57 protein-coding genes and 1 pseudogene (1 of these 58 only partly in view) are annotated in these 55,328 nt (G+C 71.8%); 25 read left to right on the plus strand and 33 right to left on the minus strand.

The window, feature by feature from the left end; translation table 11 throughout:
- A protein-coding gene (locus tag AC3ETA_RS11760) for a bifunctional 3-(3-hydroxy-phenyl)propionate/3-hydroxycinnamic acid hydroxylase (protein ID WP_432192784.1) crosses the window boundary here: on the minus strand, positions 1-570 show its start. It extends 1,326 nt beyond the left edge of the window; only the first 570 of its 1,896 coding nucleotides appear in the window; the start codon lies at positions 568-570; the stop codon falls past the left edge of the window.
- Positions 571-829: 259 nt separating this feature from the next.
- Here AC3ETA_RS11760 and AC3ETA_RS11765 point away from each other — a divergent pair, with 259 nt between their 5' ends.
- Positions 830-1,891, plus strand: a complete 1,062-nt coding sequence (locus AC3ETA_RS11765) for an amidohydrolase family protein (RefSeq protein WP_432192785.1) — start codon at positions 830-832, stop codon at positions 1,889-1,891.
- Between the two features lie 77 nt (positions 1,892-1,968).
- Here the strand turns inward: AC3ETA_RS11765 and AC3ETA_RS11770 are convergent, their stop codons facing one another.
- Positions 1,969-4,272 (minus strand): ATP-binding SpoIIE family protein phosphatase, encoded by a 2,304-nt coding sequence (locus AC3ETA_RS11770; protein ID WP_432192786.1) that lies wholly within the window; start codon positions 4,270-4,272, stop codon positions 1,969-1,971.
- A gap of 174 nt (positions 4,273-4,446) precedes the next feature.
- Positions 4,447-5,169 (minus strand): IclR family transcriptional regulator, encoded by a 723-nt coding sequence (locus AC3ETA_RS11775; RefSeq protein WP_432192926.1) that lies wholly within the window; start codon positions 5,167-5,169, stop codon positions 4,447-4,449.
- Positions 5,170-5,299: 130 nt separating this feature from the next.
- On the opposite strand from AC3ETA_RS11775, the gene AC3ETA_RS11780 reads away from it, so the two are divergent.
- The 3 genes from AC3ETA_RS11780 to dmpG are packed head-to-tail and all read left to right on the plus strand — an operon-like array spanning position 5,300 to position 8,054.
- Entirely contained in the window at positions 5,300-6,106 is an 807-nt protein-coding gene (locus tag AC3ETA_RS11780) for a 2-keto-4-pentenoate hydratase (protein ID WP_432192787.1), read from the plus strand.
- Positions 6,103-7,038, plus strand: a complete 936-nt coding sequence (locus tag AC3ETA_RS11785) for an acetaldehyde dehydrogenase (acetylating) (protein WP_432192788.1) — start codon at positions 6,103-6,105, stop codon at positions 7,036-7,038. Before AC3ETA_RS11780 ends, AC3ETA_RS11785 begins: the two co-directional genes overlap by 4 nt.
- Positions 7,035-8,054 carry a 4-hydroxy-2-oxovalerate aldolase gene (dmpG, locus tag AC3ETA_RS11790; RefSeq protein ID WP_432192789.1) on the plus strand — a complete coding sequence of 340 codons (1,020 nt, stop codon included), beginning with the start codon at positions 7,035-7,037 and terminating at the stop codon, positions 8,052-8,054. Before AC3ETA_RS11785 ends, dmpG begins: the two co-directional genes overlap by 4 nt.
- Before the next feature lie 81 nt (positions 8,055-8,135).
- Here dmpG and AC3ETA_RS11795 read toward each other — a convergent pair whose 3' ends face one another.
- Positions 8,136-8,600 (minus strand): DUF6299 family protein, encoded by a 465-nt coding sequence (locus AC3ETA_RS11795; protein WP_432192790.1) that lies wholly within the window; start codon positions 8,598-8,600, stop codon positions 8,136-8,138.
- A gap of 238 nt (positions 8,601-8,838) precedes the next feature.
- Here AC3ETA_RS11795 and AC3ETA_RS11800 point away from each other — a divergent pair, with 238 nt between their 5' ends.
- On the plus strand, positions 8,839-9,036 hold the full coding sequence (locus tag AC3ETA_RS11800) for a DUF5999 family protein (RefSeq protein WP_432192791.1): 198 nt from the start codon (positions 8,839-8,841) through the stop codon (positions 9,034-9,036).
- Positions 9,037-9,127: 91 nt separating this feature from the next.
- Here AC3ETA_RS11800 and AC3ETA_RS11805 read toward each other — a convergent pair whose 3' ends face one another.
- Together AC3ETA_RS11805 and AC3ETA_RS11810 are read right to left on the minus strand one after the other, a co-directional pair.
- Positions 9,128-9,526, minus strand: coding sequence for a RidA family protein (locus tag AC3ETA_RS11805; protein WP_432192792.1), 399 nt, complete (start codon positions 9,524-9,526; stop codon positions 9,128-9,130).
- Positions 9,523-10,680: an acyl-CoA dehydrogenase family protein gene (locus AC3ETA_RS11810; protein WP_432192793.1), complete on the minus strand. Its 1,158-nt coding sequence runs from the start codon at positions 10,678-10,680 to the stop codon at positions 9,523-9,525. Before AC3ETA_RS11810 ends, AC3ETA_RS11805 begins: the two co-directional genes overlap by 4 nt.
- A 199-nt stretch (positions 10,681-10,879) precedes the next feature.
- Here AC3ETA_RS11810 and AC3ETA_RS11815 point away from each other — a divergent pair, with 199 nt between their 5' ends.
- The 4 genes and pseudogenes from AC3ETA_RS11815 to cysD all read left to right on the plus strand — a co-directional run.
- Positions 10,880-12,493, plus strand: a complete 1,614-nt coding sequence (locus AC3ETA_RS11815) for an AMP-binding protein (RefSeq protein WP_432192794.1) — start codon at positions 10,880-10,882, stop codon at positions 12,491-12,493.
- A 15-nt stretch (positions 12,494-12,508) separates the two neighbouring features.
- A complete protein-coding gene (locus AC3ETA_RS11820) occupies positions 12,509-13,321 on the plus strand; it encodes a PaaX family transcriptional regulator (protein WP_432192795.1) in 813 nt (270 codons plus the stop codon).
- 116 nt (positions 13,322-13,437) lie between these two features.
- Positions 13,438-13,635, plus strand: coding sequence for a hypothetical protein (locus AC3ETA_RS11825; RefSeq protein ID WP_432192796.1), 198 nt, complete (start codon positions 13,438-13,440; stop codon positions 13,633-13,635).
- A gap of 44 nt (positions 13,636-13,679) precedes the next feature.
- A pseudogene (gene cysD / locus AC3ETA_RS11830) lies at positions 13,680-14,226 on the plus strand (sulfate adenylyltransferase subunit CysD); the annotation flags it as partial.
- Between the two features lie 47 nt (positions 14,227-14,273).
- On the opposite strand, the gene AC3ETA_RS11835 reads toward cysD, so the two are convergent.
- Both AC3ETA_RS11835 and AC3ETA_RS11840 read right to left on the minus strand, forming a co-directional pair.
- Positions 14,274-16,667, minus strand: coding sequence for a bifunctional salicylyl-CoA 5-hydroxylase/oxidoreductase (locus AC3ETA_RS11835; RefSeq protein ID WP_432192797.1), 2,394 nt, complete (start codon positions 16,665-16,667; stop codon positions 14,274-14,276).
- A gap of 3 nt (positions 16,668-16,670) precedes the next feature.
- A complete protein-coding gene (locus tag AC3ETA_RS11840) occupies positions 16,671-17,498 on the minus strand; it encodes an enoyl-CoA hydratase family protein (protein ID WP_432192798.1) in 828 nt (275 codons plus the stop codon).
- 317 nt (positions 17,499-17,815) lie between these two features.
- Here AC3ETA_RS11840 and AC3ETA_RS11845 point away from each other — a divergent pair, with 317 nt between their 5' ends.
- A complete protein-coding gene (locus tag AC3ETA_RS11845; RefSeq protein WP_432192799.1) occupies positions 17,816-18,268 on the plus strand; it encodes an ATP-binding protein in 453 nt (150 codons plus the stop codon).
- A 24-nt stretch (positions 18,269-18,292) separates the two neighbouring features.
- On the opposite strand, the gene argF is transcribed toward AC3ETA_RS11845, so the two are convergent.
- Complete coding sequence (argF, locus tag AC3ETA_RS11850; protein ID WP_432192800.1) at positions 18,293-19,303, minus strand: ornithine carbamoyltransferase; 1,011 nt, start codon at positions 19,301-19,303, stop codon at positions 18,293-18,295.
- 119 nt (positions 19,304-19,422) lie between these two features.
- On the minus strand, positions 19,423-20,646 hold the full coding sequence (locus tag AC3ETA_RS11855) for an arginine deiminase (protein ID WP_432192801.1): 1,224 nt from the start codon (positions 20,644-20,646) through the stop codon (positions 19,423-19,425).
- A gap of 122 nt (positions 20,647-20,768) precedes the next feature.
- On the opposite strand from AC3ETA_RS11855, the gene AC3ETA_RS11860 reads away from it, so the two are divergent.
- Together AC3ETA_RS11860 and AC3ETA_RS11865 are read left to right on the plus strand one after the other, a co-directional pair.
- Positions 20,769-21,833: an SPFH domain-containing protein gene (locus AC3ETA_RS11860; RefSeq protein ID WP_432192802.1), complete on the plus strand. Its 1,065-nt coding sequence runs from the start codon at positions 20,769-20,771 to the stop codon at positions 21,831-21,833.
- On the plus strand, positions 21,830-22,729 hold the full coding sequence (locus AC3ETA_RS11865; RefSeq protein ID WP_432192803.1) for an NAD(+)/NADH kinase: 900 nt from the start codon (positions 21,830-21,832) through the stop codon (positions 22,727-22,729). Before AC3ETA_RS11860 ends, AC3ETA_RS11865 begins: the two co-directional genes overlap by 4 nt.
- 3 nt (positions 22,730-22,732) lie before the next feature.
- On the opposite strand, the gene AC3ETA_RS11870 is transcribed toward AC3ETA_RS11865, so the two are convergent.
- The 3 genes from AC3ETA_RS11870 to AC3ETA_RS11880 all read right to left on the minus strand — a co-directional run bounded on the left by AC3ETA_RS11870 (position 22,733) and on the right by AC3ETA_RS11880 (position 28,134).
- Complete coding sequence (locus AC3ETA_RS11870; RefSeq protein ID WP_432192804.1) at positions 22,733-25,273, minus strand: polynucleotide kinase-phosphatase; 2,541 nt, start codon at positions 25,271-25,273, stop codon at positions 22,733-22,735.
- Positions 25,270-26,739, minus strand: coding sequence for a 3' terminal RNA ribose 2'-O-methyltransferase Hen1 (locus AC3ETA_RS11875; RefSeq protein WP_432192805.1), 1,470 nt, complete (start codon positions 26,737-26,739; stop codon positions 25,270-25,272). The genes AC3ETA_RS11870 and AC3ETA_RS11875 overlap by 4 nt, the downstream gene beginning before the upstream one ends.
- A 471-nt stretch (positions 26,740-27,210) precedes the next feature.
- Positions 27,211-28,134, minus strand: coding sequence for an LLM class F420-dependent oxidoreductase (locus tag AC3ETA_RS11880; RefSeq protein ID WP_432192806.1), 924 nt, complete (start codon positions 28,132-28,134; stop codon positions 27,211-27,213).
- Positions 28,135-28,378: 244 nt separating this feature from the next.
- Here AC3ETA_RS11880 and AC3ETA_RS11885 point away from each other — a divergent pair, with 244 nt between their 5' ends.
- Entirely contained in the window at positions 28,379-28,543 is a 165-nt protein-coding gene (locus tag AC3ETA_RS11885; protein WP_432192807.1) for a hypothetical protein, read from the plus strand.
- A gap of 204 nt (positions 28,544-28,747) precedes the next feature.
- Positions 28,748-29,005, plus strand: coding sequence for a hypothetical protein (locus tag AC3ETA_RS11890; RefSeq protein ID WP_432192808.1), 258 nt, complete (start codon positions 28,748-28,750; stop codon positions 29,003-29,005).
- A gap of 37 nt (positions 29,006-29,042) precedes the next feature.
- Here the strand turns inward: AC3ETA_RS11890 and AC3ETA_RS11895 are convergent, their stop codons facing one another.
- From AC3ETA_RS11895 to AC3ETA_RS11925, 7 genes are all read right to left on the minus strand, one after another.
- A complete protein-coding gene (locus tag AC3ETA_RS11895) occupies positions 29,043-29,312 on the minus strand; it encodes a hypothetical protein (RefSeq protein ID WP_432192809.1) in 270 nt (89 codons plus the stop codon).
- Positions 29,305-29,661 (minus strand): hypothetical protein, encoded by a 357-nt coding sequence (locus AC3ETA_RS11900; RefSeq protein WP_432192810.1) that lies wholly within the window; start codon positions 29,659-29,661, stop codon positions 29,305-29,307. The genes AC3ETA_RS11895 and AC3ETA_RS11900 overlap by 8 nt, the downstream gene beginning before the upstream one ends.
- Positions 29,662-29,750: 89 nt before the next feature.
- Positions 29,751-29,936 carry a helix-turn-helix domain-containing protein gene (locus AC3ETA_RS11905; protein ID WP_432192811.1) on the minus strand — a complete coding sequence of 62 codons (186 nt, stop codon included), beginning with the start codon at positions 29,934-29,936 and terminating at the stop codon, positions 29,751-29,753.
- 71 nt (positions 29,937-30,007) lie between these two features.
- Positions 30,008-30,631 (minus strand): PIN domain-containing protein, encoded by a 624-nt coding sequence (locus AC3ETA_RS11910; protein ID WP_432192812.1) that lies wholly within the window; start codon positions 30,629-30,631, stop codon positions 30,008-30,010.
- A 36-nt stretch (positions 30,632-30,667) separates the two neighbouring features.
- On the minus strand, positions 30,668-30,793 hold the full coding sequence (locus AC3ETA_RS11915) for a hypothetical protein (RefSeq protein WP_432192813.1): 126 nt from the start codon (positions 30,791-30,793) through the stop codon (positions 30,668-30,670).
- A 396-nt stretch (positions 30,794-31,189) separates the two neighbouring features.
- Positions 31,190-32,038: a helix-turn-helix domain-containing protein gene (locus AC3ETA_RS11920; RefSeq protein ID WP_432192814.1), complete on the minus strand. Its 849-nt coding sequence runs from the start codon at positions 32,036-32,038 to the stop codon at positions 31,190-31,192.
- A 20-nt stretch (positions 32,039-32,058) separates the two neighbouring features.
- Complete coding sequence (locus AC3ETA_RS11925; RefSeq protein WP_432192815.1) at positions 32,059-32,811, minus strand: DUF6879 family protein; 753 nt, start codon at positions 32,809-32,811, stop codon at positions 32,059-32,061.
- 171 nt (positions 32,812-32,982) lie between these two features.
- Between AC3ETA_RS11925 and AC3ETA_RS11930 the strand changes: the two genes are divergently transcribed.
- From AC3ETA_RS11930 to AC3ETA_RS11945, 4 genes are all read left to right on the plus strand, one after another.
- Positions 32,983-33,183, plus strand: a complete 201-nt coding sequence (locus AC3ETA_RS11930) for a hypothetical protein (protein ID WP_432192816.1) — start codon at positions 32,983-32,985, stop codon at positions 33,181-33,183.
- A 211-nt stretch (positions 33,184-33,394) separates the two neighbouring features.
- Complete coding sequence (locus AC3ETA_RS11935) at positions 33,395-33,580, plus strand: hypothetical protein (RefSeq protein ID WP_432192817.1); 186 nt, start codon at positions 33,395-33,397, stop codon at positions 33,578-33,580.
- On the plus strand, positions 33,547-33,780 hold the full coding sequence (locus AC3ETA_RS11940) for a hypothetical protein (protein WP_432192818.1): 234 nt from the start codon (positions 33,547-33,549) through the stop codon (positions 33,778-33,780). The genes AC3ETA_RS11935 and AC3ETA_RS11940 overlap by 34 nt, the downstream gene beginning before the upstream one ends.
- 494 nt (positions 33,781-34,274) lie before the next feature.
- Complete coding sequence (locus tag AC3ETA_RS11945) at positions 34,275-34,451, plus strand: hypothetical protein (RefSeq protein WP_432192819.1); 177 nt, start codon at positions 34,275-34,277, stop codon at positions 34,449-34,451.
- Positions 34,452-34,531: 80 nt separating this feature from the next.
- Here AC3ETA_RS11945 and AC3ETA_RS11950 read toward each other — a convergent pair whose 3' ends face one another.
- The 6 genes from AC3ETA_RS11950 to AC3ETA_RS11975 form a co-directional block, all read right to left on the minus strand.
- Entirely contained in the window at positions 34,532-35,842 is a 1,311-nt protein-coding gene (locus AC3ETA_RS11950) for a recombinase family protein (RefSeq protein ID WP_432192820.1), read from the minus strand.
- The gene (locus AC3ETA_RS11955) at positions 35,802-36,098 is read right to left on the minus strand and encodes a recombinase family protein (protein WP_432192821.1); all 297 of its coding nucleotides are present in this window, start codon (positions 36,096-36,098) and stop codon (positions 35,802-35,804) included. Before AC3ETA_RS11955 ends, AC3ETA_RS11950 begins: the two co-directional genes overlap by 41 nt.
- Before the next feature lie 383 nt (positions 36,099-36,481).
- A complete protein-coding gene (locus AC3ETA_RS11960) occupies positions 36,482-36,952 on the minus strand; it encodes a DUF6099 family protein (RefSeq protein ID WP_432192822.1) in 471 nt (156 codons plus the stop codon).
- 198 nt (positions 36,953-37,150) lie between these two features.
- A complete protein-coding gene (locus tag AC3ETA_RS11965; protein ID WP_432192823.1) occupies positions 37,151-37,477 on the minus strand; it encodes a nucleotide pyrophosphohydrolase in 327 nt (108 codons plus the stop codon).
- Complete coding sequence (locus AC3ETA_RS11970) at positions 37,474-38,862, minus strand: AAA family ATPase (protein ID WP_432192824.1); 1,389 nt, start codon at positions 38,860-38,862, stop codon at positions 37,474-37,476. The genes AC3ETA_RS11965 and AC3ETA_RS11970 overlap by 4 nt, the downstream gene beginning before the upstream one ends.
- 85 nt (positions 38,863-38,947) lie before the next feature.
- Complete coding sequence (locus tag AC3ETA_RS11975; protein WP_432192825.1) at positions 38,948-39,337, minus strand: cell division protein SepF; 390 nt, start codon at positions 39,335-39,337, stop codon at positions 38,948-38,950.
- Between the two features lie 255 nt (positions 39,338-39,592).
- Here AC3ETA_RS11975 and AC3ETA_RS11980 point away from each other — a divergent pair, with 255 nt between their 5' ends.
- Both AC3ETA_RS11980 and AC3ETA_RS11985 read left to right on the plus strand, forming a co-directional pair.
- Complete coding sequence (locus tag AC3ETA_RS11980; RefSeq protein WP_432192826.1) at positions 39,593-43,636, plus strand: bifunctional nitrate reductase/sulfite reductase flavoprotein subunit alpha; 4,044 nt, start codon at positions 39,593-39,595, stop codon at positions 43,634-43,636.
- 148 nt (positions 43,637-43,784) lie between these two features.
- On the plus strand, positions 43,785-43,940 hold the full coding sequence (locus AC3ETA_RS11985) for a hypothetical protein (RefSeq protein ID WP_432192827.1): 156 nt from the start codon (positions 43,785-43,787) through the stop codon (positions 43,938-43,940).
- Here AC3ETA_RS11985 and AC3ETA_RS11990 read toward each other — a convergent pair.
- Positions 43,918-44,436, minus strand: coding sequence for a YceI family protein (locus AC3ETA_RS11990; RefSeq protein WP_432192828.1), 519 nt, complete (start codon positions 44,434-44,436; stop codon positions 43,918-43,920). The genes AC3ETA_RS11985 and AC3ETA_RS11990 overlap by 23 nt on opposite strands.
- 119 nt (positions 44,437-44,555) lie before the next feature.
- Between AC3ETA_RS11990 and AC3ETA_RS11995 the strand changes: the two genes are divergently transcribed.
- On the plus strand, positions 44,556-45,044 hold the full coding sequence (locus AC3ETA_RS11995; protein ID WP_432192829.1) for a MarR family winged helix-turn-helix transcriptional regulator: 489 nt from the start codon (positions 44,556-44,558) through the stop codon (positions 45,042-45,044).
- Positions 45,045-45,147: 103 nt separating this feature from the next.
- Entirely contained in the window at positions 45,148-45,303 is a 156-nt protein-coding gene (locus AC3ETA_RS12000) for a hypothetical protein (RefSeq protein ID WP_432192830.1), read from the plus strand.
- Positions 45,304-45,340: 37 nt separating this feature from the next.
- Here the strand turns inward: AC3ETA_RS12000 and AC3ETA_RS12005 are convergent, their stop codons facing one another.
- Both AC3ETA_RS12005 and AC3ETA_RS12010 read right to left on the minus strand, forming a co-directional pair.
- Positions 45,341-46,345 (minus strand): RNA polymerase sigma factor, encoded by a 1,005-nt coding sequence (locus tag AC3ETA_RS12005; RefSeq protein ID WP_432192831.1) that lies wholly within the window; start codon positions 46,343-46,345, stop codon positions 45,341-45,343.
- A gap of 500 nt (positions 46,346-46,845) precedes the next feature.
- Positions 46,846-47,127, minus strand: coding sequence for a hypothetical protein (locus AC3ETA_RS12010; protein WP_432192832.1), 282 nt, complete (start codon positions 47,125-47,127; stop codon positions 46,846-46,848).
- 196 nt (positions 47,128-47,323) lie between these two features.
- Here AC3ETA_RS12010 and AC3ETA_RS12015 point away from each other — a divergent pair, with 196 nt between their 5' ends.
- Complete coding sequence (locus AC3ETA_RS12015) at positions 47,324-47,713, plus strand: hypothetical protein (RefSeq protein WP_432192833.1); 390 nt, start codon at positions 47,324-47,326, stop codon at positions 47,711-47,713.
- A 425-nt stretch (positions 47,714-48,138) separates the two neighbouring features.
- Here AC3ETA_RS12015 and AC3ETA_RS12020 read toward each other — a convergent pair whose 3' ends face one another.
- The 4 genes from AC3ETA_RS12020 to AC3ETA_RS12035 form a co-directional block, all read right to left on the minus strand.
- Entirely contained in the window at positions 48,139-48,582 is a 444-nt protein-coding gene (locus AC3ETA_RS12020) for a hypothetical protein (protein WP_432192834.1), read from the minus strand.
- Complete coding sequence (locus tag AC3ETA_RS12025) at positions 48,579-48,914, minus strand: SDR family oxidoreductase (protein WP_432192835.1); 336 nt, start codon at positions 48,912-48,914, stop codon at positions 48,579-48,581. The genes AC3ETA_RS12020 and AC3ETA_RS12025 overlap by 4 nt, the downstream gene beginning before the upstream one ends.
- Positions 48,915-49,387: 473 nt before the next feature.
- On the minus strand, positions 49,388-50,281 hold the full coding sequence (locus AC3ETA_RS12030) for an NAD(P)-dependent oxidoreductase (RefSeq protein ID WP_432192836.1): 894 nt from the start codon (positions 50,279-50,281) through the stop codon (positions 49,388-49,390).
- A 90-nt stretch (positions 50,282-50,371) separates the two neighbouring features.
- Complete coding sequence (locus AC3ETA_RS12035; protein ID WP_432192837.1) at positions 50,372-50,887, minus strand: acyl-CoA dehydrogenase family protein; 516 nt, start codon at positions 50,885-50,887, stop codon at positions 50,372-50,374.
- A 184-nt stretch (positions 50,888-51,071) separates the two neighbouring features.
- Between AC3ETA_RS12035 and AC3ETA_RS12040 the strand changes: the two genes are divergently transcribed.
- A complete protein-coding gene (locus tag AC3ETA_RS12040) occupies positions 51,072-54,311 on the plus strand; it encodes an AfsR/SARP family transcriptional regulator (protein ID WP_432192838.1) in 3,240 nt (1,079 codons plus the stop codon).
- A 104-nt stretch (positions 54,312-54,415) separates the two neighbouring features.
- Positions 54,416-54,901, plus strand: coding sequence for an SDR family oxidoreductase (locus tag AC3ETA_RS12045; protein WP_432192839.1), 486 nt, complete (start codon positions 54,416-54,418; stop codon positions 54,899-54,901).
- Positions 54,902-55,328 lie beyond the last annotated feature (427 nt).

The following is a 55,328-nucleotide window of genomic DNA, read 5'->3' on the forward strand; positions in this document are numbered from 1 at the left end:
TGCTCGGGTGAGGCTGGAGCCGCCGTCGGCCGCGATGACGTACCGGGCGCGCACCCGTCGTACGGAGTCGTCGGCGGTGCCCACCACCGTCAGTTCCACCCCGTCGGCGTCCTGGCGCAGCCGCAGGCACTCGTGGCGCAGCCACACCTCGACATTGGGGTGGCGGTCGACTCCGTCGCGCAGGACCTGCTCCAGCGCGGGCTGGTAGAGGAACATCTGCGGCGGATGGCCGTGGCCGCGGGGCGTGGGGTGGGCGCTGAGGAAGGCGCGGCCGCGCGCGTCGACGAAGTCGAGGGGCCGGTCGGCGAGCATGTCCTGCTTCAGCCGGTCGGCCAGGCCGATGCGCTGCCAGATCCGCATGACCTCCTCGTCGGTGGAGATGGCCCGGGCCCGGGAGTAGATCTCGGCGTCGCGCTCCAGCACGACGACCCGCAGGCCCGTCGCGCCCAGCAGATTCGCGGCGGTCACGCCCGTGGGGCCGTACCCGATCACCGCCACGTCGTACCCGGCGTCGCCGCCCCCGTCGTCGGCCCCGGCTCCGGTCCTGTTCCCGGCGCTGATCTCACTCATCGGGCCACCTCACTGTCGTCCCTGTCCCGGGTTGTCGCTGCTTCTCGTGGCTCCGCGTGGCTCCGCGTGGCTCCGCGTGGCTCTTCGCGGCTCGTCACGGCTCATGCGCGGCTCATTCTTGTAGCGTTTACTCCAATTGGAACGGACGCTACGGTAAGCTCGGCGTCGGGGCCGGTCAAGTGCCAGCCGGTACGACGCGGGCCAGGCAGGGCTGATGCAGCCGTACTTCCACTCCCCCGAGAACGCCGAGAGGCCGCCCATGACCACCGCCATGACCACCGCACCCCGCCGGATCGACGTCCACCAGCACCTCGTCCCGTCCCTCTACCGCGAGGCCCTCGCCAAGTCCGGCATCGTGGAGGCGGGCGGTCGCGCCCTGCCGGACTGGAGTGCCGGGGCGGCGCTGGAGCAGATGGACCTGCTGGGCACCGGGACGGCGATCCTGTCCGTGTCCACTCCCGGCACCGGCTTCCTCGGCGACCCGGGCGAGGCCGCCGGACTGGCCCGGCGGCTCAACGACTTCTCCGCCGACCTCACCGCCGAACACCCCTCCCGCTTCGGCTGGTTCGCCACGCTGCCGATGCCCGACGTGACCGCGTCGGCGCGGGAGGCCGAGCGGGCGCTGACCGAACTGGGCGCCGACGGCGTCACCCTGCTCGCCAACAACCGGGGCACCTATCCGGGCGCCGAGGGACAGGACGCCCTGTGGCGGGTCCTCGACGAGCACGGCGCCGTCGTCTTCGTCCACCCGGCCGACCTTCCCGCGCCCGCCGTCGAGGGCATCCCGCCGTTCGCCGCGGACTTCCTCCTCGACACCACCCGCGCCGCGTACCTCCTGGTCCGCAACGGCGTCCCGCGCCGCCACCCGAACATCCGGTTCGTCCTCAGCCACGGCGGCGGTTTCCTGCCGTACGCCTCTCACCGCATGGCCGTCGCGATCGCCGCCGACATCGGACGCGGCCCGCGCGACGTCCTGGAGGACTTCCGGGGCTTCTACTTCGACACCGCGCTGTCCTCCAGCCCGGCCGCGCTGCCCACGCTGCTGGCCTTCGCCCGGCCCGGCCACGTCCTGTTCGGCAGCGACTGGCCGTTCGCGCCGGCCGCGGCGGGCCAGTACTTCGCCAACGGGCTGGACGACGGTGTCGAGGCCGGCACCCTCGGAGCCGTCAACCGGACCAACGCCGAGGCGCTCTTTCCCCGCCTGGCGCAGGGCGCCCCGGCGCCGGTCCCGTCCCGGCCGCTGCCCGTGCGGCTGCGTCAGTCCGCGCGGCGGGCGGGTGCCCGGTTGGTCTTCAAGCTCGTCCAGCCCGGCGCCGAGTGACACCGCGGCGCCGGGGCTGCTCCCCGAGCTCGTCCCACCGGGCGCCTGGGGCTGCGGCGCCGCGCCGGGGTCCCGCCCTACTCGAAGGCCAGGGCCGGGAACTTGGCCGTCTCGCTCAGTTCGGCCCAGACCGTCTTGCCGCGCCGGGCGTGGCGGGTGCCCCACTGCCCGGCGAGCTGGGCGACCAGCAGCAGACCGCGCCCGCCCTCGTCGAAGACGCGCGCCCGGCGCAGATGCGGGGTGGTGCTGCCGGCGTCGGAGACCTCGCACAGCAGGGAGCGGTCATGGATCAGGCGCAGCCGGACCGGGGGTCTGCCGTAGCGGATGGCGTTGGTGACCAGCTCGCTGACCACCAGCTCCGCGACGAAGGCGAGTTCCTCCAGGCCCCAGTCCGTCAGCTTCCGGGACACGTCCGAACGGGCGCCGGCGACGACCGCCGGGTCCGCCTCCAACTCCCAGGTGGCGACCCGGTCCGCGCCGAGCGCCCGGGTGCGTGCGAGCAGCAGGGCGACGTCGTCGTCCGGCCGGGACGGCAGCAGAGCCTCCAGCACGGCGTCGCAGGTCGCCTCCAGGGAGGGGGCGGGCCGGGCGAGGACCTGCCGCAGCGTGGCGAGACCGGCGTCGATGTCGGAGGTGCGGGGGGCGGTGGGGGCCGGGTCGTCGGGCACCGTGGCGGGAGCGGGGTCCTCGGTCGCCGTGGCGGGAGCGGGGTCCTCGGTCGCCGTGGCGGTGGCGGAGGAGCCGTCCCCGATGGCGCTCTCGGGAGCGGAGGCCCCGGTCGTCCTAGCGGGCGTTCGCGCCTCGATCAAGCCGTCGGTGCACAGCGCGATCAGGCTGCCCTCGGGCAGGTCGACCTCCACCGTCTCGAACGGCAGGCCGCCCCGGCCGAGCGGCGGGCCGGGAGGCAGTTCCAGGACGTCCGCCGTGCCGTTCCGGACCACCACGGCCGGCGGCACATGCCCCGCGCGGGCCAGGGTGCAGCAGCACGCGACGGGGTCGTAGACGGCGTAGAGGCAGGTGGCGCCGTTGTCTCGGCCGACCCCGGCCTCGGGATCGGTGTCGGGGTCCGAGGACGCCTCGTTGGCCAGCCGCAGGACGACGTCGTCCAGGTGGGTGAGGAGTTCGTCGGGCGGCAGATCGATGTCGGCCAGGGTGCGTACGGCGGTCCGCAGCCGGCCCATGGTGGCGGCGGCGCGGATGCCGTACCCGACCACGTCGCCCACGACGAGGGCGACCCGCGCGCCGGACAGCGGGATGACGTCGTACCAGTCGCCGCCCACTCCGGACTCGGAGCCGGCCGGCAGATAGCGGTAGGCGACGTCCACTGCCGACTGCCGCGGGGCCTCCCGGGGCAGCAGGCTGCGCTGGAGGGTGAGCGCGGTGGCGCGGGCGTGGGTGTAGTGGCGGGCGTTGTCGACGGCGACGGCCGCCCGTACGGCGATCTCCTGGGCGAGGAGCAGATCCTCGTCGTCGTAGGGCGCGGCGGTGCCGTAGCGGTGGAACTCGGCGACGCCCAGCGTGGTGCCGCGGGCGCGCAGCGGCACGACCAGGGTGGAGTGGGCTCGTGGGACGCCGGACCTCCTGCCGTGCTGGTGCCGGCTGGGCCGCCCGCTGCTCAGGGCCTGCGCGCACGGCGATCCCTCCGGGCAGACGTGCAGCTCCTGCGGCTGGATCGGCGGTTGCGGACCGCCCCCGTCCGCGTCCGGGCCCTGGGCCATGCGGCGCAGTGTCAGCGCGCTCTCCCCCGCCACGTCCCGCCCGCGCAGCACGGTGTCGAGCAGGTCGACGGTCACCAGGTCGGCGAACTGCTCGGTGGCGAAGTCCGCCAGTTCCTGGGTGGTACGGGCGATGTCCAGGGTGGTGCCGATGCACATGCTCGCCTCGTTCACCATCGCCGACCGCCACCGCAGCCGCCGGTCCCGTTCCGCCTGGAACGCGCGGACGCCCTGCTCGGAGACCCGGTCCACGTACTTCGTCGAAACGACGTTGAGCTGCCGCGCCGCCGCGCTGACCTGATCGGCGTCCTGGCTGAGCCGGGGAAGTTCCGCGAACAGCCGGTCGAGGACGGTCTCCTCCGCCAGCCGGAAGGCGCGCAGCATCGCGCTGAGAGGCGTGCCGTGCCGGGCGAGCACCCGCGCGCGCTCCACGTCGGCGGACGGCAGTTCGATCAGGTCCGGCTCGATGGCGCGCTCCAGCCCGGCCAGGGCGGCGACCACGTGCTCGACGACGTTCTCGGCCGCCGTCCGGGCAACGTCCGGGTCCTCCCACAGCGCGGGCAGTTCGAGCCGCAGGCGCTGTTCCACCTCGGCGGTGAGCTCGTCGGTTCGCAGGCCGAGCTCGTGCGCCGCGCGCGAGATGAGACCGGCGGCCGTGGGCTCCACACAGACGACGTTACGCCGCTCTCGCGGAAGCCTCAGACCGTACGGCCGTGGCGGCCCACCTGGGCTTCCTGGTGCTCCTCGTCTTCCTGGCCGCCCCGGCCGCCCCGGCCGCCCGTGCTGTCCCTGCCGCGCTCGCGGTGCTCGCCGTACCGGTCCCGTGGGCGCCGGTCGCGGTCAGCGCGCGCCGCGCAGGACCCGCGAGAGCCCGAGTGCCGCGGTCCGTACCGCGGGTGCCAGCTGGGCCGGACTGAAGCGGGAGCATGGCACCGCCACCGAGAGGGCGGCCACCGCGGTGCCGCCCTCGAAGACGGGGGCCGCGATGCAGCTCACGCCGAGTGCGGCCTCCTGCTCCTCGTAGGCGAGGCCGGAGACCCGGGTCTTCTCCAGGGCCGTGCGCAGCCGGTCCGGGTCGGTGATCGAGTGGGGCGTCAGGCTCGGCAGCGGGCCGGCGAGCACCTCCTCGGTCAGCTCCGCGCCGGAGAACGCCAGCAGGGCCTTGCCCACGCCGGTGCAGGTCAGCGGCAGGCTGCCGCCGATGCGGGAGGGCAGCTGGAGTGCCTCGTGGCCATGGATGCGCTCCAGGTACACCACCTCCATGCCGTCGCGGATCCCGAGGTGCACGGTCTCGCGGGTGGCCTCGAAGAGGTCCTGGAGGAACGGCAGGGCGGCCTCGCGCAGATCGAGCCGGTGCGGGACCAGCGAGCCCAGCTCGAACAGCTTGGCCCCGAGCCGGTACCGGGTGCCCGAGCGCTCCAGCCAGCCCAGCCGGACCAGGTCCGCCGCCAGCCGGTGCACGGTGGGCTTGGGCAGGCCGGTGCGCACGGAGAGTTCCGACAGACGGTACTGACCGCCGCTCGGACTGAAGCAGTCCAGGATGTCGGCGGCCTTCTCCAGCATGTTGCCGCTCGTTTTGTTCCGTGTCACGGAACAGAGTTTGGCTCCTTCGGGGACGGCCTGTCTATATCGGGGGCAACCCGCCACCGGGCCGCCGCTGCCGTCAGCGCCGGCCCCCTTCCTGGAGGCACCCATGCCAACCCCACCCACCGTGGTCAGAGCCGCCGACATGCTGGCGGAGGCCGCCCGCACCGGCGCCCCGTGCCCTCCGGTACGTGAGCTGTTCGAGGGCGGCGGCGATCTGGAGGCCGGGTACGCCGTGCAGCAGCTGGGCGTGCGCCGTGGACTGGACGCCGGCCGCCGGATCGTGGGCCGGAAGATCGGCCTGACCTCCGTGGCCGTACAGCGCCAGCTCGGCGTGGACCGGCCCGACTTCGGGGCGCTGTTCGCGGACATGGCGGTGCCGGACGGCGGTGAGGTGGCCCTCCGGCGGCTGCTCCAGCCCAAGGTGGAGGCCGAGGTGGCGCTGGTCCTCGGCCGGGATCTGCCGCACCGCGCGTGCACGGTCGTCGACGTGCTGCGGGCCGTGGACTTCGCGCTGCCCGCGCTGGAGATCGTCGACAGCCGGGTGCGGGGCTGGGACATCTCCCTGGTCGACACCGTCGCGGACAACGCCTCCTGCGGCCTGTACGTCCTGGGCGCGACCCCCGTACCGCTGACCGCCGTCGACCTGCGGACCGTGACGATGGCCATGACCCGCGGCGGCGGGACCGTCTCCGAGGGCACGGGCGCCGACTGTCTCGGCGGCCCGCTCAACGCGGCGGTGTGGCTGGCCTCCGCGCTCGCCGAGCGAGGCGATCCGTTGCGCGCGGGCGACCTGGTGCTGACGGGCGCGCTCGGCGCGATGGTGCCCGCCGCGCCGGGGGATGTGTTCGAGGCACATATCTCGGGGCTGGGCTCCGTGCGGGTCGGCTTCGCCGAGGAGGGAGGCGAACGGTGAGCACCAAGGTCGCCGTCATAGGTTCCGGCAACATAGGCACCGACCTCATGATCAAGATCCTGCGGCTTTCGGAGTCGCTGGAGATCGCCGCGATGGCCGGCATCGACCCCGCCTCCGACGGGCTCGCCCGCGCCCGCCGGCTGAAGGTCGCCACGACCCACGAGGGCGTCGAAGGGCTCGTCGCGCTGGACGAGTTCGCCGACGTGGAGATCGTCTTCGACGCGACCTCGGCCGGCGCCCACCGCCGTCACGACGAGGTGCTGCGCCCGCTCGGCCGCACCCTGGTCGACCTCACCCCGGCCGGCCTCGGCCCGTACGTCGTCCCGCCGGTCAACGGCGACGCCCATCTCGACGCCCCGAACGTCAACATGGTCACCTGCGGCGGCCAGGCCACCATCCCGGTCGTCGCGGCGGTGAACGCCGTGACCCCGGTCCACTACGGCGAGATCGTCGCGTCCATCGCCTCCCGTTCCGCCGGGCCCGGCACCCGCGCCAACATCGACGAGTTCACCGGGACCACCTCCGCCGCCGTCGAACAGGTCGGCGGCGCGGCGCGCGGCAAGGCGATCATCGTCCTGAACCCGGCCGAGCCCCCGCTGATCATGCGGGACACCGTGCACTGCCTGGTCTCCGACTGCGCCACCGAGGCGGTCTCCGCGTCGGTCGAGGCGATGGCCGGGCGGGTGCAGGAATACGTCCCCGGCTACCGGCTCAAGCAGAAGGTGCAGTTCGAGCGGGTGGCCTGCGACGACCCGTTGCGCACCCTCGCGCCCGGCGCCGGCGAGGCCCTGAAGGTCTCCGTCCTCCTGGAGGTCGAGGGCGCCGCGCACTACCTGCCGGCGTACGCCGGGAACCTCGACATCATGACCTCGGCCGCGCTGCGCACCGCGGAACGCATGGCCGCCCGCGCCTCGGAGGTGGCGTCCCGATGACCCGTCTGTACGTCCAGGACGTGACCCTGCGGGACGGCATGCACGCCGTCCGGCACCGGTACACCGTCGACCAGGCCCGCGGCATCGCCACCGCCTTGGACGCCGCCGGGGTCGCCGCGATCGAGATCTCCCACGGTGACGGCCTGGCCGGCTCCAGCATCAACTACGGCGTCGGCGCCCACACCGACTGGGAGTGGATCGAGGCCGTGGTGGACGCCACACGGCACGCGGTGCCCACCACCCTGCTGCTGCCCGGCATCGGCACCCTGCACGACCTGCGCCAGGCGCACACCCTGGGCATCCGCTCGGTACGCGTCGCCACACACTGCACCGAGGCCGACATAGCCGCCCAGCACATAGCGGCGGCGCGCGAGATGGGCATGGACGTCGCCGGGTTCCTGATGATGTCCCACATGGCCGAACCCGCGGAACTGGCCCGTCAGGCCAAGCTGATGGAGTCGTACGGCGCGCATTGCGTCTACGTCACCGACTCCGGCGGCCGCCTCACCATGGACGGCGTCCGCGACCGCTTCCGCGCCTACCGCGACGTCCTCGACCCGGCGACCGGGCTGGGCATCCACGCCCACCACAATCTCGCCCTGGGGGTGGCCAACACGGTCGTCGCCGTGGAGAGCGGCGCGGTACGGGTGGACGCCTCGCTGGCCGGGCAGGGCGCGGGCGCCGGCAACTGTCCCCTGGAAGCGTTCATAGCGGTCGCCGACCTCATGGGTTGGGACCACATGTGTGATCTGTTCCCCCTGATGGACGCGGCCGACGATCTCGTACGGCCCTTGCAGGACCGCGAGGTGAGGGTGGACCGCGAGACCCTCAGCCTCGGCTACGCGGGTGTGTACTCCAGCTTCCTGCGGCACGCCGAGTCGGCCGCCGCGCGTCATGGCCTCGACACCCGCGGCATCCTCGTCGAGGCGGGACGCCGGCGGATGGTGGGCGGGCAGGAGGACATGATCACGGACATTGCGCTGGACCTGGCCGCACGTGGGCGGGCCGCGTCCTGACCCGCACGCGCCGCCGCCGCGCCCTTCCGGTCGGGAAGGCGCGGCGCGCGGTGTCGGCATCGATGTCGGCGTCGAACGCCCTCACGCCTTCTTCAGCGTGACGCTCTTCTTCAGCGCCGCGTGGAAGTGCGGCAGCGGCAGGCCGCCCAGGCCCTCCATGGGGCGCAGTTCCACGATGGTGGCCTCGACGTCCGCCTTGCCGTCCTTGAGGGTGGACCGGACGGGCCTGCTCTTGTTCTTCCAGCGGTGCACCTTGCCGTCGCACTCGGCGACGGTGCCGCCGATGGCGTACCGGTCGGTGGAGGCCTTCTGGCCGATGGAGGAGCTCACGAACGTCGGTCCCTTGCTGTCGGCACAGCGGTAGGTGCCGGAGACGGTGACATCGCCGTCCGCGGCCAGCCGGGCCGGGGCGTCGACGGTCACGGACTCGGTCACGGCCTTCTCCGCCTCGGTGGTCGTGTCGGAGTCGGCGGGGGCGGAGGGCGCGGCGACCAGCAGGAGCAGCGCGGCTCCGACGGCGGTGGCGAGTGCGGGGCGCAGGGGCATGGAATGACCTCCCGAGTGAGTGGAGTGGGGGCTTCCACTCGTACCCGGCGGGTGCGCCCGGGGACGTGATCGTCACCCCTTCGGTGGCGAGTCCGCCCCGACCTTCGTGGATCGGTCAGAGAGTTGTCCGTGTGTTGTCACGGTTCACGGCGGGCCGTTCCGATGAGTTCGCGGCCGGAGCATGGTCTACCCATATGGACGACCCACACGGCTCGTCCGCCCTATGTGGAGGTGCGCCATGTGTTCACACCAGCCTTCGTGCCCTTCCTCCTCCGACGCCCGCAGCGCCCATGTGGTGGCGGCACACCCCGAGCAGGGCTGGAGTCTGCTGTGCACCGGCGCCATCGTGTTCGACGACAGCGGTGAGCTGCTGCCCGACGGCCGCGTGGTCGCCCCGCACCGGGTGCCGGCCGACCGCCTCGCGATGGCGGCGTGAGCCCGAGACCGAGCGGTACGGGGGAGCCTGACGGCACGACAGCCGAGCCCTGCGGCGGCCCGGCAGGATCCGCCGGCCCCACGGCAGCGCCCTACGGCAGTACGGCGAAGCCGTCGAGTTCCACCATCGCCTCTTCGTCCCACAGGCGCACGGCCCCGACGACCGCCATGGCCGGATAGTTCCGGCCCGCCAACCGGTGCCAGACACGGCCGAGTGCGGCGGCGTGGGCACGGTACGCCGCCACGTCGGTGGCGTAGACGGTGACCCGGGCGAGGTCGGCCGGTGTCCCGCCGGCCGCCGCCAGCGCGGCCAGCAGATTGCTGAGCGCCCGCTCGAACTGCTCCGGCAGCGTCTCCCCCACCACCTTGCCGTCGGAGTCGAGCGCGGTCTGCCCGGCCAGGAAGACGACCCGGGAGCCGGTGGCGACGACCGCGTGGGAGAAGCCGGTGGGCGGGGACAGCTCCGGCGGGTCGATGCGCTCGCTGCTCACTGGCCGGCCTCCGTTCTCGCGTACAACTCCTTGGCGATGATGCCTCGTTGCACCTCGCTGGCGCCCTCGTAGATGCGCGGGGCGCGCACCTCGCGGTAGAGGTGTTCCAGCAGGTGGCCGCGGTGCAGGGCGCGGGCTCCGTGCAGCTGGACCGCCGAGTCGACGACGTACTGCGCGGTCTCCGTCGCGAGCAGCTTCGCCATCGCCGCGCGCTCCGGCACGTCGGGGGCCTTCTCGTCGTACGCCGTCGCCGCCGCGTACACCATGAGGCGGGCCGCCTCCGTGCGCAGGGCCATCTCGGCGATCTGGTGCGCGACGGTCTGGAGGTCTCTCAACTTGCCGCCGAAAGCGTCGCGTTCGGCCGTGTGCGCGAGGGTGGCGTCCAGGGCGGCCTGTGCCATGCCGACCGCGAAGGCTCCGACGCTGGGCCGGAAGAGGTTGAGAGTGCCCATCGCGACCCGGAATCCGCGGTCGGGCTCCCCGAGCACGTCGTCGGCGGTGACGGGGACGGCGTCGAAGGCGAGGCTGCCGATGGGGTGCGGGGAGAGCATGTCGAGGCCGGTTCCGGTGAGGCCGGGGCGGTCGGCGGGGACCAGGAAGGCGGTGACGCCGCGGGCCCCGGCGCCCGGGGTGGTGCGGGCGAAGACGGTGTAGAAGTCGGCCTCGGGGGCGTTGGAGATCCAGCACTTCTCGCCGGTGAGCCGCCAGCGGGCGGGGCCGTCGGGCTCGGCGGCCGACGGCTCTCCCTCGCCCGCCGCGCGCAGTTCCAGCGCCGCCGCGTCCGATCCCGCCCCCGGCTCGCTCAACGCGAAGGCCGCGACCGCGCTCCCCTCGGCCACCCGCGGCAGCCAGCGCTCCCGCTGGGCACGGGTGCCGTGCGCGTGGACGGGATGCGCGCCCAGTCCCTGGAGGGCGAGGGCGGTCTCGGCCTCCGTGCAGGCGTGGGCGAGGGACTCGCGCATGAGGCACAGGTCGAACGCTCCGGAGGTGAAGAGCCGCTCCAGCAGCCCGAGCCGCCCGAGTTCGGCGACCAGGGGGCGGTTGACGTGCCCCGGCTCGCCCTTGTCCGCGAGGGGGCGCAGTCGTTCGGCGGCCAGGTCGCGCAGTTCGGCACACCAGGCGGTCTGTGACGGATCGAGTGAGAATGCGGGCATTGCCGACCTCCCTGGGAGTCGTCCGCGACGACCCACTCGACGGACCTTCTCGACGTACGTCTTGGCGGATCCCCTCGACGATATCGCGCCCCATTGACTGTCGTCACCAACACGATACGCTCCCTGTGCGAGCCCACCTCGACGCCCAATACGCACGACGCCCGTACGGCAGCCCACAAGGCAAGGGGGCGAACCCGCCATGGCCGGTCTGCACCGATCCGCCCACGTCGACACCTTCGCCCGCGAGCACCTGCCACCGCCCGACCAGTGGCCCGAGCTCCGTTTCGACCTGCCGGGGCTGGGCTACCCCGAACGGCTCAACGCCGCGGCCGAGCTGCTCGCCGGGCCCGAGGACGACCGGCCCGTGTTCCACACCCCGGCCGGCGACACATGGACGTACGGCACACTGCGGGCCCGGGTGGACCGGCTCGCCCATGTGCTCACCGATGACCTCGGCGTCGTTCCGGGCAACCGGGTGCTGCTGCGCGGCCCGACCACACCGTGGCTGGCCGCCTGCTGGCTGGCGGTGCTGAAGGCGGGCGCGGTCGCCGTCACCGTGCTGGCCCAGCAGCGCCCGCACGAGCTGCGGACCATGTGCGAGATCGCCCGGGTGCGGCACGCCCTGTGCGACATCCGCGCCGTGGACGACCTCGCCAAGGCCGAGATACCCGAGCTGCGCATCACGACGTACGGCGGCGACGCCCCCGACGACCTGCTGCGCCGCCCGGCCCCCGACACGCCGTACCCGGCCGTCGACACCGCCTGCGACGACGTCGCGCTCATCGCCTTCACCTCCGGGACCACCGGACGGCCCAAGGGCTGTATGCACTTCCACCGGGATCTGCTCGCGATAGCCGACACCTTCTCGGAACATGTGCTGCAACCACATGTGGGCGATGTCTTCGCCGGCAGTCCTCCGCTCGGCTTCACCTTCGGGCTCGGTGGGCTCGTCGTCTTCCCGATGCGGGCCGGCGCCAGCGCCCTGCTCCTCGAACAGGCCGGCCCCAGGCAGCTGTTGCCCGCGATCGCCGAGCACCGGGTGTCGGTGCTGTTCACGGCCCCGACGGCATACCGCGCGATGCTCGACGAGCTCGACTCGAACGATATCTCCTCCCTGCGCCGCTGTGTCTCGGCGGGCGAGAACCTGCCCGCCGCCACCTGGCAGGCCTGGCACGAGCGGACCGGGCTGCGCATCATCAACGGCATCGGCGCGACCGAGCTGCTGCACATCTTCATCTCCGCCGCCGACGAGCACATCAGGCCCGGGACGACGGGCGTACCGGTCCCCGGCTGGCACGCGCGCGTGGTCGACGACGAGGGGCAGGACCTGCCCGACGGGGAGCCGGGCCTGCTGGCCGTGCGCGGCCCGGTCGGCTGCCGCTACCTCGCCGACCCGCGGCAACGCGAGTACGTGCGCCACGGCTGGAACGTCACCGGCGACACCTACGTCCGGGAGGGTGACGGCTACTTCCGCTATGTCGCCCGAGCGGACGACATGATCATCTCGGCCGGCTACAACATCGCGGGCCCGGAGGTCGAGGAGGCCCTGCTGCGCCACCCGGACGTCCTGGAGACGGCGGTGGTGGGCAGGCCCGACGAGGCGCGCGGCCAGGTCGTCGTGGCATACGCGGTGCTCAGGGAGGGTGCGCGACGCGACGCCGAGGCCCTGCGCGCGTTCGTCAAGGCGGAGTTGGCGCCGTACAAGTCCCCGCGCGAGATCGTCTTCCTGGACGCGCTGCCGCGCACCGCGACCGGAAAGCTCCAGCGGTTCCGGCTGCGCGACGGCGGTGGCCCACAGGGTGACCGGCACTGATCCGTACGACCTAAGATGATCAACGTGTCCGACCCACATGCACCACGGTCTCTGATTGTCACGCTCTACGGCGCCTACGGCCGCCACATGCCCGGCCCCGTGCCGGTCGCGGAGCTGATCAGACTGCTGGCCGCGGTCGGCGTGGACGCCCCGTCCGTCCGCTCGTCGGTGTCCCGGCTGAAGCGGCGCGGGCTGCTGCTGCCGGCCCGTACGGCGCAGGGCGCGGCCGGGTACGAACTGTCGCCGGACGCCCGTCAGTTGCTCGACGACGGCGACCGCCGTATCTACGCCGCGACGCCGCCCGACGACGAGGGCTGGGTGCTCGCGGTGTTCTCGGTCCCGGAGTCGGAGCGGCAGAAGCGGCACGTGCTGCGCTCCCGGCTGGCCGGCCTCGGCTTCGGCACGGCGGCGCCCGGTGTGTGGATCGCGCCGGCGCGGCTGCACGAGGAGGCCCGGCACACCCTTCAGCGGCTGCGCCTGGACGACTACGTCGACTTCTTCCGCGGCGAGCACCTCGGCTTCACGCCGACCGCCGAGGCCGTGGCCCGCTGGTGGGACCTGGCCGCGATCGCCAAGGAGCACGACGCGTTCCTCGACCGGCACGAGCCCGTGCTGCACGACTGGGAGCGGCGGGAGGACACCCCGCCCGAGGAGGCGTACCGCGACTATCTCCTCGCCCTGGACTCCTGGCGCCACCTCCCCTACACCGACCCCGGGCTGCCCGCCCGGCTGCTGCCCGAGGACTGGCCGGGCGCGCGCTCGGCCGCCGTCTTCCGGGGACTGCACGAGCGTCTGCGCGACGCGGGGGCGACGTACGCCGGTCTGTGACCCCGGGCACACCATGGGGCACTGACCGAACCCTCAGGTTCCTCTGCGGCTCCTCTCACGTTTCTCACCTGGCGTCCATCGGGTCGTCCGCAGGTAAGAGATGCGGGCTGTTGCGCATGACCACCACGCCAAGAACCCGGGGAGCCACGGTCTGGCCGACGGGGCTGCCGAGCGCGGGCAAGACCACGATCGCCCGGCTGCTCCCGTACGAGCCGCCGTCGGATCCCTCGCTCGTCCTGCCCACACAGCACCAGTCGCCGCAGGAGTCGGCGGACGCGGTGTATAGCGTGCCGGCGGAGCGGGGGCTGGTGTGACGGGGGCCGTGCTTTCGCACCTGGACGCGCTGGAGTCCTAGGCGGTGCACATCTTCCGCGAGGTGGCGGGTGAGTTCGAGCGGCCGGTGATCCTGTGCTCCGGCGGCAAGGATTCCCTCGTGATGCTGCATCTGGCGCTGAAGGTGTTCACGCCGGCGCCGGTGCCGTTCGCGCTGCTGCACGTCGACACCGGGCACAACTTCCCCGAGGTCATCGACTATCGCGACCGTGTGGTGGCCGCACATGGGCTCCGGCTCCATGTGGCCTCCGTACAGGACTACATCGACCGGGGTGTGCTGCGAGAACGTCCCGACGGCACCCGCAACGCTCCAGACCCTGCCGCTGACGGAGAAGATCCAGAGCGGAAGGCTCGACGCGGTCTTCGGCGGCGGACGCCGGGACGAGGAGAAGGCGCGGGCGAAGGAGCGGGTGTTCAGTCTCCGGGACGAGTTCTCGCGGTGGGACCCGCGCCGGCAGCGGCCCGAGCTGTGGAACCTGTACAACGGCCGGCACGCGCCCGGTGAGCACGTCCGGGTGTTCCCGCTGTCCAACTGGGCCGAGCTGGACGTGTGGCAGTGCATGGCGCGCGAGCACAGGGCATGGTCGAGCTGTGATCGCCCGCGCCTGTCCCGCGGTCCTCAAGACCCGAGCGTCAGCCGGGGCTTGGGGGCGTCGGTGCGTCCGGTCCGGGGTCGGCGGCTGCCCGCCCGGTACGGGGTCGGCCAGACGACGCCCGGACCGTCGTAGCCCTGCTCGGCCGCCGCGTGCAGGGTCCAGTTCGGGTCGTAGAGGTGGGGGCGGGCGAGGGCGCACAGGTCCGTGCGGCCCGCCAGGATGAGGGAGTTGACGTCGTCCCAGGACGAGATGGCGCCGACCGCGATCACCGGCAGGCCGGTGCTGTGGCGGATCCGGTCCGCGAACGGCGTCTGGTACGACCGCCCGAACTCCGGCCGCTCGTCGGCCACGACCTGCCCGGTCGACACGTCGATGGCGTCGGCGCCGTGCGCGGCGAAGGCGCGGGCGATCTCCACGGCGTCGTCGGCGTCGGTGCCGCCCTCAGCCCAGTCGGTGGCGGAGATACGGACGGTCATGGGCCGCTCCTCGGGCCATACGCTCCGTACCGCGTCGAAGACCTCCAGCGGGAAGCGGAGTCGTCTCTCCAGGGTGCCGCCGTAGGCGTCGGTGCGCCGGTTGGTGAGCGGGGAGAGGAAGCCGGAGAGCAGATAGCCGTGCGCGCAGTGCAGTTCGAGGAGGTCGAAGCCGGCGCGGGCGGCGCGCCAGGCGGCGGACGCGAACTGCTCGCGGATGTCGGTGAGCTGGGAGCGGCTGAGCTCGCGCGGGGTCTGGCTGTCCGGCTTGTAGGGGATCGGGGACGCGGCCACGAGCGGCCAGTTGCCCTCGTCCAGCGGCTCGTCCATGCCCTCCCACATCAGCTTGGTCGAGCCCTTGCGCCCGCTGTGGCCGAGCTGCACCCCGATCGCGGTGCCGGGTGCCCGGGTGTGCACGAACTGGACGACGCGCTTCCAGGAGTCGGCCTGTCTGCCGGTGTACAGGCCGGTGCAGCCGGGGGTGATGCGTCCCTCGGGGCTGACGCACACCATCTCGGTCATCACCAGGCCGGCGCCGCCGAGGGCGCGGGAGCCGAGGTGGACGAGGTGGAAGTCGCCGGGGACGCCGTCCGTGGCCGAGTACATGTCCATGGGGGACACGACGACCCGGTTGCGCAGGGTCAGGCCGCGCAGCCGGAACGGGGTGAACATCGGCGGTGTGCCGGCGGGGCAGCCGAAGTCGCGCTCCACGGCCCCGGTGAAGCCGGCGTCGCGCAGGCGCAGGTTGTCGTGGGTGACGCGGCGGCTGCGGGTGAGCAGGTTGAAGGCGAACTGCAGGGGCGGCTGGTCGAGGTGGAGCGCGAGGTTCTCGAACCACTCCAGGCTGGCCCGGGCCGCCCGCTGGGTGGAGGCGACGACGGGTTTGCGCTCCTCCTCGTAGGCAGCCAACGCCCGCTCCGGGGAGGGCTGTTCCTCCAGACAGGCGGCCAGCGCGAGGGCGTCCTCGACGGCGAGCTTGGTGCCCGAGCCGATGGAGAAGTGGGCGGTGTGGGCGGCGTCGCCGAGCAGGACGACGTTGCCGTGCGACCAGTGCTCGTTGACGACCGTGCGGAAGGTGGTCCAGGCCGATTTGTTGGACGTCAGCGGCCGTCCGCGCAGGGCGTCCGCGAAGATCTTGGCGCAGCGGTCGACGGACCCCTGTTCGTCGAGTTCCGCGAACCCGGCGGCCCGCCAGACCTCTTCCCGCATCTCGACGATCACCGTGGAGGCGTCGGCCGCGTACGGGTAGCCGTGCAGCTGCATCACGCCGTGCTCGGTCTCGGCGATCTCGAAGCGGAAGGCGTCGAAGGCGAAGTCCGCGGCTAGCCAGATGTAGCGGCAGTGGTGGGTGGCCACATGTGGGCGGAACACATGGGTGTAGGCCTCGCGGGTGGCGCTGTTCACCCCGTCGGCGGCGATGACCAGGTCGTACGTGTCCGCGAGCCGGGCCGGGTCAAGGGCCTCGGTGCGGAAGCGGAGCTCCACGCCGAGGTCGCGGCAGCGGGCGTGCAGGATCTCCAGGAGGCGGCGCCTGCCGAGGGCCGCGAATCCGTGGCCGCCGGAGGTGTGCCGGGTTCCTCGGTGCACGATGTCGATGTCGTCCCACCGCACGAAGTCCTGCTGCATCGCCCCGTAGACCACCGGATCGGCGTGTTCGATGCCGCCGAGGGTCTCGTCGGAGAGGACGACGCCGAAGCCGAAGGTGTCGTCGGGGGCGTTGCGTTCCCAGACGGTGATCTCGCGGGCGGGGTCGAGGCGTTTGAGCAACGCCGCGGCGTAGAGCCCTCCGGGGCCGCCGCCGATGATTGCGACCCGAAGGGGGTGGCTGGTCTTCGTCGGCGGCTGCGGGCTGCTGGGGGCCGGTCGCGCCCGCGCGGCGGTAGCCGCAGATTCAACACGGCCCCGCGCCCCCGGGGTCGGCCCGGTCCCCTCGGTCGAGAGCATGCCCTACCTCCCCTGCCACTTCGGCGGGCGCTTCTCCGTGAAGGACGCGTGGAACTCCGCGTAGTCCTCGCCGTTCATCAGCAGGGCCTGCGTCGAGGCGTCCATTTCAACGGCCGCCGCGAGCGGCATGTCCAGCTCGGCCGTCAGCAGCGCCTTCGTCTGGGCGTACGCGAGGGCCGGGCCGTCGGCCAGGCGGCGGGCGAGGGCCGCCGCGGCAGCGTCCGCGCCGCCTTCCTCCGTCAGCTCGCTGATGAGGCCGATCCGCTCGGCCTCGGGGGCCCGGACCGGTTCGCCCAGCATCAGCAGCCGGGTCGCGTGGCCGAGGCCCACGACCCTGGGCAGCAGATACGCGGCGCCCATGTCGCCGCCGGACAGGCCGACCCGGGTGAAGAGGAACGCGAAGCGTGCGGTGGGGTCGGCGACCCGGAAGTCGGCCGCGAGCGCGAGTACGGCACCGGCCCCCGCCGCCACGCCGTGCACGGCGGCGATCACCGGGAACGGGCACTCCCGGATCGCCCGCACGGTCTGCCCGGTCATGCGGTTGAAGTCGAGGAGCTGGGCGGTGTCCATGGCGAGGGTCGCGCCGATGATCTCGTCGACGTCGCCGCCGGAGCAGAAGCCGCGGCCCTCGCCGGCCAGCACCAGGGCCCTGACCGCCTTCTCCCGGGACAGCTCCGCGAGCAGATCGCGCAGGTCGGCGTAGGCGCCGAAGGTGAGCGCGTTGAGTTTCTCGGGGCGGGCGAGGGTGACGGTGACGACCCCGTCGGTGTGCTCGACCCGCAGGTGTTTCCAGTCGGGGGTGCGGGCGGCGGAGCCGGTGAAGGGACTCATGACGTGCGGCCTCCTCGGGCGGACGGCGGGCACTGGCTCAGTGAGCTCTGCCCTCCGAGCTCTTCCCTTCGAAGTTATCACCCAACTTTGACTGTCGTCACGAGTGCGCGATAGCCGGAGTGCCGTGACCTGACGGCGTCACATCCGTCACGGCTGGGCGACACCCGCGTAACGGCGGCATCCGCCGTGCGCGGCCGACCGTGCATCTGGGTAAGCCGCATGTCAGTCGGGGCCGCCGGTCCCGAGCGACGCCCGACGAGCGGCCTCGCCGGGTGGCGCCGTACCCTTCACAAGGTTGAAAGCAGGACAGCCTGCTCATGAACGGACCCGCCTTGCACGATCGCTCCCCCGCCTCCGCCTCATGGCGCATCGCGCTGCCGCACACCACTGCGGCCGTGCCTGTCGCACGCGCACTGGTCCGTGCGGCGCTGGCGGAGCTGGAGCATGCCGCGGACAGTGACACGGCGGAGCTGCTCACGGCGGAGCTGGTCGCGAACGCCGTGGAACACACCGCGGGAAGCGGCCCGATAGAGCTCGTGGTGGAGCTGCTGCCGTCCGGTTGCCAGGTCGAGGTGCACGACCCGGACCCGGCCCCGCCGGGCAACCTGACCCACCCCGCCCGGGGTGAGCCCGACCCCTGGCAGGAGCACGGACGCGGTCTGCTCCTGATCCGCACCCTCAGCTCGTCCTGCGGTCACCGCCCGGCGGGCTCCGGCAAGGCGGTGTGGTTCAGACTGCCGGTCGTACCGGCCCGGCGCCGCCCGCTGTGAAACAGAGGCGGCGGCGCCGGGCGGCTAGCGCCCGAGCGTGGCCACCAGGACGGCCTTGATCGTGTGCATCCGGTTCTCCGCCTCGTCGAAGACCACCGAGTGCTCCGACTCGAAGACCTCGTCCGTGACCTCCAGGGACTGAAGACCGTACTGCTCGAAGATCTCCTGGCCGACCTTCGTGCCGAGGTCGTGGAAGGCGGGCAGGCAGTGCAGGAACTTGACCTTGGGGTTCCCGGTGGCGCGCAGGACGTCCGTGGTCACCGCGTAGGGGCCGAGCGCGGCGATCCGCTCGGCCCAGACCTCCTTGGGCTCCCCCATGGAGACCCATACGTCGGTCGCGACGAAGTCGGCGCCACGGACACCGTCGGCGACGTCCTCGGTCAGCGTGATGACGGCGCCGCTGTCCTCGGCCAGCTTCCGGGCCCGGGCCACGACGCCGTCGCTGGGCCAGTACTCCTCGGGCGCGACGATGCGTACGTCCATGCCGAGCAGCGCGCCGGTGATCAGGTACGAGTTGCCCATGTTGAAGCGGGCGTCGCCGAGATAGGCGAAGGCGATCTCCTTGAGCGGCTTGTCCGAGTGCTCGGTCATGGTGAGCACGTCGGCGAGCATCTGGGTGGGGTGCCAGTCGTCGGTCAGTCCGTTGTAGACGGGCACGCCCGAGTACACCGCCAGGTCCTCCACCTTCGCCTGGCTGTCCCCGCGGTATTCGATGGCGTCGTACATCCGGCCGAGCACGCGCGCGGTGTCCTTCACGGACTCCTTGTGCCCGATCTGCGAGCCGGACGGGTCCAGGTACGTCGTGCAGGCGCCCTGGTCCGCGGCCGCGACCTCGAACGCGCAGCGCGTGCGCGTCGAGGTCTTCTCGAAGATCAGCGCGATGTTCCTGCCCCGCAGGTACTGCATCTCGACGCCGGCCTTCTTGGCGGCCTTCAGCTCGGCGGCCAGCTCGATCAGCCCCAGGAACTCCTCCTCGGTGAGGTCGAGCTCCTTGAGGAAGTGGCGGCCGGCGAGGGCGTTCGGGACAGTCGCCATGGGGGGGCGCTCCAGAGGTACGTGAACAAGGCCCTGGAAGTCTATACGACGATAGGCATTTCTATACGGCCGGTTTCGCGGGCCTCCGCGCGGGGGTCCACGCGGGCCTCCGTACGGCGCTAAACCGCCGCGCGCTCGACCGGACAGCTCATGCATCGCGGCCCCCCTCTCCCCCGGCCCAGCTCGCTGCCCGGGATCTCGATCACCTCGATGCCCTGCTTGCGCAGATGCGTGTTGGTGGTGGAGTTGCGTTCATAGGCGACCACGACACCCGGCTCGACGGCCAGCACGTTGCAGCCGTCGTCCCACTGCTCGCGCTCGGCGGAGTGGACGTCCTGGGTCGCGGTGAGGACGCGGATCTCGCTGAGCCCGAGGGCGGCGGCGATCGCGCGGTGCATGTGCTCCGGCGGATGGTCGGTGACCTTGAGCTCCTTCTCACCGGTGCCCGGTTCGATGGTGTACGAGCGGAGCATGCCGAGCCCGGCGTACTGGGTGAAGACGTCACCGTCGACCATCGTCATCACGGTGTCGAGGTGCATCAGCGCACGCTTCTTGGGCATGTCGAGGGCGACGATCGTGTGCGCCGAGCCGGCGGCGAACAGCTTGTGGGCGAGCATCTCGACCGCCTGCGGAGTGGTCCGCTCGCTCATGCCGATGAGCACCGCGCCGTTGCCGATCACCAGGACGTCGCCGCCCTCGATGGTGGAGGGGAAGTCGGCCTGCCCCTCGGACCAGACGTTGAACCTCTCGTCACGGAACAGCGGATGGTGCCGGTAGATCGCCTCGAAGTGCACGGTCTCGCGCTGCCGGGCGGGCCAGCGCATGGCGTTGACGGAGACACCGTCGTAGATCCATGCCGAGGTGTCCCGGGTGAAGAGGTGGTTGGGCAGGGGCGCGAGCAGGAAGTCGTCGAGCTCCATGACGTGGAAGCGCACGGAGGTCGGCTCCAGGTGCGTCTCCAGGAACTCCCGCTTGGTCATGCCGCCGACGAGCGCCTCGGCGAGTTCGGGCGCCGACAGGCTTTCGAAGGCCGCACGGAGGTGGTCGGTGGCGAGCACCCCGTACTCCTTCTCGTCGAAGACCCGGTCCAGGACGAGCTCGCGGGCCGCCGGGATCTCCAGGGCCTCGGTGAGCAGGTCGCCGAACAGGTGGACGGTGACCCCGCGGTCACGCAGCACGTCGGCGAAACCGTCGTGCTCGGCGCGCGCCCGGCGCACCCACAGCACGTCGTCGAAGAGCAGGGCGTCCTTGTTGCTGGGGGTGAGCCTTTTGAGCTCGAGGTCGGGCCGGTGCAGTATGACGCGGCGCAGCCGCCCGGCCTCGGAGTCGACATGGAATCCCATGTCTCCATCCTGACCATCGCGGGGCCGATTCACCCCCCGCTTGCCGCCATCTTCTTTTCGTCCTCTTGACGACAAGCAGGCCGGAGGATTATCGTCCACATGACGAAAAAGAGGGGGGCTTCATGGCCGACATCACCCGGCGCCTGGGCTGGCGCCATCTGCGCGGCGCGCCCACGGCGCACATCCGCCACCACCGCGGCACCCGGCTGCTGCACGACGGCCCCGGACTCAGCTTCTGGTTCCGTGCGCTGACCGCCGCGATCTCCGAGGTCCCGGTCGACGACCGGGAACTGGCGATGACCTTCCACGCCCGCACCTCCGACTTCCAGGACGTGGCCGTCCAGGCGACGGTCACCTACCGGATCAGCGACCCGGCCGTGGCCGCCGCCCGCCTCGACTTCTCGATCGACCCGGACTCGGGGGCCTGGCGTGCCGCGCCGCTGGAGCAACTCGGCACCCTGCTCACCGAGACGGCACAGCAGCACGCGCTGGACGTCCTGTCCCGTACCCCGCTGTCGGCGGCACTGGTCGACGGTGTGACGGCCGTACGGGAGCGGATCGCACAGGGCCTCGCCTCAGAGCCGCGGCTTCCCGCGACCGGCATCGAGGTGGTCGCCGTCCGTGTCGTGGCACTGCGGCCGGAACCGGAGGTGGAGCGGGCCCTGCGCACGCCGGCCCGGGAGCAGATCCAGCAGGAGGCGGACCGGGCGACGTACGAACGCCGGGCGGTCGCGGTCGAGCGGGAGCGGGCCATCGCCGAGAACGAACTGGCCAGCCAGATCGAACTCGCCCGCCGCGAGGAGCAGTTGGTGGACCAGCGCGGCACGAACGCGCGGCGCGAGGCCGAGGAGCACGCGGCGGCCGACGCGGTCAGGGCCGAGGCGGAGGCGGCCCGTACGGTACGGCTCGCGGACGCGGAGGCGGCACGCACGGTACGACTGGCCGAAGCGGAGGCCACTCGCTCCGTACGGCTGGCGAAGGCCGAGGCCGAGGGTGCGCGTGAGGTCGGCGAGGCGCGGGCGCAGGCCCAGGCGGCCTGGCTGCGGGTGCACGGTGACGTGGACGTGGCGACGCTGAACGCCCTGACCGGGACCCGACTGGCGGAGAACCTGCCGCGGATCGACAGCGTGACGATCTCGCCGGACGTCCTGACCGGGCTGCTCACCAGGCTGGGAACACGGGAATGAGCCTCGCCCCGCGAGTCGTCCTCGTCCATCGCACCACGGAGTACGAGGAGTTGGTGGCCCGGCACGGCACCCACGGCCAGGCCGCCTTCTTCCTCGCCTCCCGGGGCCGGGACATCGAGGAGGTCGCCGAACGCCATCGCCGGGCACGCCGGGCCCTGACGGAGGTGACCGCCGCGATCCCGCTGACCTGGCGTCAGAGCCGGGTGGAGCGGGCCGACCTGGACCGGTTCCTGTTCGGTCCCGAGGACGTGGTGGTCGTGGTCGGGCAGGACGGCCTGGTCGCCAACGTGGCCAAGTACCTCGCCGGGCAGCCGGTGCTGGGCATCGACGCCGACCCCGGCCGCAACCCGGGCGTCCTGGTGCGGCACCGTCCCGCGGACGCCGCCGGATTGTTCGCGGCCACGCAATCCGCAAGGGGCGACGTCGACGAACTCACCATGGTCGAGGCCGTCGCCGACGACACACAGCGTCTGGTGGCGCTCAACGAGATCTACCTGGGAGCCGTCGGTCACCAGACGGCCAGATACCGCCTGGGCCTGGAGGACGACGGGGGTGTCGTCGAGGCCCAGGCCTCGTCCGGGGTGCTGATCGGCACCGGGACGGGGGCGACCGGCTGGATCCGGTCGGTGTGGCAGGAGCGGGGAGGGCGGCTGCCGCTGCCCTCCCCCACCGAGGAACGCCTGCTGTGGTTCGTCCGGGAGGCCTGGCCCTCCCCGGCCACCGGTACGGCACTGGTGGCCGGGGAACTCGCCGCCGCGAGCAGTCTGCGCCTGACCGTCGAGTCCGAGCGGCTGGTGGCCTTCGGGGACGGCATGGAGACGGACGCGGTCGAGCTGACCTGGGGGCAGACGGTCCGGGTCGGTGTGTGCCCGGACCGTCTGCGGCTCGTCAACTGACGGTCACAGCCGCGGGTCCACCGGCTCCGACTCCAGCGCCAGCACCCCGAACACCGCCTCGTGCACCCGCCACAGCGGCTCGCCCTCCGCCAGCCGGTCCAGTGCCTCCAGGCCCAGTGCGTACTCCCGGATGGCGAGGGACCGCTTGTGGTTGAGGAACCGCTTGCGCAGCCGGTCCAGGTGGTCCGGGCGCGTGTACTCCGGGCCGTAGATGATCCGCAGGTACTCGCGGCCCCGGCACTTGATGCCGGGCTGCACCAGACGGCCCTCACCGCTGCGCACGACCGCGCCGAGCGGCTTGACGACCATGCCCTCGCCGCCGCGGCCGGTCATCTCCAGCCACCAGTCGACGCCCGCCCGGACCGACTCCGGGTCACCGGTGTCGACGTACAGGCGCCGGGTGGTCTGGAGCAGGCCGCTGCCGTCGTGCTCCACCAGCCGGTCGAGGAGCGCGAGCTGCTCGTCGTGCGGGAGCCCGGTGAGGCTGCGGCCCTGGACCGCCAGGACCTGGAAGGGGGCGAGGCGTACGCCGTCGAGGCCGTCCGTGGTCCAGCAGTAGCGGCGGTACGCCTCCGTGAACGCGGCGGCGTCCGAGGCCCGTTCGCGCTGGCGCGCCAGCAGGTCCGACACGTCGACACCCCGCCCGGACGCACTCTCCAGCGCGGCGACCGCGCCGGGGAACACCGCTCCGGAGGCGGCGCCGACCGCCGCGTACTGCGAGCGCAGCAGACCCGACGCCTTCAGCGACCACGGCATCAGCTCGGCGTCCAACAGCAGCCAGTCCGTCTCCAGTTCCTCCCACAGGCCGGCCTCGCCGATCGCCGCACGAAGGCGGTCGAGGATCGTCTCGGTCACCGACTCGTCGTCGAAGAACGGGCGGCCGGTACGGGTGTAGAGGGAACCGGTGGGGCCGTCCACGCCGAACCTCCCGCGCGCCGCCTCCGCGTCCCGGCACACCAGGGCCACGGCCCGCGAACCCATGTGCTTCTCCTCGCACACGACCCGCTCGACGCCGTCCGCCGCGTACTGCGCGAAGGCCTCGGCCGGGTGCTCCAGGTAGCCCTCGACGTGCGAGGTCGCCGTCGGCGCCATGGTCGGCGGGAGGTACGGCAGCAGCCGCGGGTCCACCGCGAAGCGGCTCATGACCTCCAGGGCCGCCGCCGCGTTCTCCTCACGGATCGAGACACGGCCCTGGTGCCGGGTCTCCACGACCCGGCGCCCGTGCACGTCCGCCAGATCGAGCGGGCGGCCGTCGTGCCCACCGGGCGCCTCGGTCCGCAGCGGCTTCGCCGGCTCGTACCAGACCTGCTCCGCCGGTACGTCGACGAGCTCGCGCTCCGGCCAGCGCAGCGCGGTCAGCCTGCCGCCGAAGACGGCGCCGGTGTCCAGGCAGATGGTGTTGTTCAGCCACGTGGCGTCCGGCACCGGAGTGTGGCCGTACACCACGGCCGCGCGACCCCGGTAGTCCTCCGCCCACGGGTAGCGCACCGGCAGCCCGAACTCGTCGGTCTCCCCGGTGGTGTCGCCGTACAGCGCGTGCGAGCGCACCCGCCCCGACGTGCGGCCGTGGTACTTCTCCGGCAGACCGGCGTGGCAGACCACCAGCCTGCCGCCGTCGAGGACGTAGTGGCTGACGAGCCCGTCGATGAACTCCCGCACCTCGGCGCGGAACTCCTCGCTCTCGGTCTCCATCTGCTCGATGGTCTCGGCGAGTCCATGGGTGTGCTGGACGTTGCGGCCCTTGAGATAGCGGCCGTACTTGTTCTCGTGGTTGCCCGGCACGCACAGCGCGTTGCCCGACTTCACCATCGACATCACGCGCCGCAGCACACCGGGGCTGTCCGGGCCGCGGTCGACGAGGTCGCCGACGAAGACGGCGGTACGGCCGTCCGGGTGCACGCCGTCGAGGTAGCCCAGCTTGCCGAGCAGCGCCTCCAGTTCGGACGCGCAGCCGTGGATGTCGCCGACGATGTCGAAGGGGCCGGTGAGGTGGGTGAGGTCGTTGAAGCGCTTCTCGGTGACGACGGTGGCGTTCTCCACGTCCTCCACGCCGCGCAGCACGTGGACCTTGCGGAAGCCCTCGCGCTCCAGGTGCCTGATCGAGCGGCGCAGTTCGCGGATGTGGCGCTGGATGACCCGGCGCGGCATGTCGGCCCGGTCGGTGCGGGCCGCGTTGCGCTCGGCGCACACCTCCTCGGGGACGTCGAGCACGATGGCTATCGGCAGCACGTCGTACTGCCGCGCGAGCTCGATCAGCTGCCGGCGCGAGTCCTGCTGCACGCTGGTGGCGTCGACGACCGTACGGCGGCCGGCCGCCAGGCGCTTGCCCGCGATGTAGTGCAGGACGTCGAAGGCGTCCCGAGTGGCGCTCTGGTCGTTCTCGTCGTCGGAGACCAGGCCGCGGCAGAAGTCGGAGGAGATCACCTCGGTGGGCTTGAAGTGCCGCCGGGCGAAGGTGGACTTGCCGGAGCCGGAGGCGCCGACGAGGACCACGAGGGAAAGGTCGGTGGCGGGCAGGACACGCCCGTTCGTCGCCCTGTTCATGCGGCCTTCGCCTCCTTCTCCTCGGTCACGTTCATGACGAATACAGCCATCTGCGTGGGCGGCCCGACCTCGGGGTCGTCGAGCCCCACGGGCACGAACTCCACCTCGTACCCGTGCCGTTCGGCGACCGCCCGCGCCCACGAGCGGAACTCCTCGCGCGTCCACTCGAACCGGTGGTCGCCATGCCGGACGTGACCGGCCGGGAGGGACTCCCAGCGGACGTTGTACTCGACGTTCGGGGTCGTCACCAGGACGGTCCTCGGGCGGGCGGCGCCGAACACCGCGTACTCCAGGGCGGGCAGCCGCGGCAGGTCGAGGTGCTCGACGACCTCGCTGAGCACGGCGGCGTCGTAGCCCTTGAGGCGGTTGTCCGTGTAGGCGAGGGAGCTCTGGAAGAGCTTCACGCGCGAGGCCTGCCGCTCGCCCATCCGGTCCAGCTTCAGCCGCCGCCCGGCGATGGTGAGCGCCCGCATCGACACGTCCACGCCCACGATCTCGGTGAACGCCGGGTCCTTGAGCAGGGCCTGCACCAACTGGCCCTGGCCGCAGCCGAGGTCGAGCACGCGCGCGGCGCCGGACGCCCTCAGCGTGGCCAGGATCGCGTCCCGGCGCTGCACGGCGAGCGGGGTCGGCTTCTCCTCCGCCTCCGTCTCGGCCTCGACGGCGTTGTCGATGTCCTCGACCTCGCTGTCGTCGGCCTCCGCGAGCCGCACCAGCTCCAGCCGCTCCATCGCCTCGCGGGTCAGCGACCAGCGGCGCGAGAGGTACCGGCTGGTGATCAGCTTCTGCTCCGGGTGGTCCGGCAGCCAGCCCTCACCGGCGCGCAGCAGCTTGTCGACCTCGTCGGAGGCGACCCAGTAGTGCTTGGCGTCGTCGAGGACGGGGAGCAGCACATAGAGGTGCCGCAGGGCCTCGGCGAGGGTCAGCGCCCGCGACTCCAGGACGAGCCGGACGTAGCGCGAGTCACCCCACTCGGGGAACTGCACGTCCAGCGGCACGGGCTCGACGGTCACGGCCCAGCCGAGCGGCTCGAAGAGCCGGCGTACGAGCTCCGGGCCGCCCCGGGCCGGCAGCGAGGGCACCTCGATGCGCAGCGGCAGCGGCTCGGCGGCGCGCTCGGGACGGGCGTTGCACACACCCCGCATCGCGCTGGAGAACACGGCGCTCAGCGCCACGGCCAGCAGCGAGGAGGCCGCGTAGGGGCGGTCGTTGACGTACTGCGCGAGCGCCGCGTCCGGGGCGCCGCCGCGGCCCTTGCCCTTGCCGCGCCGTACCAGCGCCACCGCGTCGACCTCCAGGAGCAGCGCGGCCGTGCAGCGTTGATCGTCCGCCTCGGGGTACAGCACGTGAGCCGTTCCGTAGGAGGTGGAGAACCGCTGTGCCTTCTCGGGATGCTTGTGCAGCAGGAAGCCGAGATCGGTCGCGGGGCGTTCGGGGGTCCCGGTGGTGGCGATGGTCAGGAACACGGTGGTGGGCCTTCGGATAGGTTCTGCGCTGCGCCGGTGCGCAGCCTGTACAACCTACCGAGCACGAACCGGAACCACCTGCGGTTTTCCTCCCGTCCTGCCGACACCCGCGGCCCAGCCGGACACTGGCCGGTCCGGTCCTCACCTCGGCCGAGCACAACGCCGACCCGGACACCGCCCTGGAGGCCCTGACGTCACTGGGCGGACCCGCGCTCGCACCGGACCACCTGAACCGGCTGACCACCCCGGCCGAAGGCGACCGCCGGGTGGTGAACTGCGGCCTGGAGCACCAGATCATCCGCGCCGGGGAACGCCTGCGCATCCGGGCGAGGGCCACGCTGCCGGCACCGGGCGGGCCGGCGGAGCCGAGGTGATCGACCGCCGTGCCGTAGCCGACCCGGCCCCGACACACACGCCGGCCGCACACGACGGCCCCCGAGGACGTACTCCCCGGGGGCCGCGAGTGCGGAGTTACGACAGCTGGGACTGGACCTGGGAGGAGATCAGTTCCAGATGGTCCAGGTCGGTCAGGTCGAGGACCTGGAGGTAGACGCGCTGCGAGCCCGCCTCCTGGTAGCGGCCGATCTTCTCGACGACCTCCTCGGGGGAGCCGGCGAGCCCGTTGGCCTTCAGTTCGGCGACCTCGCGGCCGATCGCGGCGGCGCGGCGGGCGACCTCCTGGTCGTCCTTGCCCACGCACACCACCAGGGCGTTGGAGTAGACGAGGTCGTCGCCCTTGCGGCCGGCCTCCTCGGCGGCGGCCCGCACCCGCCCGAACTGCCGCTCGCTGTCCTCGATCGAGGCGAACGGCATGTTGAACTCGTCGGCGTACTTGCCGGCCAGCCGCGGCGTACGGGTGGCGCCGTGGCCGCCGATCAGCACCGGAATCCTGTCCTGCGCGGGCTTGGGCAGGGCGGGCGAGTCGGTGAGGTCGTAGTAGGAGCCGTGGAAGTCGAAGGTCGCGCCGGCCTCGGTCGACCACAGCCCCGTGACGATGGCGAGCTGCTCCTCCAGCCGCGCGAACTTCTCCTTCGGGAACGGGATGCCGTACGCCTTGTGCTCCTCCTCGAACCAGCCCGCGCCGAGGCCGAGTTCGACACGGCCGCCGGACATCTGGTCGACCTGGGCGACCTGGATGGCGAGCACGCCGGGGAGCCGGAAGGTACCGGCGGTCATCAGGGTGCCGAGACGGATCCGCTCGGTCTCACGGGCGAGGCCGGCGAGCGTGATCCATGCGTCGGTGGGCCCGGGCAGACCGTCCCCGGAACCCATCTTCAAGTAGTGGTCGGACCGGAAGAAGGCATCAAATCCGAGATCCTCGGTGGCCTTCGCCACGGTGAGCAAGGTCTCGTAGGTCGCCCCCTGCTGGGGCTCGGTGAAGATGCGAAGATCCATGACTCCATCCTGCACGCCGGGGCACCTGTCGACCGCACCGGTCCCCCTGGCCCCCGCAAACCCGGTCGGGTGAATTCCGTCAACGCCGAAGACGACGTCAGCCCAGGCCAGTGACCGCCCCCGACGGTGATCGTTGGCTCGGTCGGAGCCGGACCGCCCGGCCCTCGCCCCGGCCGGTCGGAGCCGGAGCGTCACCGTGTCGGCCCACTGCCACTGGGGGGGCCGGAGGCCCGAGGAGGCCGTGATGTCCGAGGAATTCGCGCCACAGCAGAGCGATGGGAGCGGCCGGCCGAAAGGGCTGCTCCAGCAGATGGAGGAGCTGATGGCGGCGCTCAACGCGGACCTGTCCGATTTGGAAAAAGAAGCGGGTTTTTCGTCCATGGAATCAAAGGCGGATCACCCCAGGTAGACGTGCCGTATACCGATACGGCGAGGCCCCGGGGACACCCGGCAGGCTGCCAGGAATCGATGGCGCTCCGTGCGAGCCGCCATGGATCCACAGACGGCCAGGTTAGAGGGGCAGTCGGCGAAAGCTGCCTGCCGGTTCCCGAATCCCAACTGCTCTGTGGCGGAGACTTGCCGCGTCAACCCGGCTCTGTGTTAGGTGGTCGGCGTGACTGAGAACAACTCCGTCTCTGCCGCGACGGAATACCGCCCCACGATCAGTGTTGATCAGTTCAACCGGCTCTGTGAAACGATGCTCCGGGCACACCTGGGAGTCACAGCAGAGCACGAATTGCGCGAAGATCAGCAACCGCGACAGCCGCACCGTGACCTGGCCCTTCAGGTACTCCAGACGCTCGGACTCAGCCTGCGGGTGGACAACCCACAGGAGTTGAAGAAGGCCCTCGTCTCTAGCCACCTGTACTGACCAGAAGCCCCGGCTACCCGCCGGGGCTTCGTCTTATTCATTCCCGCCACGGCAGGATGACCCGGGTCAGCGCCCCGTCACGCGGCCGGTTGCGCAGCTCCGGCGGCCACGTGGCGATTGCCTCCGCGTCCGGGTCGGACACCTTGGGCTCCACGACTGCCCGGGAGACGGCCGGGGCACGCTGCGGGCGGGACAGGCGCCGGTACTCCGCCGTCAGCCGCTGCGCCTCCGCTGCCGCGCCGGGGGCCGACGGGTCCCGGGAGATCTCCCGCAGCAGCCGCTTGATCTCCTTGCGCCTGTCACTCATCCTCGTCCTCCAGGTCTCCGAACTCCTCAATGAACTTGTCGAGTTGGGCCAGCACGTTATCCACGCTGTCCCGCTCCCGCTTGAACGGCTCAGGCTCCGGCCGGGCGGCCGACGGGCCGGGAGGCAAGGCAAGCTGAGGCACGGGGGCCTCGCGGCGCGCGCCGGGGTCGCCGCCGTCGGCGGAGCGCAGGTGCCACCCGGCCGGCTCCAGGGCGTAGGAGGTGAGCCGGCCACGGAAGGTGCCGTCGACCTCCACGGCGTCCAGCGCGATGGCAACCCGCTGCGCGACGACGGCCCGGTGCTCAAGGCGAACGAACAGCTCGTGCGCATCTCGGAGTCGTGGCCGCAAGCTGTTCGGCCTGGACGCGCCGGAGCAGCTCCAGGTCTCCCTGGAGCGCCGGGACGAGGCCGATGCGGCCCTCATCGCCGAAGCGCTGCTCAAGGTGATCCCGGAGGCTGGTCCCGGCGGCCCTTGTCGATGATCTCGTGGACCGTGGAGACGGCCAGGCCGAACCGCTCGGCTATCCGCCGTTCGGTCAGGCCGCCGACCTTGAGCTGATAGATCTCGGCGTCCCGGACGGCACGAGCCTCCCGGTCCCGGTCGAGCTGCGGGGGTCGGGTCATGTCCTGTCTCCCCCGCCGGGACAAGCTGTCGCCGGCGGCGGGGACACACGTCAGCCCGGAGCCGGACCGTTCTACTGCGGCGGAACCTCATCGAGGGCTGTGCCCTTCTTGCGGTGCTTCTCCGGCAAGCGCACCACCTTCAGGCCCAGTTGATGGGCACGCAGACGCATCCCGAAATCATCGGTCAGCACCCGTGCACCAGTGGCCTGGTGAAGGTTGTCCAGGTCGGCAGCGCAGCGCAGCATCGACAAGTCCGCATCCCCACCACGATCGTCGGTGTCGACCCACACCTCCAGCGTGGCGCCGCCACGCAGGCGCACGGGCTCCCCAGGCTGGCTGCCCTTGAGCACATGCTCCAGGTAGCGGATGGCCGTGGCGGCCTTCCGCGCGAGGTCCCCCTGGCCGTATTTCTGCTTGTCCAGTTCATCGATCACCCGCAGCGGTACGACAACCCGCGTGTCGGGGATCCTCTCGCCCTGATCCCTAAAGATGTCGCGCCAGAGAATGTCGCCGGGCTGCTGCCAGTGGTTGAGCATGTTGGTGTCGTAGACGACCGGCAGACCCGGCCGGGCTACGAGCTTCTTCAAAGCCTCCAGATCGGCTCGCGCCTTCTCCAGAGCCTGCACCTGATTCTCGATCTCAGTCGAGAGCGCCTGATTCCGGGCGCGTTGAGCACGCGCCACGTTGCTGGCCACCGCCCGGTCTGAGGTCACCCCGATTTCGGCGTTGGCTCAGGCGACCGCGAGCAGGTTCCAGTAGGCCGTGGAGTGGAGACCGGCAGCGATATCCGGGACGGCGATCGCCTGCTTGAGCGTGGGGTACGTGTCATGGACTGCATCGGTGTAGGCGCGGTACATTTCTTGTGCGCCTCGCGCATTGCCCTACGTTGCCTCCGCTCGGCGGAGCACGTCATCGGCGTAGTCCAGGGTGATCCCCAGGTTCAATCTCATACGAAGATCCTTGCAGAGCTGAAGCTTGCTGCCGAGCGAAATACGACGGAACAAGGCTGTTGATCAGCTCATGCGCAGCGTCATCCAGAGCGTCGCGGACTGTCCATCCGCTGGTGTCAACCCGTCTTCAGTGGGACTGTCAGCGCGTGTCAGTCAGCTGTCAGTCAGCCGCTGACAAGTGCTCCGGCCTAGGACCTCTCCTGGCGATCACGCGGCTGACGTCAGTCTCTGTGTCAGCCCAGCGTCTGGCACTGGATCCGACCTGGGAATTACTCGATTCGCTTAATCGGCCGGCAGCGGGCCTCAGACGTTGAGTGCCCGGCGCGCGTCTGCGATGAGCCGGTGCGCGTCGGCCCCGTACACCGCTGACTCCCGCAGCGTGTTCCACGTGCGGAGATACGTGCTGACGCTGGCCTCGTCCTCCACCCACAGTTCGGAGTGCCAGGTCTCCACGATCACGCGGGCGTCGTCGTAGACCCAGAAGGCCGTGGCGGGCGGGATCTTGAGCGAGGCGCTGAGGGGGACGATGCCCAGCTCCACCGTGTCCAGGCCGACGGCACCGGACAGCCGGTCAAGCTGTGCGGCGAGCACGGACGGCGGGCAGATGAGGGAGCGCAGTGCCGCCTCCCACAGGAGCAGGTGGAAGTGCTTGGTCGGGTCGTACAGCGCCTCCTGCCGCTTGATGCGGGAGCGCACGGCCTCCTCGGTGTCCCGGGGCGACTGCTGGAGTTCGGCGTACCGGGTGAAGATCGACCGGGCGTAGTCGGGGGTCTGGAGGATGCCGAAGATGATGGACGACTCCCACCCCCGGAACACCGAGGCGTCACCGTGTGCGGCAAGGTGCGTGTCCTGCACGGGCTTGTGCCCCGAGGCAAGCTGACGCCGCCACGAGCGGATGTGCGACTCGAACCCCCTGAGCCGGGCAAGGAGTTCGTCGTACGCGTCCGGCTGGCCGGTCCCCTCAGCCCACGCGCGGAGGTCGTCGGGCGTCGCGGTCTGCTTGCCGTTCTCCAGCTTGGAGACCTTGGGCTGAGGCCAGCCGAGCAGCCGGGCGAGGGCGGAACCGGTGAGCCGACCGTCCGGGGCCGACAGTCGCAGCTCACGCAGCCGCACCCCGAGCGCTTCGCGCGCCTGCTGGTAGTCGGTGGTCACCGGTTCCGCTCCCTGGGGCTCTACTTCGCGGGCAGGTTCGCCGCGAACTCCTCGTACGGCACGGCGTGGTGCGTGGCTGCGTCCCGCACCTGGCAGTACCGGTTGACCTCCACCGGCTCCGTGATCAGCTCCACGCTGGTCAGCTCATCCGCCCCGGTGAAGTTGAGCCGGGCCACCAGCCGGGAGTCGAACAGCCAGAAGTCCTCTTCAGGGAGCTGGAGCCGGTCGGCGTCGGCACGCCAGAGCTGCCGGATGTCCTCGCCGACGGAGCTGTTGCGCCGGGCGTTGTCGAGCAGGTAGAGCTGCCCCGGGGTCGGCGGGTTGTCCACGATGCGTACGCGCTCGAACCGCTTGCCGAGCGCTGTCTGTTCGCGCCGTTCAGCGCACCACTCCGCGTCCCGGCCCTCCCAGTCGACCGGCTCACCCCGGAGGAACTGCGCGTAGGTGTCGGTGACCTCGTCGGAGGCGTACCGGCGCCGGGTCTCCAGCCGCCAGGCGGTGTGCTTGAACTGGGTGAACAACCGGTCGAACTCATCCAGGCCGATGATGTCCGGCACGCGGGTGACCTCCTTGGGGGCAAAGTCAACGAGCAGTTCGCGAGGGACGACGATGGGCACCTCGCCCTCGCCAAGGTGCCGCAGGCGGGCGATGTCGTCCGGGTCGGTGAGGGCTGGTCCGTGGATGATCACCTCGCCCGAGTCGACGTCCTCATGGACGGCGGGGCAGCCGTTCACGCCGCTGCCCGTGCCATTGAAGCGGATGTTGCGCGCCATGATCCGTTCCTTTCACCGGGGTCTTCTTGATCAGCCTCGCGCCGGGGCGGCCGTCCCCGCTATGGCCTCCCTACCACTCCGGGAGAATTCCTGGGCATAGGCCCTGACTATCCGCGAATAACTGAGCATAGACGCTCGCCGCATCAACTCTCCCTCCAGAACGCTCAGTTCATGGTCACAGCACAGGAATCGGGCACCACCGCCCTGGAGGCGGTTGAGGTACTGCGGGAAGCACTGACGGCGGCGGGAATTGTCCTGCCGTCCCTGGGGGCGGATGCGGCATCACCCTCCCTGAACCTGATCACCCTGGGCCGGGTACGCGCTGATGTTGCGCTCCGGCTCGCCGACGTGATCCAGCGGGGGTGCGCATGAACGCGTATACGCCCCAGGTCGGCGACCTCGTGTGGGACGAGGCAACGCACAGGGTCGGCCGGGTGGTCGACCGGGTCGGGTGCTGGCAGCTCAAGCCGCCGGAGGGCGGGCGAGAGTGGGACGCCCACGGCCCCCTGCGGCCTGCCACAGCAGCGGAGAGGCTGTCGGCGGGCGTGGCAATGGCAAACGCCCGGAGCCGGGGAGAGACGCCGTGAGCGCGCCCACGACGGCGGACGAGACCTTGAGCGCGGAGTGCACTTTGGCCCGGCGGCCGGACTACCGGGGGCTGCACAAGGAGTGCAGGCAGACGCGGGACATCCCGCTGCCCCACTCCAACGGCCTGCTCCTGGTGCGCCGTTGCACGTGCACCTGCCACCCCTGGGGCGGTGCGCGGTGACGGCGGCCGTACGCGTGTGCCGGGCGTGCGATGAGGTCATCGAGGACGAGGCGGACGGGGTGATCGTGGCTCACGAGCTGGGCAACTCGGGCCCCGGGTGGGACGTGTGGGCTCACCGGGAGCACGCCGACGACGTGGAGCTGATCGACCCGGTGATGTTGCGGATCATGACCCGCATCTGGGCTGCACAGATGCAGTAGCCCCCAACAGCACGGAGCCCGGCCGGTGGTGCCGCCCGGCCGGGCGTCGCCGTGTTGCGGGTGCGGGGCATGCAGCCTCTGATCCACTTTGTCTAGATCGACTGGTCAAGTTTTGTTACCCCGAGCAAGCCTCTGAACAGGCAAAACGCGTCGTGGAGCCTTACAAAACCCTCGGTTTGCGTTTCCCGCTCCTGGCGGGTCTACTGCACCTCGGCACACCGGGACCGAGAGCCCCGAACGGGACTATGCGCAACATCACTTGAGGGATCCGGCAGGCGGAGCAACGCCCAAAGAGCACCCCACCAACACGCCAGGAACACCCCTGGCACACGTCACCACATTTGCAGTCGGCCGAATCGCGCTCCGATCACCCCCGCCTAGACTGCCCATCACATGCAAAGGAGCCCGGCCACCGCCCAGTTGGCCTTGGAACCGAGGGCGGGAAACGGGCTCCCTGCGCGTGCCCCTACCAACGCAAAATCGGAAGGAGACTCATGCACCATAACCAGTCGCGGCCTGACCTGCACAGGCAGACCCGGGCCCGTCGCGCAGCCGAGTGGGTGAAGCACTACCGGCGCGCCCTCGCACTGCGGGCTCTGTACGGTGCGGCGTACGGCGCGAGCACCACGGGCGTCAGCCTGCTCTTGGTCTGGCTCCAGTCCCGATTCTGACCGGAGCCCACGAGCCGGGCCCGCCACCAGAAGGTGGCGGGCCCGCCGTGTCAGAATCGGTCATCGACTGGGGTGCGTGCTCACGCTGCCCCCGTCCAATCGATGCGCACAGAGGCAGGGTCAAGTCCGCCCGGCGCGACACCCAGAGGGCGGCCACGCCGACCGGGCATCAGGGTGACCACGGCGAGCGTCTTAAGGGACTTCCGCCGCCGCTCCAGCGGGTACGTCTCGCGCCACCATGCCAAGGCATGCTCGGGGTCAGCCTTGTGACGCTTCACCAGCTCGGGCAGGTCGATGTCATCGAGCGGTCCGGGCACGCTGGCGGCAGCGGTCATCGCAACCGCATCCGTGATCTCCTGCTCCACGGCGGCGATGCGTTCCTTGAGCTTGCGGGACGCAGTCCGGTACTCGACGGGGTCCGAGTCGTCATCCTCGGCAAACGCCTCCGCAAGTGCCTCCAGGCGTGCCGTCAGAGCTGCGTGACGGGCGTTCAGCTCCGCCATGGACGGTCCGTCCGGAGCGGGCGCGGCAGGCGGCCAGAACGGATCCCTGACGGTCTCCCAGACGATCTGCGCGAGGATGGTGCGCTCCACGTGGTCATCGACCGGTTCGGCAGTCCGAATCAGGTGCGCGCTCGCAGTGCACCGGTACTGCTGGCGCTGCCCGGCCCTCGCCCCGCCGGGACGTACCACGGCACCGCATCCGGGACGACCGCACACGTACAGACCGGATCCCAGGTACTTGGGCGCCCGGCCGTCGCCGGAAGCACCAGAGCGGCGGGCCGGGTCCTGGAGCACGTTGCGCAGGGCAAGCCACACGTCGTACTCCACGATCGCTTCCCACTGCGCCGGTCCAACGTCCTCGCCCTTGTGGCCGACGCGCCCGGCGATCCGGGGCGACAGGAGCATGCCCCGCAGCGCCTGGATCGACCACTCCTGACCACGCGGGCTCTTGATGCCCCGGGCGTTCCAGTCCCGGCAGATGCCCGACAAGGTGTTGCCCGTCTCGGGGTCGGCCGCGTACGCGAGCACGGCTTGTGCGGCCTCACGGATCAGGGCAGCTTCCCTGGGGTCCACCTTGGGGGTCTCGGGTGCCTGGTCCTTGGAGACCTTCGGCTTGACGGCGCGGAACCCGAAGGTTCGCGGGCCGCCGTGGTTGACCCCGGCCCGCCGGTTGGCTGCGTGCTTGTCCTTCATCCGCTCGACCGCGTGCTCGACTTCGTGCGTGGACACGGACGCGAGGATACGGGCCACCATGCGGCCGGAGGGGGAGGCCAGGTCTAGTTCGCCCTGCTTGACCGGGCGGATCAGGACGTGCGTCCGCTCCACGATGTCGATGAGCGGCTCAAGGTCACGTGCCTGCCGGTAAAGCCTGTCCCGTGTGCCAGACAAGAACGGCGTCCGCCTCGCGGGCGGCCAGCATGTCGAGCAGCGCGGCGTAGCCGGGGCGGCGGGCACGCTGGCCGCGTTTGCCGATGGCGGTGCGATCGTCGTCGGTCTTCACCGCGATGACGACCCAGCCCAGTTCAGCGGCGAGTTTGCGGCAGGCGTCCTCCTGCCGGGTGACCCCGTCGGCCTTGCCAGAGGGGTCGTGCGAGATGCGGGTGTAGATGACCGCCCTGAGCGGCTCTGTCCAGTTCGTGGCCATGCCTCAAAAATACGCCCTAAACCTATAGTTGGACCTGTCTACCCTGGACACGGATCTGCAGGCCACCGGCACTCCGGGGCAGGGCCGGCGTCAGGAGGGCGAGGCGGGCTGACCCGCCCCGCCCCCAACGGCTGACCGGGCCGCCCCCAGCGACCGACCGACTGCCTCCAGCGACCGACCGGCTCCCACAGCGGCCCTCCAGCCACCGACCCGCCGCCCCCAACGGCCCTCCAGTCACCGACCCGCCGCCCACAGCGGTACTCCCGTGGCCGACCGGGCCGCCCCCAGCGACCGACCGGCTACCTCCAGCGACCGACCGGCGCCCGCAGTGGCTGACCGGGCTCGGCGCCGTGGTGGCCGTCGTGCCGGGGGCTGCCGGTCGGCTACCCCGCCTCCCGCTCCGTCAGCACCTCGTCCCGGTCCGCCAGTCTGCGCAGCATCTCAAGGACCCGGTCCCGGGACTCGTCCGCCGCGTCGATGGCCTCCATGCACTGCCAGTACGTCGCCTCGTCGTCCGCGGCGCTGGCCAGGCCGACCAGGGCGATGCCGGCCTCGCCCAGCAGGCTCCCCAGGTTCAGCAGTGCCTGCCGCGCGTCGCCCAGCTCCGTGAGCTGGGCCGCGCGTAAGGCGCCGTCCGCGAGTTCGGGTGTGTCCAGGACCCCGCAGCCGCGTCCCGCCAGCTCCGTCAACCCCAGTGCCTCACCGCGCAGTTCGGGTGGACCGAAGACCGCGAACCGGCTGCCTATCGCCTGAGCCAGGGCCTGCGCCTGCCACACCTCGGTCATGATTTCCGGCGCGCCCCCGCTTCCCGCCAGCGCACGCCTGCTCGTCACGATGAGCCGCACCGCGTCCATCCGCAGTCCCCGTCTGTCTGGACGCGCTGCCCACGCGTCCGCCTGAACTCCCTTGTTCACTACCCAGCGTGAAGGGCGCTGAGACGAAAAGCCAGAGGAAGACGGAAATCTGCGGACAACTTTTCGGTTGCGGTCAGCTGAACGGATACGGAGAGTTAAACCGGACGGCGACCTTCCCCACGCGCCCGCGCCGCTTCACTACGGCGCGGGAAACCTCCGCTCGTTCCGGTCGATCTTCGCGTCCAGCGCAGCCAGCACATCGATCCCGAGCACCTCACAGAGCTGCAGCAGATACGCCAGCACATCCGCGACCTCGTCCGTCACGCGCGCGGCGGAGGCCGCGTCGTCCATGACCCGGGCCGACTCCTCCGGCGTCAACCACTGGAAGATCTCCACGAGTTCGGACGCCTCGACGCTGAGCGCCGCGACGAGGTTCTTCGGCGTGTGGTACGGCTGCCAGTTGCGCGCGGCGGCGAACTCGGCCAGCCTGCGCTGGAGCCTGGCCACGTCAAGGGGTTCGGTCACGGCTCCAGGTGTACCACCGACACGCCGGCCGTCCCGGACACCCCCGACGCGTCGCTCACGGCCCCGAGCAGCCGGATGTGCCCCCGCTCGCACATCCGCGCCGCGAGCCCGGTCAACTCCCGCAGCTGCGCGGGGTCCAGCCCCCGGTCGAGCCCGTCCGCCAGCACGGTCAGCGTCTGCATCGCCTCGGGCACCTCCCCCGCGGGGTCGACCTCCAGCACGCCGGGCCCCGTCAGCAGGACCAACGAGAGCGCGAGATGGCGCAGCTCGCCGTCGCCCAGTCGGCCGAGCTGCGTCCGTACTCCGTCGCCCCGGTCGAGCACGCCCCGTACCGTCCCGTCCGCGAGCACCTCGGCGAGCACGTCCGCCACGGGTCCCGCGCAGCCCGCCCGCGCCGCGGCCACGAGCAGCGCATGCCGCTGTCCGCACTCGGCCCGCGTCCGCCACAGGACGTCGGCGAGGTTGTCGCACCCGCCGAGCAGCCGCCCGGACCCGGCCGGTACCGCGGCCCGCATCCGTTCGGGCCGCGGGTCGCACGCGAAGACCGACCGCAGCGCCACCACCATCTGCTCCGCGGCGGCGAGCACCCGGCGCTGCCCGTCCGTCTTGCCGGCCACCCGCAGCGGCAACAGCGCGGTGCCGAGCCGGTCGTCGGGCAGCGGCGCCCGTGTCACCGGCGACTGGCCGGCCGTGTGCCAGGCCGCCTGCACGAAGGGACGGCTCGGATCGCGCAGGGCCGTCTCCAGCAGGACGAGGCCGCCCGCGCTGAGCCGCTCCCCCACGATCCGCAGTTCGGGCTCGGCCTGGACGGCCACGTCGAGCCGCACCGGTCCCTCGGGGCCGTCGGCCGTGCACCCGATGCGGAACCCGCGCCGCCGCTGGGCGTCGGGCCGGGCCCGCTCCGGGACGTACGCGACCGTGTCCGGGAACGCCTCCCCGACCCCGGCGCCGCCGCCGAGCCGCGCCAGCGCCTCGTACGCCCGCAGGGCACTCGTCTTGCCGCTGCCGCTGGGCCCGGTGAGGAGCGTGAGCGGTCCGAGGGGGAACGCGGCCCGCCGGTGCCGGGCGAACGCGGACAGCCGCAGCTCGGTCAGCCGGGGCCGACCGGGATGCGCCGCGCCGCGCGCCGTATCGGAATCACCCGCCCGGGGCTCCGCAAGCGGATCGTCCGCACCGGGTTCCAGCAGGAGATCGCCCGCACGAGCCCCCTGAAGCGGATCGCCCGCATGACCTTCAGAACGCGGATCGCCCGCGAGGTCTTCAGGCGGATCGCCCGCACGGTCTTCAGGCGGATCGCCCGCGCAGCGTACGGGCGGTTCACCCGCCCTGCGTCCCTGACGCGGCAAGGAGACGGCATCGGCACCAGACACAAACGACACGCCCATGTCCGGACCGTAGGCCCACCGGCGGCGGGCGAACCGTTCCACCCGGGAGCCCTTCCTACGATCGGGCGACCGTACGGCCGGGCCGTCAGGTACCGGGAACCCCGGCGCCCTCCATCAGTCCGCTCACCTCGGTGCCGGGCGGGGTCAGCAGGAACACGTTCCGGTCGACCCGGTGCATCCCGCTGGCCAGGCCGAAGACGACGCCGGTGCTGAAGTCGAGGACGCGCTTGGCGACCTCGTTCTCCGCCCCGGTGAGGTCCAGCAGCACCGGGATCCCCGCCATCAGCGTCTCGGCGACCTCGCGGGCGTCGCCGAACACGTTGACCCGCAGCACGACGAAGCGGCGACGGGGCTCCGTCTCCGCCTCCGGCACCGCACGATGGTTCACCGCCGACGGCCACGCGTCGCGGCCGCGCAGCGGCACGACCTGGGCGAGCCCCTCCCACTGTTCATCGGTGACGTCGTGGCTGTTCACCGGCTCCCCCCGCCTTGACTCGCCCTCAATGCCTGCACCAGCCAATTCTTACGCCAAGTCACCCGTTCGGCCCAACAGCGACACGGTGCGCGACCGCCTCACACGCCCCACATCGCGCCACCGCAAGCCCCTCACATCGCACGACGGGCGGCTGTGTGGCCGACGTAACTCCTCATGATCGAGGGATGTGACATCGACGTAACGGGCAATTCGTACGCTCCAGGCAGTACCCCGGCAGCCGGAGAAAGGAAATGCGTGACCTCGACCACCTCCACGTCCCAGGTCCGCACGGTCTGCGCGTACTGCGGGGTCGGCTGCGGAATCCTGCTGGACGTCGGGATGGGGCCCGACGGGCGGCGTACGGTCCTGAAGGCGTCCGGTGACAAGGCGCACCCGGCGAACGCGGGCCGGCTGTGCACGAAGGGCGCGACGACGGCCGAGATGCTGGCCGCGCCCGGCCGGCTGACGACGGCGCTGGTCAGGGGCGAGCGGGGCGAGGAGCCCGGGCCCGCCCCGATGGCGGACGCCGTGGCCCGCACCGCCGGCCGGCTGCGCGCGATCATCGACGAGCACGGGCCGGACGCGCTCGCCTTCTACGTCTCGGGGCAGATGAGCCTGGAGGCCCAGTACCTGGCGAACAAGCTGGCCAAGGGGTTCGTGGGGACGAACCAGATCGAGTCGAACTCGCGGCTGTGCATGGCGAGCGCGGGGGCGGGTTACAAGCTGTCACTGGGTGCGGACGGGCCGCCCGGGTCGTACGAGGACTTCGACCGGGCGGACGTCTTCCTCGTGATCGGCTCGAACATGGCCGACTGCCACCCGATCCTCTTCCTGCGGATGATGGAGCGGGTCAAGGCGGGCGCCAAGCTCGTCGTGGTCGATCCGCGGCGCACCGCCACCGCCGCCAAGGCCGACCTCTTCCTCCAGATCGAGCCGGGCACCGACCTCGCGCTGCTCAACGGGCTGCTGCGGCTGCTCGTCGACAACGGACACACCGACCCCGCCTTCATCGCCGAGCACACCGAGGGCTGGGAGGCGATGCCCGGCTTCCTCGCCGACTACGCGCCCGCCGCCGTCGCGGAGATCACCGGTCTCGCCGAGGACGACATCCGCGAGGCCGCCCGGCTGATCGGCGGGGCCGGCGAGTGGATGAGCTGCTGGACGATGGGCCTGAACCAGTCCACGCACGGCACCTGGAACACGAACGCCCTGGTCAACCTGCATCTGGCGACCGGTGCCATCTGCCGGCCCGGCTCCGGGCCGTTCTCGCTGACCGGGCAGCCGAACGCCATGGGCGGGCGGGAGATGGGCTACATGGGGCCGGGGCTGCCGGGGCAGCGGTCGGTGCTGGTCGAGGCGGAGCGGACCTTCGTCGAGGAGCTGTGGGAGCTGCCGCCGGGGACGCTGCGCGCCGACGGGGTGGGCCGGGGCACCGTCGAGATGTTCCGGAAGATGGCCGACGGCGGGATCAAGGCCTGCTGGATCATCTGCACCAACCCGGTCGCCTCGGTCGCGAACCGCCGTACGGTCATCGAGGGGCTGGAGGCCGCCGAGTTCGTCGTCACACAGGACGTGTTCGGAGAGACCGAGACCAACGCGTACGCCGATGTCGTGCTGCCCGGCGCGATGTGGACCGAGGGCGAGGGCGTCTTCGTCAACAGCGAGCGCGGTCTGACGCTGACCCGGCCGGTGGCCGATCCGCCGGGCGAGGCGATGGCCGACTGGCGGATCATCGCGGCCGTGGCGTGCGCGATGGGGTACGAGAAGGGGTTCTCGTACGACAGCGCCGAGGACGTCTTCGAGGAGATACGGCGGGCCTGGAACCCGGTGACGGGCTGGGATCTGCGCGGGGTGACCTACGAGCGGCTGCGGGCCACACCCGTGCAGTGGCCGGCGGCCGAGGTGGACGGTCCGGCGCGCAATCCGATCCGGTACGTCGACGAGGACGGCGGGCTGCGCTTCCCGACGGCGAGCGGGCGGGCGGCCTTCCATGCGCGTCCGCACCTGCCGGCCGCCGAGATGCCGGACGACGACTATCCCTTCCTGCTGAACACCGGGCGGGTGCAGCACCAGTGGCACACGCTGACGAAGACCGGGAAGGTCGCCAAGCTCAACAAGCTGAACCCGGGGCCGTTCGTGGAGGTGCATCCGCGCGACGCGCGGCAGCTGGGGATCGCCGACGGGGACCGGGTGGAGGTCGCCTCGCGGCGGGGGCGGGCGGTGCTGCCGGCCGTGGTGACCGAGCGGGTGCGGCCGGGGGGCGCTTTCGCGCCGTTCCACTGGAACGACCTGTTCGGTGAGTATCTGAGCGTCAACGCGGTGACCAGCGACGCGGTGGATCCGATCTCCTTCCAGCCGGAGTTCAAGGTGTGCGCCGTGTCCCTGACGAGGGTCGCGGCTCCCCTGCCGGAGGCGCCGGTGCGGGCGCTGACGCCGACGGCCGTCACGCCGGGCCCGGCCGGTCCCTTCGGGCTGGAACCCGCGGCGCCGCCCGTGCTGACCGCTCAGGAACGCCTGTATCTGACCGGCTTCCTCGCCGGCATCGAGACCGGCGCGCCCGGCATCCCTGTCCTGCCGCCGGGCGCGCCGTTCAGCCCCGAGCACGCGACGTGGGTCAACGGCGTCCTCGCCGGTATGTACTCACGGTCGGCGAGCGCCCCCGCCGCGCCGGAGGGGCCCGGCCGCGAGGTCGTGGTGCTGTGGGCGTCGCAGACCGGCAACGCCGAGGAGTTCGCCGCCGCGACGGCCGAGCGGCTCGGCTCGGCGGGGCACCGGGCCACGCTGGTCGGCATGGACGAGGCCGATGTCGGCACCCTCGCCCGCACCGCCGATCTGCTCTTCATCACCAGCACGTTCGGCGACGGCGACGCGCCGGACAACGGCTCCGGCCTCTGGGACACGCTGGCCGACGAAGGCGCTCCCCGGCTGGACGGGACGCGGTACGCGGTGCTCGCCCTCGGCGACTCCTCGTACGACGACTTCTGCGGGCACGGCCGCCGCCTCGACGCGCGGCTCGACGAGCTGGGCGGGGTGCGGCTGGCCCCGCGCATCGACTGCGAGCCGGACTACGAACCGTCCGCGGGGGCCTGGCTCGACGAGGTCCTCACGGCGCTGGGCGGCGCCGAGGCCCCCGCTGCCGAACGCCCCGGGTCCGGACCCGGGACCGGGCTCAGGTCCGGGCCAGGGCCGGCTCCCGCCACCGCCCGGCTGGTCGGCAACCGGCTGCTGAGCCGGCCCGGCGCGGGCAAGGAGGTGCGCCGGTTCACCTTCGACACGAGCGGGACGCCGCTGACGTACGAGGCGGGCGACGCACTCGGCATACGGCCCGTCAACTCGCCCGCGCTGGCGGCGGAGTGGCTGGCGGTCACCGGCGCCGACGGCTCGGCGGTCGTGGAACTCGACGGCGTCGGCGCGACGTCGTTCGCCGATGCCCTGCACCGGCATCTCGACATCACGCGGATCACCCCGGACCTGCTGCGCTTCGTCGCCGAACGCGTGCGCGACGACCGGGAGTTGCGCAGGCTGCTGCGGCCCGACAACAAGGACGGCCTGGCGCAGTGGAGCTGGGGGCGGCAGGCCGTGGACGTGATCGCCGAGCATCCGGTGCGGGCGGGTGCCGGGGAGTGGGCCGGGGTGCTGAAGAAGCTCCAGCCGCGTCTGTACTCGATATCGTCCAGCCCGCTCGTCGACCCGCACAGCGTCTCGCTGACGGTCTCCGTGGTGCGGTACGAGAACCTGCACGGCCGGCCGCGCGGCGGGGTCTGCTCGCCGTTCCTCGCGGACGCCGGGGCGGACACCGAGGTGCCGGTGTTCGTGCAGCGCTCCCCGCACTTCAGGCCGCCCGCGGACGCCTCGACGCCGATGGTGATGGTCGGTCCGGGCACCGGGGTCGCGCCGTTCGTCGGCTTCCTCCAGGAGCGGCGCGCGCTCGGGCACCGGGGACCCAACTGGCTGTTCTTCGGCGAGCAGCACCGGGCCAGCGACTTCTACTACGAGGAGGAGCTGACCGCGCTGCTCGGCGAGGGCACCCTCGACCGTCTCGACACGGCGTTCTCCCGCGACCAGCGCAACAAGGTGTACGTCCAGGACCGGATGCGCGAGCACGGCCCCGAGCTGTGGCGGTGGCTGCAGGACGGCGCCCACTTCTACGTCTGCGGCGACGCCTCGCGCATGGCCAAGGACGTGGACCGGGCGCTGCGGGACATCGCGGTGGCGCACGGCGGGCTGGCGGAGGCCGAGGCGTCGGCGTGCGTGAAGCAGCTGGCGGCGGCGAAGCGGTACGTGCGGGACGTCTACTGACAGTGAAGATGTGCATGGCGGTTCCGCTGATGAGCCTGACTCGCCCACTGACTGACGTCATCGACGGTCCTGTCTGGGGTTCGTCGGTTCATCGGCGGGACCGCCACGCACGCGGAGCCGGTACTGGGCGGTCGTACGGGGCCCGGCGGTGCTGCCCGCCCGTGTGACGGCGCGCTATGAGCTGCGGCCGGCCGTGGGGAGGTTCACCCTGCCCCGGCCGGGTGTGCGGGTGCGGCTGCGGGCCTTCACGGCCGTACCGCAGACGCTGCCGGGCGCCGACGTCAGGCTGCGGTCGTCCGGGTGAAGCGGAGCGTGCCGGTGACCGTGGTGAGGCCGCGCATCATGCCGAGCTGGTTCCAGCCCATGCCGAACTGCTCGCGGTCCACGGTGAACTCGGCCTCCAGGGTGAGCGACTTGTCGTCCGCGCCGACGAGGCGGGCGGTGACGGACTTGGGACGGCTGACGCCGCGCACGGTGAGCTGACCGACGACGTGCACCTCCGCACCGTCGCGCAGTTCGGCGCTGCGGACCGCGAAGGTGATCTCGGGGTGGTTGGCGGTGTCGAAGAAGTCGGCGGAGCGCAGGTGCTCGTCGCGCTTGGCGCTGCGGGTGTCCAGGGAGGCGGCGTCGAGGGTGATCGTGCCGACGGCGGAGCCGTCGGACCGCACCTCGCCGTTGCCGGCGACGGCGGCGAAGGCGCCCTTCACGGTGACCAGGCCCCACATGGTCCTGTGTCGCAGGCCGACGGTGGAGGCGGTGCTGTCGAGCTGCCAGGTTCCGGTTTCGACGGCGACGGTCATGATCTTTCACTCCTGAGCATCGGGGGCATCGCAGGGGCTGCCGGGGATGTGTAATCCAAATTTGGACGACACCACGCTAACCGATACTCCAAATTTGAACAACGGATACACTCGAATTCATGGCCGACCACTCCGACTGCCCCTCCGCCTCCGCCTCCGCCGACAGCCTGCTGCCCGTCGAGCTGCACGCCTGGATGCTGATGCTGGCCGCGACCGGAGCCGTCGAGCAGGAGCTGCGCGGCGTGGTCAAGGACCGGCTGGACGTCTCCCACGACGAGTTCCTGGTGCTGTGCCTGCTCGCCGCGGACCCCGGCCAGGCCCTGCGCATGACGCGGATCGCCGAGCTCCTGGGCCGTCCCAAGACCCGCCTCACCTACCAGATCGCCTGCCTCCAGCACGCCGGACTGGTCACCCGGAAGTCGGTCTGCGGCGACAAGCGCGGCGTCGAGGTCGCGCTCACCGAGAAGGCCCGAGGCCTCCTCAAGGAGACCTCCGCGGTCCTCGCCGAGACGGTCAAGGAGGCGCTGACCCGGTTCATGGGCCCCACCCAGCGCCAGGCGATGTGCGCGCTGATGCCCGACTTCGCCGGGCAGCCCGCGGCGGAGTAGTCCCCGGCGGCCGGGAGGCACGCAGACCGGCGGTACTCGTCCCGGCGAAGGGGAGCGGAGCCTGATCGGTGCCTTCCGGATCATCGTCCGCGACGGGGCCGCGGTGAAGGCGGCGGGCCTGGACGACAGCGGCCGACGCGTCGGCGGCGACGTCCCCGACACGGTGCCCACCATCGGGGAGCTGGACGCGATCGACGACGAAGCCCTCCATGTCATCAGCGACTTCGAGCCTGGGGACGGCCGGCCCGGGGCCGCGTGAGAGGTCGTACGCCGGAGGCCGTCGTCAGAGGCCGTCGTCAGAGGTCGTCGAGGTAGTCCCGCAGTGCCTGGGAGCGGGACGGGTGACGGAGCTTGCTCATCGTCCTGGTCTCGATCTGGCGTATGCGTTCACGGGTGACGCCGTAGACGTGGCCGATCTCCTCCAGGGTCCGGGGGCGGCCGTCGGTGAGTCCGTAGCGAAGGGCGATGATGCCGGCCTCGCGGGCGGTCATGCCGGTCAGGAGGTCGCGGATGGCGTCCTGGAGGAGGTGGTGGGTGACGGCCTCCCAGGGGGAGGGAAGGTCGGTGTCCTCGATGAGGTCGCCGAACTCGCCGTCGCCGTCGTCGCTCAGGGCGGCGTGCAGGGAGACCGGCTCCCTGGTGTACGCGTCGATCTCGACGAGCCGCTCCACCGGTATCCCGGCCTTCGCGGCGAGTTCCTCGGGGGTCGGCATGAGGCCCGTGTCCTGCATCAGCTCGCGGCGCGCGCGTGCCACCCGGTTGATGATCTCGACGGTGTGCACGGGAATCCGGATGGTGCGGCTCTGGTCGGCGAGGGCCCGGGTGACGGCCTGCTTGATCCACCAGGTCGCGTAGGTGGAGAACTTGAAGCCCTTGGCGTAGTCGAACTTCTCCACCGCCCGGATGAGACCGGCGTTGCCCTCCTGGACGAGGTCGAGGAAGTCCAGTCCGCGGCCGGTGTACCGCTTGGCCACGGAGACGACGAGGCGGAGGTTGGCCTCGGTGAGGTGCGCCTTGGCCCGCCGGCCGTCCTCCATGAGGAACGCCAGCTCCTCCGCGTGGTGCCCGGGCCGCCCCTCCGCCAGGAGCCGCTCGGCGTACAGACCGGCCTCGATGCGTCTGGCGAGGTCCACTTCCTGGTCCGCGGTGAGCAGCCGGACCCGGGCGATGAGGCGCAGATAGTCCTTCACCGGGTCGGTGCTGCCGCCCTGGCCTTCGAGCTGCGGCTGCGGGCCGTCGGTGTCGTCGTCGTACGGCGTCGGCGGCGCCGCCTGTGCGCCGTCCCGTTCCAGGACGCTCATGTGGCCTCCCTCCGCAGCCGGCAGGGGAATTGCGGAAACCGCGCCGAACGCCAAGTCCGGCCTGCCGAACCGGAAACGTCGATGAATGGGATCAGCGCGCCTCCGGGAAATTCCGCGGACCCGTCAGGGAGATTGTTCTGCCGGGCACCTTTGACGACGCTTCGACTGCTCACTCATTCGAGGCTACCACCGCGATTCCGCCGCAGATGGCCGTCCGGGAGCCGCTGTTCGCTGTGCTGGACCTCGCGCTCGACGGGCGTTTCGGGGGTGTGGGCAAGGAAACCGAGCGGGGGTGGATTTCGCCTCTCGTTACCCTTGTGATCTTCGGCCGAAACCCTGTTACAGCCTTTGCGAAGGGAATCAGGGAATAGTTTCCGGATGCGTTGTGTACGGACCCGGATCGGCCGGGAGAGGCGCTGGAGATCGCCGATGAACAACAGAGAGGCGGCCGGCGCCGTGCGCTGACCGCCTGTTCCCTCTGTGGCGACGTAGGACGCGGCTCAGAAGGCGGTGTTGCTGCAGCCCATCGTCGAGCCGAGGTGGGTGTTCTGGGCGGCCGGGTTGCCCTCACCGTTGAGGCCGTTGCCCAGCACACCGTTGAGGATGCCGACCACACCGAGGATGTCGATGTTCAGGTCGTGGGACTTGCACTGGGTGCTCTGCTGGACTTTGTAGTCGTTGCCCCCGCCGTCCAGGCCAGCGGCGTGGGCGGAACCGGCGGTCAGGACTCCGACGCTGCTGAGGGCGGCGACCAGGACGGCGGCCTTACGAAGCTTGTGCATGTCATCTCCGGTGAAGCGAGGTGGATGCGATACGTGAAGGATCGACTCCTTACCGGGGTTGGACATTAGTGATAAATGCCCCAAACAGTCCTTTGACGCGCCGGGATTCTCGATCTCCCCCCGTTCGCACCCTCCCGCACCCTCCCGCACCCTCCTCCCGATGGAAGGACGACAAATGCCCGGTTAACATCATTTTGTGGCGCCGCTGCGGGCGTACGGCATCGAGGAGGCTCGGACGGGCACGGAAGGCGCTCTGTTCGTCCCATGCGAGCGCCGGCCGGCCGACGGCCTCGGCGTGGCCCGCCATGGCCTGTCCGCGGGCAGGTGGGATGACGTGCTGACGGACATCGATCCGTCCCGGGTCCGGGTGTGCGGCTCGCCGGCCCCGACGACCCCGCCACCGGACGTGGACGGCACGCTCGCCGAGACGGCGCACGCCCTGGACGAACTGGACGCGGACGGCGTCCTGGTCCATCCGACCGCGCCGCCGGGCCCCTGCGCCGCCGGGCCCCCGCTCCCGGACGTGCCGCTGCCGCTGGTCGACTTCCCCTACGACGCGACACGACCCGCGCCGCGCCGCGCATGACCCTGCGGGGTGTGCCGCGCCGGTACCCCGGATGCGGAGGATCCTTCCGCACGCCGGCGGCTTCCTCCCGTACGCCGCCCAGCGCTTCGCCCTCGCCGCCCGGCTGCGCACGGACGCGACCGGCGACGGCGACGGCACGGCACCCGAGGACTTCCTTACGGACCTGCGGCGCTCCTCCATCGACACCGCCGTGTCGTCCGGCCCGGCGACCCTGCACGCCCCGCTCGCCTTCGCCGCGCCCGGTCACATCCTGTACGGCAGCAACCTTCGACCGCGGCAACGCCGAACTCCCGATTCCCCGGCGGGCGCTGACATCCGTGACGTGCACCTCTGTGGCCGTAAAGGGAGTTGGAGACCTGATCCGACGCACCGGCCGACCGTCGGCCGCTCGTTCCCGGCCCCGATGCCGGTACGTGCGGCGCCCGTCAGAAGGTGTCGCGCCAGTCGCGTGAGCCCGCCGTCGGCGTCGCCGTGCCCGCGGTGACGCGGCGGTAGGCGGCGCGGGCGTGGACGATCCTCGCCAGGATCGTGCCGACGAGGCTCGCGGTGAACAGGCAGGCGAGCCAGAACGTGTCGCGGGAGCCGGCCCAGGTGAGGGTGCCCGCGGGCGGGATCGCGAAGCCGTTGAGGAACAGCCAGCACAGCAGTGCCGTGCCCGGGGCGGCAGTGAAGCGGGCGCACAGTCCCAGCAGGGCGGCCAGCAGGGACAGCCCGGTCAGGGCGAGTCCGGGTCGGTCCTGGCCTATGAGCAGGTTGTGCACCGCCACCAGGAGCAGAGCGCCGCCGAAGGCCGTGGCCCACACCAACGGCGTGGCCACGGGGCGGGGCACGGGCCTTGCCTCGACGCTGAGGGACACCCACCGGATCATGCAGACAGTTCCTTTCGGTCCTCCCCGATGCCCCGGCGGCCAATCGCGCGGTCAGTCGGAACCCGGACGTGGATTGTCCCACCCGGCCCGGCCCCGCGGGCCGCCAGGCGCAGGATCTCCCGGGTGCCGTGGACGCTGGCGGCGCGCAGTGCCTCGTCGGGGTGCAGCCAGTGCACGGTGGCGCCCGTGTGGTGGACCGCGTCCACGGTCCGGGCGAAGCCGTCGAACCGCTCCTCGGTCAGCCCGAGCCGTTCGTCGGCCAGGTCGCCGGCGAGCACGCGCAGGCGGCTCTCTCGGCGGCGCAGGACCGGGAGGTCGAGGGGGGTGGCCATCCGGCCGGCGTGCCGGGCTCGACACGGCCGCCGATCCGGCCCGCGCCTCCAGCACCAGGACTCTCATGCCGCGGGCGCCGAGCTCCCGGGCGACGGTGCCGCCCGCGTGGCCGGCGCCGACGCCGATCGCGCCGTAGGGCCTGCCCTCGGCTGTGGCCAAGGGCGCCGTCGCGGTGACGGCGCCCGCGGTGAGCGCGGTGGCGCCCGCTGCTCTGAGGAGCGTTCTCCGGGTGACGCCTGCGGTGGCGCGAGGTGTCGTGCTGTCGCCGTTCTCGGTCATGGAACACACCTTTCGCAAGGAGCGGGAATCGCCGGACGGAGAGCGCACGGAATCAGCGGCCGGAATCGAGGACGAATACGATTCCCAGGGGCGATTCCCAGGCGCCGGCTTTCGGGCATGGGAAGGGGCCGGTTCCGACGGGGGATTCAGAACCGGCCCCTTCGTCAGGGGTGGAAGCGCATACCGGACTCGGTCACCTCTGCGGGCGGCGGTACGCCTTCACGACACTGGCGTAGCTGTTCTTGGCGTGGCCCTGGGCGATGATGCTCTCCATCAGCGCCTCGGAGTACTTGGGCAGTTCGGTGTCGACGCCGAGCGCCTCGCTCTCCTCGACGAGGTGCTTGAGCGCGCCCAGGTGCGTCTCCAGGGTGGCGTCGTCGGCCGGGAACTTCCCGTCGCCGGCGTCGATCTGCGCGGCGTAGTCGGCCGTGAACATCTTGATGGCGTCGAGCCACATGTGCGCCCAGGGAAGGAACTCCTGCGCCTTCACGTCGCCGGTCTCCACGATGGCGACGCCGTGCAGGAAGCTGTTGAGGGCGCCCCACATCAGGCCGAGCAGCGACACGTCGAACAGGGCGGGCCTGCCGTGGTCGGTGCCGAGGTAGGTGGTGCCGCCGCCGAGGAGCCTCAGCACGGGCTCGTGGGCGTCGAAGACGGCCCGGTCACCGGCGTAGAAGAGGACGGACGTCGCGGCGCCGATACCGGGCGGGGTGATCATGATGGCGCCGTCGAGGTACTCGGCGCCGTTCTTCTCGGCCCACTCGGCGGTCTGCCGGGCCTGCTCGGAGGAGCCCGTGGTCAGGTTGACGACGGTCTTGCCGCGCAGGGCGTCGCCCAGCGAGCCGATGACGTCGTGGACCACGTCGTACGTCGACACGCACACGACCACGAGGTCGCCGGCGGCGACGGCGTCGGCGGGGTTCGCTGCCAGGACCGCGCCGTCCGCGACGAGGCCGTCGGCCCTGTCCGCCGAACGGTTCCACACGGTGGTGGCGTGGCCCGCCTTCAGGAAGGCGGCGGCCAGGGCCTGCCCCATCAGGCCGAGGCCGAGCACCGACACCGACACCGAGGTGTGGTTGTCACCCATGAATCAGTTCCTCCGGTACGGAAGTGTTGTGCTGAACGGTCCGGCGCGCGGGGCGTGCCGGTGGGAAGAGGGGTTGCCCGGGACGTCGGCTCAGAGGAAGACGGTGCCGGGTTCCAGGCCGACCAGGACGCGGCCCTGGAGTTCGAGGTGGACGTCGCGCCGGATGACGGAGCCGCCGCCGGCGTTGTGGAGGATCTCCACCGCCTCCTTGGCGAGTTGGGCGGCGAAGCCGGTCTGGCCGCGCACCATCGCCTTCTCGTCGTCGGTGGACTGCTCGCCGGCGTCGGCACGCTCCTGGAGGAGGGTGAGCCTGCGGGTCGACAGCGCCTCGGCGGCGTCGATCTTGTTGCGGGCGGTGGCGATCTGGATCCGGGTGAGCGGGTGCCGTTTCTGGTCGGTCCAGTCGGTGTGGGTGATGCCGCGGCCCGGGAGGCGGTCGAGGAACAGCTCGTAGGCGCCGCGTGCGATGCCGATGAACACGGCGGCGCACTCGGCCATGACGGGGCTGAGCAGCCCGTAGTTGCGGCCGGTGGCACCGTGCCGTCGGGGTTGCGCACCATCGCGGCGGTGTGCCGCCGATGATGATCGCCAGCCGCAGTCGTTCATTCTCGGCCACCTGCCCCCGCCTTCCGCACCGAAGCCGAACCGCATTCCTCCGGGAAGGCTGGCATGTGCCGCTTCGGATTCGCTTCGGACGACTTCGGAATTGCTGCGTCGCCGCACTTCGGGCGGATGGCCGAGCCCTTTTCGTCACAAGTCGGGCCGCCCGGCGCCCGGTTACGCTGAGATCATGGAATTCGGGGTGCTGGGACCGCTGGAGGTGCGCACGGACGGGAGTCGTCCGGTGCGGGTGCCCGAAGTCAAGGTCCGCATGCTCCTCGCGGACCTCCTCGCCCACCAGGGGCAGGTCGTCCCGGCGGCCCGGCTCATCGAGGACCTGTGGGGCGGCTCCACGTTCACGGCCCGGCCCACCGCCTCGCTCCAGGCGAAGGTGTCCCAGCTGCGCCGAGCGCTTCAGGACGCGGAGCCGGGCGCCCGCGAACTCGTCGCGCACCGGCCGCCCGGATACGTCCTGGACATCCCCGCCGACGCGCTCGACGCCGGGCGGTTCCGTGCACTGGTCGGCCGGGCCCGCGCCGTCGAGGATCCGGTGAAGCGGGCCGCGCTGTACACCGAGGCGCTGACGTTGTGGCGTGGCCCGGCCTTCGCCGAGTTCGCGGATCAGCCGTGCGTACGGCCGAACGCGGCGAGCCTGGAGGAGGAGCGCCTCACCGCGGTCGAGGAACACGCCGGAGTGCGGCTGGAGCTGGGCGAGCACAGCCTGCTCGTCGGCGAGCTGACCGAGCTGGTCGGGCAGCACCCCTTACGTGAGGGGCTGCGGGGCGCTCTGATGTGGGCGCTGTACCAGGCGGGCCGCTCCTCGGACGCACTCGACCACTTCAACGACCTGCGGCGCCGGCTCGACGAGGAGCTGGGGCTCACGCCCGGCCCGTCGCTGGAGGCGCTGCAACAGGCCATCCTGCGACACGATCCGGTGCTGGCCCGGCCGGAGCCGGCCGCACCGCCCGCGGCGCTGACGCCGGTGGCAGCGGAACCGGTCGCTTCGGCCTCGCCCCTGGTGGGCCGCGACGAGGATGTCGGGGCCATCCGGACGCTGCTGTCCCGGCGCCGGCTGGTGACGCTCACCGGTCCGGGCGGGGTCGGCAAGACCCGTCTCGCGCGGGCCACGGCGCAGAGCATGGCGGGCGCGTTCGCCGACGGCACCTGGCTGGTGGAGCTCGCGGACACCGGGGGCCTGGAGCGGTTCGCCGGTGTGGAGTCGCTGGCCGGGCAGGTCATGGCGACGCTGGGCATCCGGGAGAGCATCCCGGGCGACGGCTGCAAGGGCCCCACCGACCGCCTCGCGAACGCGCTGGCGGGCCGGCGGCTGCTGCTCGTGCTGGACGACTGCGAGCACGTCGTGGACGCCGTCGCCCGGCTGACCGGTCTGCTGCTGAGCCGGGCGCCGTATCTGCACATCCTGACGACCAGCCAGGAGCCGCTGCGCACCCGGGACGAGACGGTGTACCCGGTGGCGCCGCTGTCCCTGCCCCCGGTCGGCGGGCCGGACCTCGACGCGCTGGCGGGTGCGGGCGCCGTACGGCTCTTCGTGGACCGGACCCTGGCGACGGACCCCGGCTTCGTGCTCGACGCCACCACCGCCCCGCTGGTTGCGGACGTGTGCCGGCGCCTCGACGGCATCCCGCTCGCGCTGGAGCTGGCCGCCACCCGGGTGCGTTCGCTGGGCATCCGGGAGCTGCACGACCGTCTCGACGACCGCTTCAGAGTGCTCAACAGCGGCTACCGCGACGCCCCTTCACGGCACCGGACGCTCCAGGCCACGCTCGACTGGAGCTGGGGTCTGCTCGACGTCCGGGAGCAGACCGTGCTGCGCAGGCTGTCGGTGTTCAGCGAGGGCTGCGGACTGCGGGCCGCCGAGGAGGTGTGCTCCGGCGGCGGTGTGTCCCCCGCGGACGTCCTGGACGCCTTGAGCGTGCTCGTAGAGCGCTCTCTGGCGGTCCGCACCGAGGGACCGCGGGGTCCGCGCTACCGGTTGCTGGAGTCGGTCGCGGTCTACGCGCGTGACAGGCTCGCCGAGTCCGGCGAGTACGAGGGGACCGCCGCCCGGCATCTGCGCCACTGCGTCCGTCTCGCCGAGCGCGCCCGGCCGCATCTGCACGAGCGGGAGCAGGCCCGGTGGTTCCAGTACCTCGACTCCGAGGCGGGCAATGTGCAGCGCGCGCTGGCCGAGGCGGCCCGGGCCGGGGCCGCGCAGGAGGCGTTGCGGCTGGTCAACTCGCTGACCTGGTACTGGTACGTCCGGGGCCGGCTCGGCGAGGCCGGCCGGGCGCTGGCGACGGCACTGGACACGCCGGGCGACGCCGCGCCCGAGGAGCGCGTGGAGGCCGTCTTCTGGTACGCGGGCATCCGACTGCTGCTCGGCGAGCACGACCGCGAGTGCGACCCGAGGGAGGAGTACCCGCTGGAGTCCAGTCCCGAGTCGACCAGGGCGCAGTGGTTCCTGGCGTATGCCCAGTGGACGGTGGGGGCGCTTGCCGCGGGCGAGCGGCGGGTCGAGCACGTCCTGGTCCGCTTCCGCACCCTGCGCGACGCGTGGGGAACGGCCGCCTCGCTGACCACGCGCGCCTGCTTCGCGCTGGCGCGCGGTGATCTGGAGGGGCTGCGCGGCAACGCCGCGGAGGCCCGCGCCCACTTCGCCGAACTGGGCGACCTGTGGGGCCGGTTGAAGACGGCCGACCTGCTCGGCCGGCTCGCCGAGATCAACGGCGACTACGACCGTGCGGCCCAGCTCCACAGGGAGGGTCTGCGGATCACGCAGGCCCTGGAGTTGTGGCCCGAGATGTCGACGAAGCTGTCGGGTCTCGGCAGGATCGCCCTGCTCACCGAGCGCTGCGACGAGGCCGACGACCTGCACACGCGCGCGCTGCGGATCGCGGCCGAGCAGGGCAACCAGCCCGCCGAGCAGTTCGCCGCGCTGGGTCTCGCGCTGAGCGCCCGGCGTCAGGGCCGGCTCGCCGCCGCCGAGGAGTGGCTGCGGCCCTGGCTCGCCTGGAACCGCCGGCGCGGCGACGGGCCGGGCCTCGCACTGGTCCTGGCCGAGCTGGGCTTCATCGCCGAGCAGCGCGGCGACGCCGACCGCGCCCTCGCCCACCACCGGGACGGTCTGAGGGCCGCCGCGACCACGAAGGACCCCCGCTCGGTCGCCCTGGCACTGGAAGGGCTGGCGGGCGCGTACGCCCTGGCCGGGTCCCCGCAGCGGGCGATCCGCCTGCTCGGCACGGCGACGGCGGCCAGGGAACGCGCGGGCGCTCCGCGCCCTCCTGCGGAGCGGGGCGACGTGGAGCGCATCGCCGGCCGTCTGCGCGACACGATCGACGAGGCAGGCTACGCCCGCGAGTTCGCCCTCGGCACCGGGACGGACCACGAGTCCCGGGTCTCGGAGGAACTGCCGGGACAGGGACCCTCGTGATCCGGTGCCGGCCACGGGTGCCCTGGCCCGGGTGGGGCTCGGCCTGACGGGTGACAGGCTGAGATTTCGGGTTGGGCGGCCCGTGGCGGGGGATGCGGGACGGCGTGATTTCGGGCCGGGCGGCCCGTGGCGGGGCGCTGCCGGCCTCCCTCCTGGGCGACCGGCTCGACGCCCGCCGGGAGCAGTTGAGGAGCACGCTGCCCATCGGCCGGGTGGTCGGTGCGCAGGACGTCGCCGCTCCGGCACTGCACCTCATGGCCGACGGCGCCCTCACCGGTGCCACCCACGACATCGACGGCGGCCGGCAGTTCGTCGCGCACCCAACGCCCCGGCGACCGGCCGTCGTCGGAGCCGAGGAGCCACAACTCATCGACACGACCCGTACTTTCGCGCCACTTCCCGCCACCGCCAAGCCCCCGCCGGTCCCCCTGAGGACTACCGGCTGGACCGCAGCGGCGAGCGTTCTGTGCCGTGACCGCCGGCGGCACACCGGCGGCCTTCCTCGTCACCGGCGCCGGTGTGGTCGTCGCCGCCCCGTCCTCGCTCGCCGGAGCGCTTCCGGCCGCGATCCGCCGCATCACCGGCCGTGAGGTCACCCACCTCGTCCACAGCCACGACCACGCCGATCACACGGCCGGCGCGTCGGCGTACGGCGGCGGTGTCCGCAACGCGCACACCGCCGCCGCGGAACGGATCAGAGCCGCCCAGGACCCGGGCCGACCGAGGCCCACCGTGACCTTCGACGACCGCTGCCGGCCTCTGAACCGGCGTCACGAACCGGCGCGGAACGGGGGTCGTCATCAGCCGGTGGACCCTGTCCCAAAGCTTGTCCACAAATCACACACATCCCCTCCTCAATTCTGGTCCCGATGGTCTAGATTGACCGTGCTTCAGCTGATCGGACACGAGGCGACCATCAATGATGTGTAGGTCCGTTGCCATGCAGAACCAGCAGTCTCGTCCTCCGCGCCACGCGTGGGGATGATCGATTCCCGGCGCCCGGGAGGGGCCGTGGGT

Source organism: Streptomyces sp. bgisy027 (assembly GCF_057710365.1).

Coding starts and splice junctions, on each gene's coding strand:
- AC3ETA_RS11765 (WP_432192785.1), top strand. CDS start 830: ATGACCACCGCCATGACCACCGCACCCCGCCGGATCGACGTCCACCAG.
- AC3ETA_RS11775 (WP_432192926.1), bottom strand. CDS start 5,169: ATGCTGGAGAAGGCCGCCGACATCCTGGACTGCTTCAGTCCGAGCGGC.
- AC3ETA_RS11780 (WP_432192787.1), top strand. CDS start 5,300: ATGCCAACCCCACCCACCGTGGTCAGAGCCGCCGACATGCTGGCGGAG.
- dmpG (WP_432192789.1), top strand. CDS start 7,035: ATGACCCGTCTGTACGTCCAGGACGTGACCCTGCGGGACGGCATGCAC.
- AC3ETA_RS11795 (WP_432192790.1), bottom strand. CDS start 8,600: ATGCCCCTGCGCCCCGCACTCGCCACCGCCGTCGGAGCCGCGCTGCTC.
- AC3ETA_RS11800 (WP_432192791.1), top strand. CDS start 8,839: ATGTGTTCACACCAGCCTTCGTGCCCTTCCTCCTCCGACGCCCGCAGC.
- AC3ETA_RS11810 (WP_432192793.1), bottom strand. CDS start 10,680: ATGCCCGCATTCTCACTCGATCCGTCACAGACCGCCTGGTGTGCCGAA.
- AC3ETA_RS11815 (WP_432192794.1), top strand. CDS start 10,880: ATGGCCGGTCTGCACCGATCCGCCCACGTCGACACCTTCGCCCGCGAG.
- AC3ETA_RS11820 (WP_432192795.1), top strand. CDS start 12,509: ATGATCAACGTGTCCGACCCACATGCACCACGGTCTCTGATTGTCACG.
- AC3ETA_RS11825 (WP_432192796.1), top strand. CDS start 13,438: ATGACCACCACGCCAAGAACCCGGGGAGCCACGGTCTGGCCGACGGGG.
- AC3ETA_RS11835 (WP_432192797.1), bottom strand. CDS start 16,667: ATGCTCTCGACCGAGGGGACCGGGCCGACCCCGGGGGCGCGGGGCCGT.
- AC3ETA_RS11840 (WP_432192798.1), bottom strand. CDS start 17,498: ATGAGTCCCTTCACCGGCTCCGCCGCCCGCACCCCCGACTGGAAACAC.
- AC3ETA_RS11845 (WP_432192799.1), top strand. CDS start 17,816: ATGAACGGACCCGCCTTGCACGATCGCTCCCCCGCCTCCGCCTCATGG.
- argF (WP_432192800.1), bottom strand. CDS start 19,303: ATGGCGACTGTCCCGAACGCCCTCGCCGGCCGCCACTTCCTCAAGGAG.
- AC3ETA_RS11855 (WP_432192801.1), bottom strand. CDS start 20,646: ATGGGATTCCATGTCGACTCCGAGGCCGGGCGGCTGCGCCGCGTCATA.
- AC3ETA_RS11860 (WP_432192802.1), top strand. CDS start 20,769: ATGGCCGACATCACCCGGCGCCTGGGCTGGCGCCATCTGCGCGGCGCG.
- AC3ETA_RS11865 (WP_432192803.1), top strand. CDS start 21,830: ATGAGCCTCGCCCCGCGAGTCGTCCTCGTCCATCGCACCACGGAGTAC.
- AC3ETA_RS11870 (WP_432192804.1), bottom strand. CDS start 25,273: ATGAACAGGGCGACGAACGGGCGTGTCCTGCCCGCCACCGACCTTTCC.
- AC3ETA_RS11880 (WP_432192806.1), bottom strand. CDS start 28,134: ATGGATCTTCGCATCTTCACCGAGCCCCAGCAGGGGGCGACCTACGAG.
- AC3ETA_RS11885 (WP_432192807.1), top strand. CDS start 28,379: ATGTCCGAGGAATTCGCGCCACAGCAGAGCGATGGGAGCGGCCGGCCG.
- AC3ETA_RS11895 (WP_432192809.1), bottom strand. CDS start 29,312: ATGAGTGACAGGCGCAAGGAGATCAAGCGGCTGCTGCGGGAGATCTCC.
- AC3ETA_RS11905 (WP_432192811.1), bottom strand. CDS start 29,936: ATGACCCGACCCCCGCAGCTCGACCGGGACCGGGAGGCTCGTGCCGTC.
- AC3ETA_RS11915 (WP_432192813.1), bottom strand. CDS start 30,793: ATGTACCGCGCCTACACCGATGCAGTCCATGACACGTACCCCACGCTC.
- AC3ETA_RS11925 (WP_432192815.1), bottom strand. CDS start 32,811: ATGGCGCGCAACATCCGCTTCAATGGCACGGGCAGCGGCGTGAACGGC.
- AC3ETA_RS11930 (WP_432192816.1), top strand. CDS start 32,983: ATGGTCACAGCACAGGAATCGGGCACCACCGCCCTGGAGGCGGTTGAG.
- AC3ETA_RS11945 (WP_432192819.1), top strand. CDS start 34,275: ATGCACCATAACCAGTCGCGGCCTGACCTGCACAGGCAGACCCGGGCC.
- AC3ETA_RS11955 (WP_432192821.1), bottom strand. CDS start 36,098: ATGGCCACGAACTGGACAGAGCCGCTCAGGGCGGTCATCTACACCCGC.
- AC3ETA_RS11960 (WP_432192822.1), bottom strand. CDS start 36,952: ATGGACGCGGTGCGGCTCATCGTGACGAGCAGGCGTGCGCTGGCGGGA.
- AC3ETA_RS11970 (WP_432192824.1), bottom strand. CDS start 38,862: ATGGGCGTGTCGTTTGTGTCTGGTGCCGATGCCGTCTCCTTGCCGCGT.
- AC3ETA_RS11990 (WP_432192828.1), bottom strand. CDS start 44,436: ATGACCGTCGCCGTCGAAACCGGAACCTGGCAGCTCGACAGCACCGCC.
- AC3ETA_RS11995 (WP_432192829.1), top strand. CDS start 44,556: ATGGCCGACCACTCCGACTGCCCCTCCGCCTCCGCCTCCGCCGACAGC.
- AC3ETA_RS12005 (WP_432192831.1), bottom strand. CDS start 46,345: ATGAGCGTCCTGGAACGGGACGGCGCACAGGCGGCGCCGCCGACGCCG.
- AC3ETA_RS12010 (WP_432192832.1), bottom strand. CDS start 47,127: ATGCACAAGCTTCGTAAGGCCGCCGTCCTGGTCGCCGCCCTCAGCAGC.
- AC3ETA_RS12020 (WP_432192834.1), bottom strand. CDS start 48,582: ATGATCCGGTGGGTGTCCCTCAGCGTCGAGGCAAGGCCCGTGCCCCGC.
- AC3ETA_RS12025 (WP_432192835.1), bottom strand. CDS start 48,914: ATGGCCACCCCCCTCGACCTCCCGGTCCTGCGCCGCCGAGAGAGCCGC.
- AC3ETA_RS12030 (WP_432192836.1), bottom strand. CDS start 50,281: ATGGGTGACAACCACACCTCGGTGTCGGTGTCGGTGCTCGGCCTCGGC.
- AC3ETA_RS12035 (WP_432192837.1), bottom strand. CDS start 50,887: ATGAACGACTGCGGCTGGCGATCATCATCGGCGGCACACCGCCGCGAT.
- AC3ETA_RS12040 (WP_432192838.1), top strand. CDS start 51,072: ATGGAATTCGGGGTGCTGGGACCGCTGGAGGTGCGCACGGACGGGAGT.